This window comes from Maritimibacter sp. HL-12 (assembly GCF_900177545.1).
Taxonomy (GTDB): Bacteria; Pseudomonadota; Alphaproteobacteria; order Rhodobacterales; family Rhodobacteraceae; genus Sinisalibacter.
The window spans coordinates 1,010,122-1,066,493 of record NZ_FXBQ01000001.1; the positions used below are offsets into that span (position 1 = coordinate 1,010,122).

The 56,372-nt window shown below is 65.0% G+C and carries 51 protein-coding genes, 1 tRNA gene and 1 riboswitch; of the genes, 10 read left to right on the top strand and 42 right to left on the bottom strand.

Features of this window, described 5'->3' with window-relative positions:
• The coding region (locus tag B9Y97_RS18085; RefSeq protein ID WP_217809440.1) for a hypothetical protein at nt 1-621 on the top strand (621 nt) is incomplete at its 5' end.
• Nucleotides 622-840: 219 nt separating this feature from the next.
• Here B9Y97_RS18085 and B9Y97_RS05125 read toward each other — a convergent pair.
• The gene (locus B9Y97_RS05125) at nt 841-2,013 is read right to left on the bottom strand and encodes a M24 family metallopeptidase (protein WP_254900855.1); all 1,173 of its coding nucleotides are present in this window, start codon (nt 2,011-2,013) and stop codon (nt 841-843) included.
• Between the two features lie 9 nt (nt 2,014-2,022).
• Nucleotides 2,023-3,111 carry a diaminopropionate ammonia-lyase gene (locus tag B9Y97_RS05130; RefSeq protein ID WP_085525737.1) on the bottom strand — a complete coding sequence of 363 codons (1,089 nt, stop codon included), beginning with the start codon at nt 3,109-3,111 and terminating at the stop codon, nt 2,023-2,025.
• Between the two features lie 222 nt (nt 3,112-3,333).
• On the opposite strand from B9Y97_RS05130, the gene B9Y97_RS05135 reads away from it, so the two are divergent.
• On the top strand, nt 3,334-4,491 hold the full coding sequence (locus B9Y97_RS05135; RefSeq protein ID WP_085528112.1) for an amidohydrolase: 1,158 nt from the start codon (nt 3,334-3,336) through the stop codon (nt 4,489-4,491).
• 20 nt (nt 4,492-4,511) lie between these two features.
• Here the strand turns inward: B9Y97_RS05135 and B9Y97_RS05140 are convergent, their stop codons facing one another.
• The 13 genes from B9Y97_RS05140 to B9Y97_RS05195 form a co-directional block, all read right to left on the bottom strand.
• On the bottom strand, nt 4,512-4,976 hold the full coding sequence (locus B9Y97_RS05140; RefSeq protein ID WP_139828231.1) for an Lrp/AsnC family transcriptional regulator: 465 nt from the start codon (nt 4,974-4,976) through the stop codon (nt 4,512-4,514).
• A gap of 282 nt (nt 4,977-5,258) precedes the next feature.
• Complete coding sequence (locus B9Y97_RS05145; protein WP_085525738.1) at nt 5,259-7,565, bottom strand: molybdopterin guanine dinucleotide-containing S/N-oxide reductase; 2,307 nt, start codon at nt 7,563-7,565, stop codon at nt 5,259-5,261.
• A complete protein-coding gene (locus B9Y97_RS05150; protein WP_254900856.1) occupies nt 7,562-9,163 on the bottom strand; it encodes a pyridoxal-phosphate dependent enzyme in 1,602 nt (533 codons plus the stop codon). The genes B9Y97_RS05145 and B9Y97_RS05150 overlap by 4 nt, the downstream gene beginning before the upstream one ends.
• On the bottom strand, nt 9,105-9,911 hold the full coding sequence (gene ehuA / locus B9Y97_RS05155) for an ectoine/hydroxyectoine ABC transporter ATP-binding protein EhuA (protein WP_085525740.1): 807 nt from the start codon (nt 9,909-9,911) through the stop codon (nt 9,105-9,107). The genes B9Y97_RS05150 and ehuA overlap by 59 nt, the downstream gene beginning before the upstream one ends.
• Before the next feature lie 14 nt (nt 9,912-9,925).
• Complete coding sequence (ehuD, locus tag B9Y97_RS05160) at nt 9,926-10,600, bottom strand: ectoine/hydroxyectoine ABC transporter permease subunit EhuD (protein WP_085525741.1); 675 nt, start codon at nt 10,598-10,600, stop codon at nt 9,926-9,928.
• Between the two features lie 7 nt (nt 10,601-10,607).
• On the bottom strand, nt 10,608-11,273 hold the full coding sequence (gene ehuC / locus B9Y97_RS05165) for an ectoine/hydroxyectoine ABC transporter permease subunit EhuC (protein ID WP_085525742.1): 666 nt from the start codon (nt 11,271-11,273) through the stop codon (nt 10,608-10,610).
• 59 nt (nt 11,274-11,332) lie between these two features.
• A complete protein-coding gene (locus tag B9Y97_RS05170; RefSeq protein ID WP_085525743.1) occupies nt 11,333-12,187 on the bottom strand; it encodes a transporter substrate-binding domain-containing protein in 855 nt (284 codons plus the stop codon).
• A gap of 356 nt (nt 12,188-12,543) precedes the next feature.
• Nucleotides 12,544-12,720 (bottom strand): hypothetical protein, encoded by a 177-nt coding sequence (locus B9Y97_RS18090; protein WP_176224309.1) that lies wholly within the window; start codon nt 12,718-12,720, stop codon nt 12,544-12,546.
• A 122-nt stretch (nt 12,721-12,842) separates the two neighbouring features.
• Nucleotides 12,843-12,917, bottom strand: a tRNA-Gln gene (locus B9Y97_RS05175).
• Between the two features lie 64 nt (nt 12,918-12,981).
• Nucleotides 12,982-14,325: a mechanosensitive ion channel family protein gene (locus tag B9Y97_RS05180; RefSeq protein ID WP_085525744.1), complete on the bottom strand. Its 1,344-nt coding sequence runs from the start codon at nt 14,323-14,325 to the stop codon at nt 12,982-12,984.
• A gap of 140 nt (nt 14,326-14,465) precedes the next feature.
• Nucleotides 14,466-15,581, bottom strand: a complete 1,116-nt coding sequence (locus B9Y97_RS05185) for a cystathionine gamma-lyase (RefSeq protein ID WP_085525745.1) — start codon at nt 15,579-15,581, stop codon at nt 14,466-14,468.
• Nucleotides 15,582-15,592: 11 nt separating this feature from the next.
• Nucleotides 15,593-17,041, bottom strand: a complete 1,449-nt coding sequence (locus tag B9Y97_RS05190) for a TrkH family potassium uptake protein (RefSeq protein ID WP_085525746.1) — start codon at nt 17,039-17,041, stop codon at nt 15,593-15,595.
• Between the two features lie 33 nt (nt 17,042-17,074).
• Nucleotides 17,075-20,128 carry a Hint domain-containing protein gene (locus B9Y97_RS05195; protein ID WP_085525747.1) on the bottom strand — a complete coding sequence of 1,018 codons (3,054 nt, stop codon included), beginning with the start codon at nt 20,126-20,128 and terminating at the stop codon, nt 17,075-17,077.
• A 379-nt stretch (nt 20,129-20,507) separates the two neighbouring features.
• Here B9Y97_RS05195 and B9Y97_RS05200 point away from each other — a divergent pair, with 379 nt between their 5' ends.
• On the top strand, nt 20,508-22,106 hold the full coding sequence (locus tag B9Y97_RS05200; RefSeq protein ID WP_085528114.1) for an FMN-binding glutamate synthase family protein: 1,599 nt from the start codon (nt 20,508-20,510) through the stop codon (nt 22,104-22,106).
• A gap of 11 nt (nt 22,107-22,117) precedes the next feature.
• Here the strand turns inward: B9Y97_RS05200 and B9Y97_RS05205 are convergent, their stop codons facing one another.
• The 3 genes from B9Y97_RS05205 to B9Y97_RS05215 form a co-directional block, all read right to left on the bottom strand.
• Nucleotides 22,118-23,080 carry an NAD(P)-dependent alcohol dehydrogenase gene (locus B9Y97_RS05205; RefSeq protein ID WP_085525748.1) on the bottom strand — a complete coding sequence of 321 codons (963 nt, stop codon included), beginning with the start codon at nt 23,078-23,080 and terminating at the stop codon, nt 22,118-22,120.
• A gap of 23 nt (nt 23,081-23,103) precedes the next feature.
• Nucleotides 23,104-24,207: a GTP cyclohydrolase FolE2 gene (folE2, locus tag B9Y97_RS05210; protein WP_085525749.1), complete on the bottom strand. Its 1,104-nt coding sequence runs from the start codon at nt 24,205-24,207 to the stop codon at nt 23,104-23,106.
• Between the two features lie 82 nt (nt 24,208-24,289).
• Nucleotides 24,290-25,465 (bottom strand): aminotransferase class I/II-fold pyridoxal phosphate-dependent enzyme, encoded by a 1,176-nt coding sequence (locus B9Y97_RS05215; protein ID WP_085525750.1) that lies wholly within the window; start codon nt 25,463-25,465, stop codon nt 24,290-24,292.
• Nucleotides 25,466-25,517: 52 nt separating this feature from the next.
• Nucleotides 25,518-25,596: riboswitch (SAM riboswitch) on the bottom strand.
• Nucleotides 25,597-25,661: 65 nt separating this feature from the next.
• Between B9Y97_RS05215 and B9Y97_RS05220 the strand changes: the two genes are divergently transcribed.
• Nucleotides 25,662-26,360 (top strand): glutathione S-transferase N-terminal domain-containing protein, encoded by a 699-nt coding sequence (locus B9Y97_RS05220; RefSeq protein WP_085525751.1) that lies wholly within the window; start codon nt 25,662-25,664, stop codon nt 26,358-26,360.
• 176 nt (nt 26,361-26,536) lie between these two features.
• Nucleotides 26,537-28,390, top strand: a complete 1,854-nt coding sequence (locus B9Y97_RS05225) for an SLC13 family permease (RefSeq protein WP_085525752.1) — start codon at nt 26,537-26,539, stop codon at nt 28,388-28,390.
• Nucleotides 28,391-28,411: 21 nt separating this feature from the next.
• Here B9Y97_RS05225 and B9Y97_RS05230 read toward each other — a convergent pair whose 3' ends face one another.
• The 4 genes from B9Y97_RS05230 to B9Y97_RS05245 all read right to left on the bottom strand — a co-directional run bounded on the left by B9Y97_RS05230 (nt 28,412) and on the right by B9Y97_RS05245 (nt 31,920).
• A complete protein-coding gene (locus B9Y97_RS05230) occupies nt 28,412-29,020 on the bottom strand; it encodes an inner membrane-spanning protein YciB (protein ID WP_085525753.1) in 609 nt (202 codons plus the stop codon).
• 94 nt (nt 29,021-29,114) lie between these two features.
• The gene (locus B9Y97_RS05235) at nt 29,115-29,651 is read right to left on the bottom strand and encodes a hypothetical protein (protein WP_085525754.1); all 537 of its coding nucleotides are present in this window, start codon (nt 29,649-29,651) and stop codon (nt 29,115-29,117) included.
• A 93-nt stretch (nt 29,652-29,744) separates the two neighbouring features.
• A complete protein-coding gene (gene ftsY, locus B9Y97_RS05240; RefSeq protein WP_085525755.1) occupies nt 29,745-31,229 on the bottom strand; it encodes a signal recognition particle-docking protein FtsY in 1,485 nt (494 codons plus the stop codon).
• Between the two features lie 55 nt (nt 31,230-31,284).
• The gene (locus tag B9Y97_RS05245; RefSeq protein WP_085525756.1) at nt 31,285-31,920 is read right to left on the bottom strand and encodes a lysoplasmalogenase family protein; all 636 of its coding nucleotides are present in this window, start codon (nt 31,918-31,920) and stop codon (nt 31,285-31,287) included.
• 122 nt (nt 31,921-32,042) lie between these two features.
• Here B9Y97_RS05245 and B9Y97_RS05250 point away from each other — a divergent pair, with 122 nt between their 5' ends.
• Nucleotides 32,043-33,086, top strand: coding sequence for an alkane 1-monooxygenase (locus B9Y97_RS05250; RefSeq protein ID WP_085525757.1), 1,044 nt, complete (start codon nt 32,043-32,045; stop codon nt 33,084-33,086).
• Nucleotides 33,083-33,478 carry a hypothetical protein gene (locus tag B9Y97_RS05255; RefSeq protein WP_085525758.1) on the top strand — a complete coding sequence of 132 codons (396 nt, stop codon included), beginning with the start codon at nt 33,083-33,085 and terminating at the stop codon, nt 33,476-33,478. Before B9Y97_RS05250 ends, B9Y97_RS05255 begins: the two co-directional genes overlap by 4 nt.
• A gap of 22 nt (nt 33,479-33,500) precedes the next feature.
• On the opposite strand, the gene B9Y97_RS05260 is transcribed toward B9Y97_RS05255, so the two are convergent.
• From B9Y97_RS05260 to mnmH, 9 genes are all read right to left on the bottom strand, one after another.
• Nucleotides 33,501-34,460 carry an extensin-like domain-containing protein gene (locus tag B9Y97_RS05260; protein ID WP_085525759.1) on the bottom strand — a complete coding sequence of 320 codons (960 nt, stop codon included), beginning with the start codon at nt 34,458-34,460 and terminating at the stop codon, nt 33,501-33,503.
• A complete protein-coding gene (locus tag B9Y97_RS05265) occupies nt 34,457-35,386 on the bottom strand; it encodes a prephenate/arogenate dehydrogenase family protein (protein ID WP_085525760.1) in 930 nt (309 codons plus the stop codon). The genes B9Y97_RS05260 and B9Y97_RS05265 overlap by 4 nt, the downstream gene beginning before the upstream one ends.
• A complete protein-coding gene (hisC, locus tag B9Y97_RS05270) occupies nt 35,379-36,488 on the bottom strand; it encodes a histidinol-phosphate transaminase (RefSeq protein ID WP_085525761.1) in 1,110 nt (369 codons plus the stop codon). The genes B9Y97_RS05265 and hisC overlap by 8 nt, the downstream gene beginning before the upstream one ends.
• A 122-nt stretch (nt 36,489-36,610) precedes the next feature.
• Nucleotides 36,611-37,006, bottom strand: coding sequence for a rhodanese-like domain-containing protein (locus tag B9Y97_RS05275; RefSeq protein ID WP_085525762.1), 396 nt, complete (start codon nt 37,004-37,006; stop codon nt 36,611-36,613).
• Between the two features lie 189 nt (nt 37,007-37,195).
• Nucleotides 37,196-37,816 carry a 30S ribosomal protein S4 gene (rpsD, locus tag B9Y97_RS05280; protein WP_085528115.1) on the bottom strand — a complete coding sequence of 207 codons (621 nt, stop codon included), beginning with the start codon at nt 37,814-37,816 and terminating at the stop codon, nt 37,196-37,198.
• A 255-nt stretch (nt 37,817-38,071) separates the two neighbouring features.
• Nucleotides 38,072-39,139 (bottom strand): Hint domain-containing protein, encoded by a 1,068-nt coding sequence (locus tag B9Y97_RS05285; RefSeq protein ID WP_085525763.1) that lies wholly within the window; start codon nt 39,137-39,139, stop codon nt 38,072-38,074.
• 108 nt (nt 39,140-39,247) lie between these two features.
• Entirely contained in the window at nt 39,248-40,186 is a 939-nt protein-coding gene (locus B9Y97_RS05290) for a lipid A-modifier LpxR family protein (RefSeq protein ID WP_139828232.1), read from the bottom strand.
• 36 nt (nt 40,187-40,222) lie between these two features.
• Nucleotides 40,223-41,137, bottom strand: coding sequence for a lipid A-modifier LpxR family protein (locus B9Y97_RS05295; protein ID WP_085525765.1), 915 nt, complete (start codon nt 41,135-41,137; stop codon nt 40,223-40,225).
• An 83-nt stretch (nt 41,138-41,220) separates the two neighbouring features.
• On the bottom strand, nt 41,221-42,267 hold the full coding sequence (gene mnmH, locus B9Y97_RS05300) for a tRNA 2-selenouridine(34) synthase MnmH (protein ID WP_085525766.1): 1,047 nt from the start codon (nt 42,265-42,267) through the stop codon (nt 41,221-41,223).
• A gap of 117 nt (nt 42,268-42,384) precedes the next feature.
• Between mnmH and B9Y97_RS05305 the strand changes: the two genes are divergently transcribed.
• Entirely contained in the window at nt 42,385-42,777 is a 393-nt protein-coding gene (locus B9Y97_RS05305; protein WP_085525767.1) for an META domain-containing protein, read from the top strand.
• A gap of 15 nt (nt 42,778-42,792) precedes the next feature.
• Here the strand turns inward: B9Y97_RS05305 and B9Y97_RS05310 are convergent, their stop codons facing one another.
• From B9Y97_RS05310 to mgrA, 9 genes are all read right to left on the bottom strand, one after another.
• Nucleotides 42,793-44,259 carry a mannitol dehydrogenase family protein gene (locus tag B9Y97_RS05310; RefSeq protein ID WP_085525768.1) on the bottom strand — a complete coding sequence of 489 codons (1,467 nt, stop codon included), beginning with the start codon at nt 44,257-44,259 and terminating at the stop codon, nt 42,793-42,795.
• A gap of 1 nt (nt 44,260) precedes the next feature.
• Nucleotides 44,261-45,034, bottom strand: a complete 774-nt coding sequence (locus B9Y97_RS05315; protein WP_085525769.1) for an L-iditol 2-dehydrogenase — start codon at nt 45,032-45,034, stop codon at nt 44,261-44,263.
• Nucleotides 45,031-46,035 (bottom strand): ABC transporter ATP-binding protein, encoded by a 1,005-nt coding sequence (locus B9Y97_RS05320; RefSeq protein ID WP_085525770.1) that lies wholly within the window; start codon nt 46,033-46,035, stop codon nt 45,031-45,033. The genes B9Y97_RS05315 and B9Y97_RS05320 overlap by 4 nt, the downstream gene beginning before the upstream one ends.
• 11 nt (nt 46,036-46,046) lie before the next feature.
• On the bottom strand, nt 46,047-46,877 hold the full coding sequence (locus tag B9Y97_RS05325) for a carbohydrate ABC transporter permease (RefSeq protein ID WP_085525771.1): 831 nt from the start codon (nt 46,875-46,877) through the stop codon (nt 46,047-46,049).
• A gap of 12 nt (nt 46,878-46,889) precedes the next feature.
• A complete protein-coding gene (locus B9Y97_RS05330; RefSeq protein ID WP_085525772.1) occupies nt 46,890-47,756 on the bottom strand; it encodes a carbohydrate ABC transporter permease in 867 nt (288 codons plus the stop codon).
• A 110-nt stretch (nt 47,757-47,866) separates the two neighbouring features.
• Nucleotides 47,867-49,162, bottom strand: a complete 1,296-nt coding sequence (locus B9Y97_RS05335; protein ID WP_085525773.1) for an ABC transporter substrate-binding protein — start codon at nt 49,160-49,162, stop codon at nt 47,867-47,869.
• 114 nt (nt 49,163-49,276) lie between these two features.
• Entirely contained in the window at nt 49,277-50,230 is a 954-nt protein-coding gene (locus B9Y97_RS05340; RefSeq protein WP_085528116.1) for a sugar-binding transcriptional regulator, read from the bottom strand.
• Nucleotides 50,217-50,909, bottom strand: coding sequence for an HAD family hydrolase (locus B9Y97_RS05345; protein WP_085525774.1), 693 nt, complete (start codon nt 50,907-50,909; stop codon nt 50,217-50,219). The genes B9Y97_RS05340 and B9Y97_RS05345 overlap by 14 nt, the downstream gene beginning before the upstream one ends.
• A gap of 48 nt (nt 50,910-50,957) precedes the next feature.
• Nucleotides 50,958-52,022, bottom strand: coding sequence for an L-glyceraldehyde 3-phosphate reductase (gene mgrA / locus B9Y97_RS05350; RefSeq protein ID WP_085525775.1), 1,065 nt, complete (start codon nt 52,020-52,022; stop codon nt 50,958-50,960).
• A gap of 188 nt (nt 52,023-52,210) precedes the next feature.
• Between mgrA and ettA the strand changes: the two genes are divergently transcribed.
• The gene (gene ettA / locus B9Y97_RS05355; RefSeq protein WP_085525776.1) at nt 52,211-53,866 is read left to right on the top strand and encodes an energy-dependent translational throttle protein EttA; all 1,656 of its coding nucleotides are present in this window, start codon (nt 52,211-52,213) and stop codon (nt 53,864-53,866) included.
• Nucleotides 53,867-54,294: 428 nt separating this feature from the next.
• Nucleotides 54,295-55,245, top strand: coding sequence for a hypothetical protein (locus tag B9Y97_RS05360; protein ID WP_139828234.1), 951 nt, complete (start codon nt 54,295-54,297; stop codon nt 55,243-55,245).
• A 258-nt stretch (nt 55,246-55,503) separates the two neighbouring features.
• Here the strand turns inward: B9Y97_RS05360 and B9Y97_RS05365 are convergent, their stop codons facing one another.
• Nucleotides 55,504-55,983, bottom strand: a complete 480-nt coding sequence (locus tag B9Y97_RS05365) for an REP-associated tyrosine transposase (RefSeq protein ID WP_085525778.1) — start codon at nt 55,981-55,983, stop codon at nt 55,504-55,506.
• 119 nt (nt 55,984-56,102) lie between these two features.
• Nucleotides 56,103-56,306 (bottom strand): YgaP family membrane protein, encoded by a 204-nt coding sequence (locus B9Y97_RS05370; RefSeq protein ID WP_085525779.1) that lies wholly within the window; start codon nt 56,304-56,306, stop codon nt 56,103-56,105.
• Nucleotides 56,307-56,372 lie beyond the last annotated feature (66 nt).

The following is a 56,372-nucleotide window of genomic DNA, read 5'->3' on the forward strand; positions in this document are numbered from 1 at the left end:
ATGTACGAAGTCCGCTACGTCCTCGACGAGGGCGGCCGCACGCTGGCCGCCCAGCCGATCGAGATCACCGAACCGGAGGTGAGTCTCACCGCGCCCGAGAAGATCCGCGCGGGCGATACCGTAGAGGTGAGTTGGACCGGCACCGTCTCGGAGATCGACTACGTCACCATCGTGCCCACGGGCGCCGAGGAAGGCACCCGCGACACCCATCTCCGCGTGCGGGACAAGACCGAAGGCGAATTGCGCGCGCCGGAGGAGACCGGTCTCTACGAAGTCCGCTACGTGCTCGACGAAGGCGGGCGGACCCTTGCGCGACAGACCATCGAGGTGTTGGCGGCGGATGCACCGTTGCAGGACGGTGCGTCGCTCGAAGCCCCCGATGCCGCCGCGGCGGGGGCGACGATCGAGGTGGGCTGGAGCGCGGCGAACCGCAGTGACGACCAGCGCATCACCATCGCCCGTGCGGACCAGGCGATCTTCACATGGCTGACGGCCGTGAAGATCGAAAGCGATGCGCCGGTGAGCCTGTCGCTACCGGACGAGCCGGGCACCTACGAGTTGCGTTTCCTCGATATCCCGGCACAGAAGGTGCTCGCGCGCAGGATCATCGAAGTGCAGTAGCGCTGCCAGACGGGCCGGAGCCCCTTCGCGCGGGCTCCGGCTCATCACTGCCAGTTCTGGAACGCGGCTTGTCCAGCTACATGAGAAGCTGCGTGAGACTGTCCACCTGGTCGTCGTTTCGGCCTTTCGGGAACAACATGAGCGCGCGCCTGACCTCGGCCAACCAAGGAGCTTCGCCAGGAAAGGCGATGCGGCCGCTCTCGATCATCGGCGTCGCGGTCACGTCAGGACAGGCAAGTTCGCGGATGCGCGGCTCGACAGCAGTTCAGCGTGGGTAGCGCGGATGACGATATTTTCCTCATGTACCATGATCCGGCCAGGCGCTATCTCGACGCCCGGCTCGATGGCAAGCACCATGTCCTCGCGCAATAACGTGTGATCCAATGGCGTCAGCGAGGGCCATTCGGTCAGCGTCAGGCCAAGCCCGTGACCCAAACGCCCGGCGCAGGGTGTGGCGCCCTCCGCCACCAACGCCCCGGAGATGATGCGGTGCAGTTCGGCCGCGCTCATGCCAGGACGGACGGCGGCGATGGCGGTTTCGGTCGCCGCAAAAAGCGCAGCATGGGCACGGCGGGCGGCGTCTTCGGCATGACCAACGGCGAAATTACGGTTGAAGTCGCAAAAGTAACCATCGCGCACCGCACCCGTATCCAGCATCAACACATCGTTCGGCTGCAACGGACGTGCATCCGCGGGCGAGATCACGTCGCCATAGCCACCCCGGGCGGCACCGCCGGCGACATAGCTAACCCAATCAGCGCCTTCTTGAAGAAGCGCAATCTGGAAGTCGCGGAATACCTCATCGAGCGGGCGGCCTGCGCCTGCGAACTCTGGCACGCGCGCGAAGGCAGCATCCGCAACACGGCAGGCGTTTCGGATTTTGCGTATCTCTGCCTCGGATTTGACTTCGCGCACGCGATGCATGACGGCGGTGGCATCCACGATCGCGCGCGGCGCGACCATGTTCAGCACCGATCCGTAATCGGCAAGCGGCATGCGCAGGTGCGTTTCCGCCCCCATTGGCAGACCAATTTTCCCATGCTCCGGCACCACTTCACGAAGCGTGGCGGCCAGCAGGCTAACGCCATCATCTGCGGGATGCGGCGCGTCCCAGGTTCGGATGTCGGTGACCCAAGTGCGGCGCATAAGATCGGCGCCGATCGAAGGGATCACGGCGATCGGATCGCCGTCAGCCGGAACGATGACAAACCACGGCCGCGCCGGGCTTTCCCAGAACCGCGTCAGAAATCCGGTCACGTAGAACACGTCGGCCGGTGTGGTCAGCAGCAGCGCATCCAATCCCGCCAGTGTCATCCGATGTTGCAGAGCCGCGACCCGCCCCTGGTATTCGGCGGGCGGAAAACCCCGATCGCACTCAGTCATCCTTTCCATTGCGGCTCTTCATTGCTCATCTGAACGATCCGCCGTTGCTGGACGGCCGCCGGCCGGTCCTTCTGTCGCGATGATCAAGCACCGTGAGTCGCTGTCCAGATCGGCCGCCGCAAGTGCGGCAAGCGGCGCGGCCCCGCTGGGGGTCGTGTCGATACCGTGCCGGGCGTACAGCGCGACAGCATCTTTGGCCTGGTCGTCGGTGACGGTGGTGAACGCATCCGCATCCTGCCACAGAGCATCAAAGGCGATCAGCGAGGCATCCTTGCAATCAAGCCGGCCCATTGCAGACGCAACTCCCTCGGCACGTGTCAACCGGCCTGCACGGACGCTTTGCATGAGGCACGCCGCGCTATCGGGTTCGACCACCACGATCACGGGCTGCACTGCCCAGTTATCGCGGATATGCCCGGCAAGCGAGGCTGCCAGACCGCCGACACCGGCCTGGATAAAAACATGACTGGGCCATGTGTCGCGGTCGGAAAAGGTCCGGCGGCATTCTTCCGCAAGCACACTGTAACCCTCCATCACCAGCGCGGGCCTGTCGACGTATCCGGGCCACGACCCATCCGCCAACAAGATCCAGTCATTTGCTGCAGCCGCCGCACTCGCGTAGGCAACCGCATCTTCGTAGGAGCCCGCAACCCGTCGCACCTTAGCCCCCAGCGCTCGGATTCGCGCAGCAAAACCTTCGGGAACCGCACCATCGAGAACAACCACGCTGTGCGCACCAAAAATCCGAGCGCCAGCCGCAACGGACAGGCCGTGGTTGCCTGCGCTCGCTGTAATGAAGGTCATCTGCGCTGCGCACGCCCGCGCCGTTGCTGCGGCAAAATCGTCAACACCCGCGGCGTCCCGTATCATCTGCGCAACCGCAAAAACGCCACCCAGAGCCTTGAAACTGCCAAGCCGCATCCGTTGCGTCTCGTCCTTGATCCAGACGGCACCCAGGCCAAGATGCGCGGCAAGCTCCGGCATCCTGTCCAACGGGGACGGTTGATATACAGGGCATTGGGCAAGCATCGACAAAGGGCGCGCTGCATCAGTTCTGAATGCGCGTTGCGACTGCGATTCAATCGGTCTTGGGTTGGTGATCATCATGGAGCGATCATATATCCCAATATTCGGGAACGTTGCGCATGGGCGAGCGTTGTCGTGACATTTTCAAGTCAAACTAGGACCGCGGGCGATGTGTGGCTATCACGCAGAGCTGAAAAAATATGCTTGTGGCGCTACGGTGCCGAACCCGCATGGGCGCCCTTGCATTGCTGGTGCCAATTGGTGATTGCCCCGGTGCCGCGAAAGTTCAACGAAGGATCAAAGATGATCGCTGCGCAACACATGCCGGACGGCCTTCTGGCCCGGATGAAAACGTGGCGTCACCATTTGCACCAGCGCCCTGAACTTGGCAATCAGGAGTATGAGACCGCCGATTTCGTCGCCCAGGTATTGAGCGAGGCCGGGCTCGATGTGCATCGCGGCATCGGCGGAAACGGCGTCGTCGGCGTGTTGCGCCGGGGCAGCGGGTCCAAGGCGATCGGCTTTCGCGCTGAACTCGATGGCCTGCCGATTGCCGAGGATGTCACGCACGGGCATCGCTCGCTTCATCGCGGCCGGATGCACGCGTGCGGGCACGATGGTCACATGGCCATGCTGCTCGGCGGCGCGCACCTTCTTGCGGTTCAGGACGGCTTTGAGGGAACTGCGGTTTTTGTCTTCCAGCCCGACGAGGAGCAGGGCACAGGGGCGCGGGCCATGATTGCGGACGACCTGTTCGGGCGTTTTCCGGTCGATGCCATTTTCGCGATTCACAACTTGCCGGGGCTCGCGGCGGGGCATTTCGCCGTGCGACAGGGCCCGATAATGGCGAGTGAGGACAATTTCAGCCTGCGGGTGATTGGCAAAGGCACTCATGCCGCCATGCCTCAAAGCGGGATCGACGCAATCACAACGGCGGCTGAAATCGTCACGGCATTGCAGACGATCGTTTCGCGCAGCCTCGACCCGCTGACCCCAGCGGTCGTTTCGGTAACCGATTTCGTCACCGACGGCGGTCGCAACATACTGCCGGAGCAGGTTACGCTCACCGGTGATGTACGTAGCTACCGGCCAGAAGTGAGCCGTATAATCGAAACATCCATGCGCCGGATTTCTGAAAGCATATGCGCCGCGCATGGCGCAACTTGCATCATGGAGTATAGCCGGGAATTCAGTGCCACCTGCAATACGCGCGCGGAAGCGATATTTGTGCAAAAGGTGGCGGAATCGGTCGTCGGCGCCGGGCTTGTCGATGGAGATTGTTCGCCGCTCATGGCGTCGGATGATTTCGGTTTGTTTCTCGAGAGGCGACCCGGTGCCTATTGTTTTCTTGGCAATGGCGACAGCGCGCCGCTCCACAACCCCTCTTATGCCTTCAACGACGGAATTCTGGAGACCGGAGCGCTGTTTTGGGCAAACTTGGCGAAGGCGCATCTCCAATGAGAGCGAGAGGCGGCAAAGCGTCAGAGTAATGGAACATCAAGGCTGATCTTGGTGCGCCCCATCACGACTGATGTCCGAAACCTCTTGACGTTCGAATCCTCGAAGAACAGCCGGTGGGTCAATTTTTCATAATCGTCCATGTCTTTTGCCAAGACGATCAATGCGAAGTCTGCGTCGCCCGTGATGTAGTAACATTGCTGCACCTGTGGCTCAGCCTTCACCTTGCGGCGAAACGCATCAATCTGATCAATTCTTTCCCGCTCGAGTTCAACCAGGATCACGACGGTCATTGTATAGCCGACGGCCTTGGGCTCCACCAACGTTACCTCGCCGGATATTATTCCCGCATCCCGAAATGCGCGAATTCGCCGTTGCACGGTCGCCACGGACAAATCGGATTCATGAGCCATCGTTTCGAGACGCTCGCGCGCATTGGCCTGCAACATGCGCAGGATTATCAGATCAGAATCGTCTATATTTCTCACAACGCGTTCGCCTCTCTTTGCCCTGAATTCTGATGTGGCCACATCAAGTTCAAGCCAGTATTCGATGAGATCGTCACTAATACTTTGATATCATGAACAAGTTAAATCCAACAAGCTTGCTGCACATTCCGCCGAAAACCGGCATCACGATGCCGGACACGGGCAACCTGCATCCTCGCCGAACGTTTTGCGCCGCTGACCGTCCTGCGCGCCGCACTGTGTGTCGCGCTCGCATCGGATGAGTGATGGTCCACAACGGACTGAACCTCCACTCCACGAACCTCATTCGATGATCGGTGGCAAAAAAGCTTCTATTGGGCCGCTCTCTTCGTGCCTTTCGATGGCAACGAGGCAGGAATGCGCTGTCGGACCCTGCGCCAATTCGGACGTTCCGCGGTCGCGGGTGACGGTGTTGGGATTGCCGTGACGGCAAAGCAAGGTACCATCATCCTGCCGCACCGCGTCAAGCCACGCGCCGGTGCTCATCTGAACAACGCCTTGAAGCAGATCGTTGTCCCGTTTCGCCGTGGCAAGGCAGGCACCGCGCGCGTTGTATACGCGAACCGTATCTCCTTCGGCTATGCCCAGAACTTTGGCGTCGGACGGATGCATGCGAATAGGCGAACGTCCATTGCGCTTTTCCGATTTGCTGACCGGACCATGGTCAAGCTGCGAATGCAATTTGTCGGGGGGCTGGCTGGAAATCAGGTGAAAAGGAAAGCTGTCACCGGCATTGCCCAGCCACTCTTCAGGCTCGTGCCAAGCGGGATGTGGCAATACCGATGCGCTCTTGAAGGACGCAATGGCGCTTGAGACAATTTCTATCCTGCCGCTGGGCGTGTTCAGCGGGGCGCCATCGGGATCATTCCGAAACGCGCTGAAAGCGTCCGCCGATCCGGCTGGAGGTGGGGTCTCATACCAGCCCATTTCGCAAAATGACGGATAGTCCGGCAGATCAATACCCGCCTTGCATGCGCGGTGTCGGCTCTCCTGGTAGAGCCATTCCAGCCATTCGTCCGTTGAGCGGCCTTCCGTGAACTGGTGCTCCACGCCCATCCTGCGGCCGATCGCGCGAAAGATGTCGTGATCGCTGCGGGCCGCGCCGATTGGCGGGACAACGGTTTTCATCCTGACGATGAATCGGTCGCGCGGTGTCAACATGATGTCGTCGCGTTCAAGCGGGGTCGTGCAGGGCAGCACGATGTCGGCCCGCTTGGCAAGTGTATTCCAGCACCAGTCGTGAACGATGACGGTTTCCGGTTTTTGCCAGGCGGCACACAGGCGTGTCAGATCCTGATGATGGTGAAAGGGATTGCCCCCGGCCCAGTAAACCAGCCGGATATCGGGATATGTCAGGCTCTGCCCATTGAACTGGAACTCTGCCCCCGGGTTGAGCAACATGTCAGCGATCCGGGCGACCGGAATGAAGTCTTTGACCGGGTTCTCAAGCTGGGGCAACGCCGCGTAGCTGACGGGGCGTCGTTCATTACCAATGGAGTTGGCCGCACAATAGCCGAAAGCGACCCCGCCGCCCGGCAATCCGATCTGTCCCAGCATCGCCGCAAGCGTGGTGGCCATCCAGAACGGCTGTTCTCCGTGCTCCTGGCGTGTCAGTGCCCAGCTTACCGAGATAACCGTGCGCGACCGAGCCATTCGCATGGCGAGTTCCTCGAGTGTCCCCGCCGGGAGATCGGCAATCCCTGCCGCCCATTCCGCCGTTTTCGCAATACCGTCGGCCTTGCCTGTCAGGTAGTCGGCGAACTTGTCGAAGCCGGTCGTGTAGCGATCGAGAAATGCGGCATCGTGCCAGTCGTTGCGAACAAGTTCGTGAGCCAGACCAAGCATGATGGCCACGTCGGTTCCTGGCCGCGCCGGAAGCCACTGTGCCATGAGGTCGTCGGCTACATCGCTGCGGATTGGCGAGATGTTCACGAAACTGACCCCCGCACGCTTCGCCTGCTCAAGCGCCTCGCGCGCGCGATGTCGGCCGGTGCCGCCCGAGCTGATCTGGGCGTTCCTGAGCGGCATGCCGCCAAAAGCCACCAGCAAGTCGGTGTGTTCAACGACTGACTGCCAGGGCGTAGGTGCATGAATGAACCGAGCGTCGCCGCCGAGAACGTGGGACAGGATCACCTCTCCTGCGGCGAGCGAATAGGAATTGACCGAGCGGGTGTAGCCGCCAACACAATTCAGGAACCGGTGCAACTGGCTTTGCGCATGGTGGAAACGGCCGGCGGACGACCATCCGTAAGAGCCACCGAAGATTGCCTGGTTTCCGAAGTCGGCGCAAACGCGGCGCAACTCATCGGCAACAAGCTGTTCCGCTGTCTCCCAGCTTACCCTGACGAAAGCATCGTCGCCGTTGCGATCGGACGCCGCGCCCGGCCCGTTTTCGAGCCAAGCCTTGCGAACCATCGGTGCCTTGATGCGCAACGGATCATCAAGCACACCCAAGTATCCCTGACCAATGGGCGAAGGATCGGGATCGTGTTCGAAGGGGTGCAGCGCCTTTAACCTGCCATCTTCAACCTCGGCGCGATAAACCCCCCAGTGCGCTGCCGTCAAAGGGAAAATCGGGCGATCTGTCATCCCTCAGACTCCCGATTGAAAGCTTCGATCATGCCGTCCCACACAGGCCCCAAATCGAGCAGACCATCCCAGAATGCCTGTTCTCGGCGGCGGTCGAAATCCGCAAGGGTGATGCCTTGCTGTTCGACCCAGGTATAATACCCCAGGTTGAACACACGCTCCCGATCGCGGCGGTTCATTTCAATCATGTTGTCAGTGGCGGCGCCGAGGATTGCGCGGCCAAAGATCTCGGCGGCGCGCGCCGTATCTAAACCGTCAACATGGTATTCCCGCTCAGCGATGCCCAGTTCGGTTCGGTAGAGGTCCGCACCGTCTGTTGCCACGGTCATCACGACGTCATCTGGACCCAGATCCATGTACTTTGCGTATTTGATTGCCCCGATGACGTTGGCCAGAGACGAAAGGCCGAGATCTCCCAGATCAGAGATAGAATGCTGGCCGATTCCGCGGCAATTCGAAAGGAACTTTCGCCCGGCGGCGGTGTTGAAAACCAGGTTCAACCCATCGCTGGCGCGGTCAGAGACGCCAATCACGAAATCGGCGTTCATGACATTATGAATAAGCGGCACATGCTTGTCGCCTATGCCCTGAATGTTGTGCTCGCCATATCCATTATACAGCAATGTCGGGCATTCAAGCGCCTCGATAACCCCGATCTGAGTGCCCAGGGACGCCTTCAGGTGATCACCGGCGGCAATGGTGCCTGCCGATCCCGTCGCCGCGATGAAAGCCCGGGCTTTGAGATTTTTCGACTGATCGAGATGGCGGAAAATCCGCTCCATCGCAGGTCCGGTAACCGAGCGGTGGATGATATAGTTTCCGTATTCGGCAAACTGATTCAGAATAAGGTTCTCGGAGCTTCGCGCGAGATCGTGGCAAGCGTCATAGATTTCCTTGACGTTGCTTTCGGTTCCCGGCGTGCGATAGATGTCGTTCGGGTCGGCAAGCCATGAGTTCAGCCAATCGAACCGCTCCTGACTCATCCCCTCGGGCAGCACCGCGACCGAGCGACAGCCCAGAAGGTTGGCTATTGCCACGCCGCCGCGGCAGTAATTGCCGGTGGAGGGCCAGACGGCCCGGTGTCGGGGCGCGTCGAACACGCCCGATATCAGTCGTGGGATGAGGCAGCCATACGCGGCGAGGACCTTGTGGCAGTTGATCATCGGAAAGCGGTTGCCAAGAGCGATCACGATCCTGGCCTTCACGCCGGTCAGGTCTTCGCCCAGGACGAGGTGCTCGGGCACGGCACTCAGGGTTTTCCGGTCGCGGCTGTTGTGCCAGTGCACGCGAAACAGGTTGCGTGGGTCGGCGACATCGGGGTCCACGTCGGCCACCATATGCATCTTGCTTGAAAGTTGTCCGACAGGATCGGCCAGTTCCGATATCTTTGGCAGAACGACCCCGAGTTCGTGCAGGTGCGCGACATTGCGCCTATAGGCGTCGTGATCGACAATCGTGTTCTCGAGCCCCGGGGTCATGGCGCCGGCCTTTCTATCTTGTTCTGGCACGTGGCTGTAAGTCAGCGCGACATGGGTGGGATCAGTTCGCGTCCAGAACGGCGTGCAGGAACTGCTTGGTGCGTTCGTTTTGCGGGTCATCGAACAATTGGTCCGGGGTCCCCTGTTCGGCGATTTTCCCCTCGTAGAAGAAACAGACCCGATCCGAGATTTCCCTGGCAAATCCCATCTGGTGGGTCACCATGATCATCGTCAGGCTGTGTTCGCTGTTGAGCGAACGGATGACGTTCAGAACCTCGCCGATGACCTCCGGATCAAGTGCCGAGGTCACTTCGTCCAGCAGCATGACCTTGGGCCGCATCGCCAACGCCCGGGCAATCGCGACGCGTTGTTGCTGACCGCCTGACAGGCGCGACGGATGATGATCCTTCTTTTCTTCCATCCCGACCAGTTTCAGCAGATCAAGCGCCCGATCCTCGGCTTGATCGCGGCTGAGCCCAAGCACCTTCATCGGCGCTTCGACACAATTTTGAAGCGCAGTCATGTGCGGAAACAGATTGAACTGCTGGAACACCATGCCGATCTTGGAGCGCCTGTCGCGAAGGTATTTCTCGCTGGCAAACTCGAGGCCCGTCCCTTTGGGCATATGCGTAAGCGGTTCGCCGTCCACGTAGATGACCCCGTCATTGATCGTCTCCAGTGTCATCAAAACGCGCAGAACAGTGGTCTTGCCAGACCCCGAGGGACCGATGATCGACACCATCTCGTTCTGCTCGATATCGAGGTTCAGCCGGTCCAGTACCGTGAGGTCACCGTAGCTTTTCGTGACATCGGCAAATCGCACGAGCGGCCCACCCTGGGCGATCTTCTGGGGGTGTATTGTATCCATTGAATTCTACCGCCTTAAAGGTGCGTATTGCCCTGCGCCCGGGAGACGGCAGCCTCGAGCCGCCTCAGCCCCATGGCCGTAGGAAGTGAAATGATCAGGAAGATGAACCCAACCATCGTATAGGGCTCAAGATAGCGATAGGTTTCCGCTCCAAGAGCGTTGGCCGTATGCATCAATTCCGCAACGCCGATCGTGGCGAGCAACGGCGTTTCCTTGAATATGCCCACCAGGTAATTGCCCATACCCGGCAGGGCGATCGGAAAAGCCTGCGGAAGCACGACACGACGATAAGTATAGGCCGTCGAGAAATTCAGCGCGCGGCAGGCCTCCCATTGCCCCTTTGGCACACCTTCCAGCGCGCCACGGTAAACTTCGGACAAGTACGTTCCAAAGTGCAGGCCGATGGTCAGCATTGCCGAGTTCCAGGCCGACAGCTTGATCCCGAACTGCGGCGCGACAAAAAAAACGAAAAACAACTGCACGAGAAGCGGGGTTGAGCGAATGAATTCCACCGCCTCGCGCACCAGCACGTTGATGATTCTGGAGGGTGTGCGTTGCCCCAGCATCAGGACGAGTCCGACCACCACCGCGATCAAATACCCGACGCCGGCGGCAAGAAGGGTATTGCCGGTGGCCCATAGCATCCGTGGAAGTATTTCAAACGTGAAGTCCCAACGCCATTCCATCATTCCGACCTCATGCCTTGCCGACCTTGCGGGCGGCAAGTACCTCGAGCCACCGCAGGAACGGGATCAGTGCAATGCGCGCCATGACGTAATAAATCAGCAATGCGGTTCCAAATGTCTGAGCAGAAAGCCACGTGGTGGCGTTGATCTGCTTAGCGACGAACATCAGGTCGACCGCCGAAATCAAAGCAACGAGCGCCGTTGCCTTGAGTAATTCAACGGTCAGATTTGCCACCGGTGGCAGGACGATCGGGAAGGTCTGCGGAATTATGATGCTCCGCATCTGCTGTGACACGGACAGGTTCAGGGCCCTTGCAGCCTCCCACTGGCCGCGCGGCACTGACTGGATTCCGCCGCGAACGATCTCGGCTCCGTACGCCCCGAAATTCAAACCCAGCGCAAGAACCCCCGAGACGAATGGCGTCAGCGTCAGGCCCATCAGCGGCAGAACGTAATAGATCCAGTAAAGCTGCACCAACAGCGACGTTCCGCGAAAAAACTCGATATAGACGGTGGCCGGTCCTTGGAAGGCCCAGTTGCGCGACAGCCGCATCAGGCCGAAGAGTATCGAGATTGCAGCGGCCAGGAGAGTCGCGCAGATCATGACCCCGATGGTCATGAGCGCGCCGCTGGCAAGTTTTGGAAGATATTCCGCCAGGAATTCCCAGTAGCTCACGGTGGTGCTCCCGATAGGAGTGCCAGGCGACGGGGCCGCCTGACACAATTCCTAAGTGATCAGCGGTTGGCGCAGGCAAAAGCGGTCGATGCATTCGGACCCGGCAACTGGAATTCGGTGTATCCATAAGGGGCCACTGCAGCCATCCACTTCTCGCTGCCGATAACTTTGGCCATGGCCTCGTTGAAGGCCGCCAGAAAATCCGTGTCGGACTTGCGGAAGCCGACACCGACCCAGTTCTGAGTCCAATCCGGCATGTCGGCCGGATCGGTCACGTCAAACCGGCCGTCTGACTTGTCGACATGTTCTTTTGCGCCAAAGAAGGTCTGGACGGCCACATCCGCGCGACCTGCATTCATCGCTGCAAGGATTTCGACCTCACCGGCAACCAGCATCATCTGGCTTTCCGGAACGCCCTCTTTTTTTGCCGCCTCGACGGTGTTGAAGCCGGCGCCGGTCACCAGCGTCGCGCCGGTCTCAATAACGTCCTGGTAGTTGTGGATGTCCATGGGGTTTCCGGCCGGCACCAGCATCGCGTCGCCAAAGATGCCGATCGGATCCGAGAAGTTCATGTTTTCGCAACGACTCTTCAGGATGTACATGCCGCCGGTGACGATGTCGTAGCGATTGGCCTGAAGCCCTGGAATAAGACCGGCCCATTCGTTCACGGAGGTCTCGTAGTTGGTGATCCCCATTTCTTCGAGCACAACCAGCGTCAACGCATTTACAAATCCCAGGGGCTCAGCGTTGTCACCGGGATAGGCCCAAGGGATGGCCGTGGCGAAACCCAGCCGGATCGGCTCTCCGGAGTTGATACGGTCAGTCAGTTCGTCAGCGGATGCAGCCACCGAAGCGGACAACAGGATCGCCCCCCCGACAACCGACGCAACGGCTGATTTCAGAATGATATTCATGAATGATCCTCTCTGTTTTTTGCGAAAGCCTTTTGGCCCATCGCTCGGTCTGGTCGCTTCTGCGAGCGAACTCCACTTTCACTATATGGCCAATTCAGCAGTATTTTCTTCGTATTCATGGTCTATGTGATGCCTGCTTCTCATAAATTGGGGATAATTGATCGGGTTATGTCAGAGCGGAGTCTTCGAGATTGAGCGGACAATTTCGCGAATCGTTCAAAAGAGTTCGATTTTCCCCGCAGCCGAGGTCTGCTAGCAGCCCGAAGCGGAAACTTGGTGCGCAACTCGGTGAAGACCGCGCCGATCATGCAATGGACCGTCCGGGGCCCCTCGGCGCTCTCCCGGAAGGAGGCGAGTTAAGGGAAATGCTCGCCATAGACGAAGCGGACCAGGTCATCGCCGATGCGGGCTGCGTGATGGTCGAACGGGCCGTTGGTCTTCGGGGCAGCCCAGCGATCCCAGCGGAAGGCACCGTCGATGATCGGCACGAAGGACACCGGGCGACTCACGCTGCCACTGAATGTTTGCGCCATTCAAACGCGGCGAACCGAGCCTTCAGGGGCCAAATCTGCAACGGAAAACTGCTGTGAAAAGCTGCTACGGCCTGAGCGGGCAGACCCGTTTATGTCGTTGATTTCATTTAATTTAGCTGTGCTGGCTGGGGTGGTAGGATTCGAACCTACGGTACACGGTACCAAAAACCGCTGCCTTACCACTTGGCTACACCCCAACGGTGCGCGTGTTCCTACTCAAAGCCACAGGAGCGCGCAACCCAAAATCCGCTCCAAAGGCCGCTATTCCTGCTTCGCAGATTCCGCCAGCAAGTCCTTGGTCTCGGTCTTGTGCCGCTCTTCCTTGATCAATTCCTCAAGCTCCTGCTCGGCGATCGCGGGGGCGGTCTGCACCGCGTCGCCCGCGGGTGGCGCGGCTTTCGCTTGCGGGGTAACGGGCTCGGCCTGCATCGGCGGCACCGGCACCTCGCTGCTCGCCCGCGTGAGCAGGCGGTAGGTCGGTTCCGGCATCTCGATCCCGGCCTTGTCGAAGGCGATCAGCAGTTGCCGGATCGCCTCCGAGCGGGCCGCATCGAGCCCTGTCTCGCGCTGGTCGATCCAGCCGACCACGGTCATCCCGATATCGGAACCGTTCAACGTCGTCGTCCAGGCCATGGTCGTCGGGATTTTCAGCACGAAGGGCAGACCCGCAACCGTCTCTTCCGCGAGCGTCTTGGCCACCACGAGATCGGTACCGTAGGCGACCCCGAAATCAATCTTGAACCGCCGTTCTGGGTTGCGCGAATAGTTCACGATCCGGCTCTTGAACACGGTCGAGTTGGGAATGCGGATCTGGTTGCCGTCCCATGACAGCAAGATCGTCGCCCGGCTGGTGAGCCGGATCACCTTGCCCTCGTCGCCGCCGATCTCGATGGCGTCGTTCGGCCGGAATGGCTGGCGGATCGACAGCAGCACCGAGGCGATGAAATTCTCCACCGTGTCGCGGACGGCAAAACCGATGGCGAGGCCAACGATCCCGGCGGCCCCGAGGATGGTCGAAAGCAACGCCGAGGCCCCGAGGATATCGAGCGCCACGACAACCCCGGCGATCACGGCTGCGAGCCTTACGAATGTGCGGAAAAGCTCGGCAATGAAGGCATTCGGGGCCAGCCTGTCCCAAGGTTGGCGAAACTGCGCGAGGATCACCCCGATCCATGTCACCACCACGAAGGCCAGGAGCGCAACCGCCACCAGCGGCAGGTAGGCCACCCCCTGCTGCGCCCGGCTGAGCAGCCGGTCCTTGGCGGGCGTGAGCCGGTCGGCCACCGAGGTCGACAAGGTGACCCGGTTTTCCACCGCCACCACGCCATTGACCCGCGCGGTCAGCCGCCCGAGTTCTTCGACCAGGCCCGCGTCGAGCGTCGTGCCACGCAGCGTGACCACACCGGCCTTCACCGCGACGGTCACATCTTCATAGCCTTCGAGTTCATGAATGATGTCGCGAATACGTGTCGCGATGGCGGCATCGGATTGTGCCTGCACCGCCGAGCTCGCGCCTTCCTCGGTGGTGATCGTGCCGTCTTGCGCCTGAACCGGCGCGGCGATCACGAGCAACAGACTCACCAGCACGTAACGCAACAGGTTCATTGGGATTTCCCTTCGGATTCTGCCGTGAGATTACGGCAATCCGTGCCGATATCCAGCCCGCAAGCTGCCGTTGAGCGTCGATTGCCCCATGCGCCGCCCGAAATGTCGGGCCCCCTTGCGCAAGGTTCCCGCCGGTCGCTTCAGATCGTCGCATCCTGCAGCGCTTCGTCGATCGCCGTCCAGAGCGCGTCGACAGGTTCGGTCCCCACCGAAAGCCGCAGGAAACCGTCGGGCACCGCATCTCCCCAGCGCGCGCGCCGCTCGGCCGTCGTATGGACGCCGCCAAACGAGGTTGTCGGCTCGACCAGGGGACAGGCGGCGATGAACCGATCCGCTGCCGCCGCGTCATCGAGCACGACACCGATCAAGAACCCCGCGCGCCGCATCTGGCGGTCGGCAAGCGCGTGCTGCGGGTGCCCTGCGAGGCCGGGATAGATCACTGCCCGCACCGCCGAATGCCCGGCCAGCCGCGCCGCGATCTCGCCCGCGCTGTCACACATCCGCGCAAAGCGCAGCTCCAGCGTTTCGAGGCTGCGATGCAGAAGCCAGGCATCGAAGGCGCTCGGGATCGAACCCGTCAGCGTGCGCCAGTCGCGCACCCCGTCCATGAGCCCGGTGTCGTGGCTCGCCACGTGGCCCATCAACAAGTCGGAATGCCCGCCCGGTGCCTTGGTGTCGGACGCCACCACGATATCGGCACCGAGGGCAAGCGGGCGCTGGCCGAAGGGCGTCATCGTGGTGTTGTCGACGATGGAAATGCCGCCCGCGCCGCGCACCATCGCCGTGACCTCCGCAAGATCGCAGATCTCCAGCCCGGGGTTCGACGGGGTTTCGATCAGAACCGCGCGAAAGCCGTCAAAGCCCCCCTCAGCGATCCGTGCCGTGGCCCGGGTTTCAACGGCAATGCCGAGGCCGGCAAGAAACCGGTCGGCCAGAACACGGGGGGTATAGTAGCCATCGGCCGGCAGCAGCAGCCTGTCACCGGCTTTCAGGGTGGCGAACAGCGCCGCACAAATCGCCGCCATGCCCGAGGGAAAGGCCAGCGCGGGCGCGCCTTCGAGATGGCCCAGCGCCTCTTCCAGCGCGCGCCATGTCGGGTTCGACATCCGACCATAGGCATCGACGCCAGCCTCGGGCGCGCCGGGCAGCGAAAACATCGAGGCCGGGGTGATCGGCAGCGCCAGCGGGTCGCCCTTCGCGAGCCCCGCCGCGCGCAGGTGCAGAAGTGCCGCCGCATCGGGTTTGTCGTGGTCCATATCGCCTCTCCTCAATTGCGCCAGAACCGCAGCGTGAACAGCACGTAGACCGACAGCAACTCAAGTCGGCCGATCAGCATGGCCGCGATCAAGATCCACTTGGCGGCATCGTTGATCGGCGCGAAGTTGCCCGAAGGGCCAATGATGTCGCCAAGTCCCGGGCCAACATTGGCCAGCGCCGTCGCGGCACCGGAAATGGATGTAACCATGTCAAGCCCGGTCAGGCTCAGCGCCACCGACAAGACACCGAGCGACACCACGAACATCACGAAGAACACCATGACCGAAGACAACACGTCTTCGCCCACCGTCCGCCCGTCGTAGCGCGGCGTGAACACGCCGTGCGGCGAGTGGATGCTGCGCACCTGCGCCTTCACAGCGGCGAAGAGCAACTGGTAGCGGAACACCTTGACCGAGCAGGAGGTCGACCCGGCACAGCCGCCGATCAGGCCGATGAAGAAGAACGCCACCATCGGAAAGGTGCCCCAGAGCTGGTAATCGGTGCTGGCGTAGCCGGTGCCCGAGATGATCGAGGTGACGTTGAACAGCCCCTCGCGAAAGCCGTGCTCGAAGTTGTCGGCGTTCACTACCATACGAAAGATCGTCATGGTGATCGTCAGCGTCAGGATCACGCCGAGGTAGGCGCGCACCTGCGGATCGGTGAAGATCGGCCGCGCGGTGCCCGCGACAATCTGGATGTAGCGCACGAAGGGCAGGCTCGCGAGGATCATGAAAACCGAGGCGACGTATTCCGCCGGTCCCTGGAAGGCCCCGAAGCTGGCATCGCGCGTCGAGAACCCGCCGGTCGACATCGTCGTCAGCGCATGGTTGATCGCGTCGAACGGCCCCATGCCGAGAACCAGATAGGCGAGCGCATTGGCCATTGTCAGCCCGATATAAATCCAGATGAGCTGTCCCGCGATCTCGACGGCACGGGGCAGCACCTTGCCCATCGTGTCGAATGCCTCGGTGCGAAACACCTGCATGCCGCCCACCTTGAGTTCGGGCAGGAACACCATCGCGACGATGATGATGCCGATGCCGCCGAACCATTGTAGCATCGAGCGCCACAGGAGCAGGCCGGCCGGCAGATCGTCGAGACCGGAAAACACCGTCGAGCCGGTTGTGGTCATCCCCGACATCGCCTCGAAAAAGGCATCGACCAGGCGGGCATCGAGTTCACCGAGGATGAAGGGGAGCGCGCCGAACAGCGGCAACGCGATCCAGATCAGGGTTGTGAGCAGAAAGGTCTGCCGGATCGTCAGCCCGGGCCCCGCGCTGTTGGCGGTTGCGATCGCCATGGTGCCGCCAACCACCACCGTGATCACCGCGCTGGTGAGAAACACCGCCCAGTCGTCGCTGTCGTAGTAAAGATCCACCGCCATGGGCACCAGCATGGTCGCCCCGAGAATGGCGACGACGAGGCCGATAACGTAGAACACTGGGCGCATGTCGATCATGGCCGAGAGCGTTGGCGCGCCGCGCGCACGGTGTCAAGCATCCGCGGCGGAGCGTCCTTGCCGGCACGGCCCCAAGCCGCGCACCGGGGCCACGCCCGGAAGCGGGATCAGGGCCAGCATCTCGTGGCGTTCCAGTTCGGGCAGGGCAAGCGGCCCGTATTGCAAACGCGCGTCGCCCGGGCTGCGGATGCCCGCGAGCGACGGGAAGCGCAGGAACAGACGGGCCTTGGCAAAGACATCGAGCGCCGCCAGCGCCTGCGGGCCAGGGTAGAAACTTTCCACCAATGCACCCTCCGCCAGCACAACGGCATGGCGCGGAAGCATGACATGAACATACTCGGCGGCGCGCTTGCCCCTCGCGAACCGGAAGCGCCCGTCGCCATCCTCCGCCAGCCAACGCGCCCGCACGAAACCTTCCGGCCGATCCGCGGTGCCCAGCGCAACCCGGTGCTGCGGCGAAAGCAGGAGATCGCGCCCATTGCCAAGCGCACCCGCGCGAATGCGCACCGGGCGGAGATCGGGCCTTGCGGTCATCGCCGCGGCATCAAGATCGCTCCGCCCGGTCCAGACCACCGGCAACGCCCCGCCATCGAAGGTCGAGACCAGATCGCCGGGCTTGAGGCTTTCCACCGCACGCGGACCTCCCGGCGTGGCGATGCGGGTGCCTGCCGTGAAGCAGGGCACCCCCATCGAATAGAGCCTTCCGGCATCAAGCGCATCGGGATCGACCCCGAGCAGCGTCACGCTGGTACCGCCCGGGAAGGTGAGCACCGCGTTCCCCGAGCCATCGTCCGAAACCTCGACATCACTGGACTTGACCGGATTGCCGTCTTCGTCGGTCAGGTCCGACACATCCAGTTGGTCGTTGGTGAAACCGTCGTCATCGGCGTCCGCCATGTCGAAATCCGAAACGACGTTGCCACCGTTACCGTCGGCAAACGCGAACAGATCGTCCCCCGCACCGCCGCTGAGCAAATCGTCGCCATCGCCGCCTGCGATCGTGTCCGCGCCGCTGCCCCCCGCGAGGCTATCGCCGCCCGATCCGCCGGTGATGAGGTCATCGCCCTCGCCCGCGTCAACCTCCACGCCGCCCGAGGTCGCGGAGGCGTCGATGGTATCGTCGCCCGAACCGAGGCGGACCTCTTCGATCTCGATGAATGCCGCGCCGTCGGGTCCCGATGCCAGCGTGCCCGCTTCGTCGCCGGTGAAGGTGAGCGTGCTGTCGCCGGTGAGCGCGCTGGCGTCGATCGCGTCCCGGTCGGTGCCGCCCTCGCCGCCTTCGATGGTATCGGAGCCGTACCCATCCTGAAGCACGACGGTGTCGGCATCGTCGCCGCCCGTGATTGAATCGTCGCCCGACCCGCTCCAGATCGTATCGTCGCCGGTGCCGCCGTCGATCAGGTTGTCACCGGACTCGCCAAGGATCAGGTCATCGCCCGCACCGCCAAGCACCGTATCGGCCCCGCCCCCGGCATAGATGGTGTCGTTGCCCATGCCGCCGTCGAGGTCGTCGTTGCCCGAAAGGATTGCGCCCGGGGCGTCGTCGATCAGGTCATCGCCTTCGCCGCCGTCGATGGTGTTGTCGCCCGCGCCGCCGTAGATCGTATCATCGCCGTCGCCACCGAAAAGCAGGTCATGCCCGCCAGCCTCGGTGACATCGACCGAGGTATCGTTGGTCGAGACGACATGAAGGTTGTCGATCCCGAGGGATTCGTCGTCGACACTCAGGTTCGTCGTCGACCCGAAACCGAGGGTGATCTGGTCGTCGGTGTAATCCTCCGCCTCCAGCCGGACGTGCCAGATCTGGTCCTCCCAATCGCTCGAAAACCCAAGATCGCCGCTCTCGGCCTGCACGAAGTTGTAGCTGTAATCGACGCCGCCGGCGGTGATCGTGCCGCTCCGGTCGCCGTCGAAGCTGGCGTCGTTCCACGAGAACATCTCGTTGGCGATCTGTTCGCCATTGACGTAGAGTTGAAAGGCATCGCCTTCCGGCCCGACGCTGAAGGTCGGATTGTCGGCATCCCAGCTGTCGAGGATGTAGAGGTCGAATTCGACCACAACGGCGCTGTAGCCATCGGCCAGATCGAATGTCTTTTCGGTCAGCGCCCCACCGCTGGAATCGCCTCCGGTTCCGGCAAAACGGCCGAGGAAGTCACCGAACGCGCCCCCGCTGTCGGTGCTGGCTTCGGTCCAGCCCGACGCGCCATCCCCGAAATCCTCGAACGCCACCAGCACCGCGTCGGCGGGGGTGACGCCATCGCCATGGATCACGTCATGGCCACCACCGCCATCAATCGTGTCGGTGCCGCCGCCGCCATCGAGCGTATCTTCGCCGGCCTCACCGAAAAGCGCGTCATCGCCTGCGCGGCCACCGACGCGGTCATCGTCATCGCCCGCGTAGACGGTATCGTCGCCGGCCCCCGCGTAAACGGTATCGTCGCCGGCGCCGGCCTCGATCACGTCATCGTCGTTGCCCTCGAAATTGTCGGCGTTGTCGACACGGTCGCCCTCCGGGTCGTCGGTATAGCCAGCGTCGATCAGGTCGCCGCCGCCGGTGCCTTCCACGATCTCGTCCTTGAGGTTCATCTGGTAGCGGTCGGCGTACATGCCATAGACGCCAGTGCCCCCCGCGGGCTGCGCGGTCCCCAGCGTGATCGCCTCGATCGGCTTGGCTTCCAGCGTCTCGGTGTCGGCGTTTGGCCCCGAGGCGGTCGGGATCAGGTAGAGCCGCCCGTCGGTGTCCTGCATCACGATGGCTTCGATCATCGCCGTGGTGCCATCGGTATAGGTCACGACCGTATCGGCATAGACCATCAGCGCGTCGAAGGTTTGCGGCGCGCCGCCGTCGATCTGGAAACGCTCGTTGGCGGCGGCATTGTCTGCGGCATAGGCGGTGGCGTCGCCGTCGGTCCCCGGACCCTGCACCGGATCGGGCGCAAGGGTCTGGACGTTCTGATACAGCGGATCGGCACCGCCACCGAAGGACAAGCCGTTCAACGCAGTGTGGTTTTCCGAGGTATGATTGCCCTCGACGGTGTCGAATTCCGGGCCGATGCCGAGGTAGAAAATATCAAAAGTCGTCGGCATGGTCACACCCTCGCACTATACATGTGCAGTCCTGCCCCGGTTCGGCGGCACGAGGCGGCGGTAACGCCACGGCGGCGCACCGAAGCCCTCGCGGAGCCAGGTGGCCCCGTTCGATGTCCAGCCGGTTGGGTCACCGGAAACCACCTTCCACACGCCCAGGCCCGACCGGCAGTCTGCACGAAAAAGCATTCAGTGAACGTGAACTCTCACGTCAAAATGGCTCGGATTTGACTTGATTTGGACCGAACCACGGCAGTTTCGCAAAACTGGCCCATTGCCCTCAGACTTGACAAGATGTCGCACCCTGCCCGAGGCTGACTTCGGGGAGGTTTCGTCGGTCAGCCCCGGCGGGCGGCGCATGCTCAAGGGAGGTTCGGCCATGGTCGATATTCGCTATCTGCCCTATCTGGGCTTCCTCGCCGCGGTTCCGGTCGGCGCGGCCCTGGGCTTCGCGCTGCCGTTCTGGGGCGGCGCGGTGCTCGCGCTTGGACTGGCAGGCGCGGCCATCGGCACCTACGATATCCTCCAGCGCAAACGCGCGGTTCTGCGCAATTACCCGGTGCTCGCCCGGATGCGCTTCTTCCTCGAAAGTATCCGGCCCGAGATCCGCCAGTATTTCCTCGAAAGCGACCACGACGAGGTGCCGTTCTCGCGCGAACAGCGCGCGCTGGTCTATCGCCGGGCGAAGAACATCAAGGGCCTGCGCCCCTTCGGCACGCTGAAGAACCAGCAGGCGGTGGGGCACGAATGGATCAACCACTCGATGCTGCCCAGCCACATCGAGAGCGCCGATTTTCGGGTCACCTTCGGGGCCGGGCGGGCACGGCCCTATTCGGCCTCGGTGCTCAACATCTCGGGCATGTCTTTCGGTGCGCTCTCGCCCAACGCGGTGGAGGCGCTCAACATCGGCGCGGCGCGCGGCGGCTTTGCCCAGACCACCGGCGAGGGCGCGATCTCGCGCTTTCACGCCGCCCACGGCGGCGATCTGGTCTGGCAGATCGGCTCGGGCTATTTCGGCTGCCGCGATGCCGCCGGCAGGTTCGATCCGGAAGCCTTCGCCGAAAAGGCCACCGGCGACCAGGTGAAGATGATCGAGATCAAGCTCAGCCAGGGGGCCAAGCCCGGTCACGGCGGCATCCTGCCCGGTGCGAAGGTGACCAACCTCATCGCCGAGGCGCGCGGCGTGCCGCTGGGCGTGGATTGCATCAGCCCAACCAAACACAGCGCCTTCACCTCCCCGATCGAGATGCTCGAATTCGTGGCCCGTCTGCGCGACCTTTCGGGCGACAAGCCGGTGGGGCTGAAACTCTGCGTCGGTCACCCCTGGGAAGTGTTCGCCATGGCCAAGGCGATGATCGACACCGGCATCCAGCCCGATTTCATCACCGTCGATGGCTCCGAGGGCGGCACCGGCGCCGCCCCGGCGGAGTTTGCCGATCACCTTGGCGCGCCGCTGCGCGAGGGGCTGATGCTGGTGCACAACACGCTGGTCGGTCTGGGCTTGCGCGAGGCCACCCGGATCGTCGTGGCGGGCAAGCTGATCTCGGCCTTCGATATCGCCCGCGCCTGCGCACTCGGGGCCGATACCTGCAACATGGCGCGCGGATTCATGTTCGCGCTCGGCTGCATCCAGGCCCAAACCTGCCACACCGGAAACTGCCCCACCGGCGTCACCGCGCAGAACCCCCGCCGCTACAAGGCGCTCGACGTGCCCGACAAGGCCACACGCGTGACGAATTTCCACGCCAACACGCTGGCAACGCTCAAGGAAACCATCGAGGCCTGCGGGCTGAATCATCCCGCCGATCTCGCCCCTGAGCACCTGATGATGCGGATCAACAGCCGCGAGGTGCGCTCGGCGCAAAGCCAGTATGATTGGGTCCGTCCCGGCGAGTTGCTCGACCACAACGTGCCCCACCCCGCCTTCGCCAAGTTCTGGGACATGGCCCGCGCCGACAGTTTCGCGCCGGTGCGGTGAACGTTCGGTCACTACCCGGCAACGTCGATCACGACAATGCCGGTTTTCTGCTCGGTTGCGACGTGGCGGTAGGCTTCCACGATCTCGTCCAGCGGATGGTGCCGGTCGATCACCGCGCGCAACCGACCGTCGGCCAGAAGCTCCGCGAGCATCCCGACCACCGCTTCCGGCCGCACCGGCATACCGATGGCGACGCGCCCCGAGCGGGTCACCGACGACCAGAGCGACAGGAACACGTTCTCCCACCAGCGGCCCAGATCGGTGGCATGGAACGCGCCCCCCGGTTTGAGCAGCGGTTTGCAGGCGCGGTAGCTGGTCTTGCCGACGGCGTCGAACACGAGATCGTAGCGCTCGGGACGGGCGGTGAAATCCTCCGCGGTGTAGTCCACCACCCGGTCGGCCCCCAGCGCCGTCGCAAGGTCCAGATGCCGGGTCGCGACCACCGCCGTCACCGTGGCACCGCGCGCCTTGGCCAGTTGCACCGCCGCCGTTCCGATCGCGCCCGAGGCCCCGTAGGCCAGCACCGATTGCCCCTCCGACAGACCGAAGGCCTCCAGGTTGCTGTGGGCATACCATGCCCCCTCGCCCACCACCGCCTCGTGAAACGCGATGCCGTCGGGGATTTCGGCGACCGCCGCATTCTCGGCGATGGCCAGGTATTCGGCATGGCACCCGAAACGCTCGGGCGACAGGCCGAACACCCGGTCGCCCGGTCGAAACCGGGTGGCCCGGTCCCCGACTTCGGTGACGATACCCGCGAAATCGACCCCGAGGATCGGTATCTTCGGCCGCACCAGACCGGTAACGGCCCGGGCGAACCACGGGTGGCCGCGCAAGGTCTCGCGATCGGTTCGGCTTACCGTGGCCGCGCGCACCTGCACCAGCACCTCGCCTGCACCGGGCACGGGCGTCGGCACGTCGCAGAGCGCCACCACCTCCGGCGGCCCGTAACGGGTGCAGACGGCAGCTTTCATGGCACGACCCTCCCGGATCGAGCCTAGCCGGCGTGGATCAGCGTTGAAAACAGTTTCGGATCGAGCGACTGGCTGCGGAAGGTCTCGCCCTCGGTCAGGATCGACACCGCGTCATGGCTGTGCAGGCTTTCCTGATGGCTGGCCACCACCCGGAAATCGCCGATCCGCTCGTCGCGCTTGAGCTGTTCGGTAAACAGCCGCGCGGCGTCTTCCACGAAGATCGGGTTGGCCGCGTTGAGTTCGGCAAAGGCCTGCTCGTCTTCGCGCTTCACCATCACCTGCGTTTCGGTCGGCACCGCGTCGCGCGCCATGTCGATCAGGTCTTCAAACCACAGGCAGCTCTTTTCGCATTTTACCTCGACCGAGATCCGCGCCACCGAGCGCTGGCTGTGCGGCGTGGCAAGCTGACCGCGCACCTGGCGCGCATGTTCGGCCAGTTCCAGCGAGCAGGGGCAGGTCGAGGAATAGACATAGTCGAGGTGAACGAACTTGCGCCGCACCCCGTCCTGCTCGACCAGTTCGAGCGCAATCTGGTAGTACTGGTAGCCTTCCAGCCCCGAGCGCAGGCTCTGCATCTTCATCGGGAAGGAAAATGACATTTCGATCCGGGCGTCGAGGCTGTCGAGATCGGTCTTGTAATCATCGAGCGCGGCCTCGATCACCTCGAAGCTGAAGGTTTTCTCGGCATGGGCATAGAACGAGCGCATGATGCGGCTCATGTTGATGCCCTTCTTCTCCGCCTCAAGGCTCACCGTGCCGGTGACGGAGGTTTCCAGCGTCAGATCGCCGTTGTCGCGGGTGTGATAGCGGATCGGCAGGCGGAAATTGGAAATCCCGACGTGCTGGATCAGTTGCTTTTCGCCCTGAATCAGCGAGGCCGGGCCATTCTGAAGATCGGGCATCCCCGCCTTGTAGGCCGCGTCCGGCACGAAATCGTGCGGATAATTGCGGTTGAGGTCCGGGTAGTCCGACACCACCCGCTCGGGCAGCAGCCGGGCGATCGCCGGATCGAGCCGCGCAACCTCGGAGGGCTCGGCACCACGGGCCCAGTCGCGCAGGGTTTCGAGCGCCTGCCTTGCGTCGTCCGCGCCAGGCGCGGGTCTCAACTTAGGGGTCACGTGGTTCATTGCCCAGCCTCCCAGGTCCGTCGGAAACCAAATATAGGCCACCGTGGCGTCAATTACCAAGTGCTACGGTCAGGAATTCAAGTCAGATCACCGCAAGTGCTGCTTCGATATCGGCGATGAGGTCGTCACTGTCTTCCAGCCCGACCGAGAGGCGCACCAGTCCCGGAGTGATCCCGAGCAGTTGTTTTTGCTCATCCGGGAGCCGTTGGTGGGTGGTTGTCGCGGGGTGGGTGACAATGGATTTCGCATCGCCGAGGTTGTTCGAGATCACGGGGATGTGAAGCGCGTCCAGAAAGCGGAATGCCGCCGCCTTGCCGCCGGCAAGGTCCAGCGCCAGCATGGTGCCGCCATGGTCCATCTGGCGCGCCACGGCGGCATGCTGCGGATGATCGGCCCGTCCCGGATAGATCATCCGCGCGAAGGCGCCGTGCCCGGCCAGCGCGTCAGCGATCCGCGACGCACTCTCCGCCATCGCCCGCACCCTCAGGTCGAGGGTTTCAAGCCCCTTGAGATGCATCCAGGCATTGAACGGGCTGAGTGCCGCGCCGGTATGCTTGGCGTAGGGCTCATAGGTGCCGCGGATGAAGTCCTCGCTGCCGAGCACAACGCCGCCAAGCCCGCGCCCGCCGCCGTCGATATGCTTGGTGGACGAATAGATCACCACGTCCGCCCCCGCCGCCGCCGCACTCGCGCCGACCGGCGTGGCGAAGGTGTTGTCGACGACCAGCAGGGCACCAACGGCGTGCGCCAGCTCCGCCACCAGCGCGATGTCGATCACTTCGAGCGTCGGGTTGGCGATGGTTTCGAGAAACACCAGGCTGGTGCCCTCGGTGAGCGCCGCGCGCCAGTCCTCGGCGCTGGTGCCATCGACCAGCACGACCTCGACGCCGAAACCGCGCAGCCATTCGAGGATGTAGAGGCAGGAGCCGAACAGCGCCCGCGCCGCCACGATCCGGTCGCCCGGCCTTGTCGCGGCCATCAGCACCGCGTTCACCGCGGCCATGCCGCTGGCGGCGGCAAAACCGTCTTCAGTGCCCTCGATCCCGGCCAGCCGCTCCTCGAACATCCGCACCGTGGGGTTGCCGTAGCGGGCATAGATGAACTCGTCGGGCCCGCTTTCCAGAAACCGCGCCTCGGCCTGCTCGGCGCTGTCATAGACGAACCCCTGGGTGAGGAAGATCGCCTCGCTCACCTCGCCGTATTGCGACCGGCGGGTGCCGCCATGCGCGGCCCGTGTTCGCGGTTTCCAGTCGTCCATGCGCGCCTCCCGCACAAAAAAGCCCCCACCGCGTGAGCGCCGGGGGCCGTCAGTCTTCCAGTCCCTGACCTTTTTAGCGGCATGTTTAACGTGGCCCGCAATCCGGTGCACAAATCGCCACGAGCCGCTCGGTAACGTGACTTGCGCCTTGCGTCAAGCGGTCGCAGTCTGCCGGGCGACGCAACAGGAGCCACAGATGACACCGATCGAGCTTTACTACTGGCCCACACCGAACGGCTGGAAGATCACCATCGCGCTGGAGGAAATCGGCCTGCCCTACGAGGTGCGCTACGTCGACATCGGCAAGGGTGCGCAGTATGAACCCGCCTTCCTCGACATCTCCCCCAACAACCGGATGCCCGCGATCGTCGATCCCGACGGCCCCGGCGGCGCGCCGATCAGCGTGTTCGAGAGCGGCGCGATCCTGCAATACCTCGCCCGCAAGAGCGGCAGGTTCTACGGCGAGGGCGAGCGCGACCGGGTGGCGGTGGAACAATGGCTGATGTGGCAGATGGGCGGGCTCGGGCCGATGGCCGGCCAGGCCCATCACTTCCTGAAGTACGCACCGAGCATGGACCCGCCGCAAGACCTGCCCTACGCCAAGGACCGCTACCGCGCCGAGGTCGCCCGACTCTACGGCGTGATGAACCGCAGGCTGGCCGACGCTGAATTCCTCGCCGGAGATTTCTATTCCATCGCCGATATCGCCTGCTACGGCTGGGCCTCGCTCTGGGAAGGACAGGAGCAGACGCTCGACGACAAGCCCCACCTCGCGCGCTGGCTCGATACGCTGGCCGCCCGACCCGCGGTGCGGCGCGGCATCGCGGTCGGCGCGGAAAAGCGCAAGAACCTGGCCGACGACAAGGACGCCCAGAAGGTGCTGTTCCGCCGCTGAGCGCCGGGGGCAACCCGCCGCGGTTCGCGCTGCCCGCGGCAATCGCGGGCAGCGCGACACCAAAGGTGCCGGCGCGCCGCCGGCCACATGGTCACGGCCGCGTGGCCCAAACCCCTTGTTGAATTCGCCCCGCCGGTCTGTTCATCTGAACTGGCCCCGGAACAAGGATCGCGCGCATGACCCTCCCACAGATCCTGATATTCGCCGTTCTGGCCGCCACCTTGGGGCTGTTTCTCTGGGGCCGGTTTCGCCACGACGTTGTCGCGCTCCTCGCCTTGGCGGCCTGCATCGTCACCGGACTGGTGCCCGCCGCGGAGGCCTTTGCCGGTTTCGGCCACCCGGCGGTGATCACGGTGGCTTGCGTCCTGGTGCTCAGCCGGGGGCTGCAGAACACCGGCGCGGTGGACTGGCTGGCGCGCAGCATCCTGCCGCGCGACGCCGGCCGGGTGACGAGCATGATCGCCCTGACCGGCCTCGGCGCGGCGCTATCGGGCTTCATGAACAATGTCGGCGCGATGGCGCTCCTGATGCCGATCGCGATGCAGTTGTCGGGACGGTTCGACATGACGCCGGGCCAGATGCTGATGCCGCTCGCCTTCGGCACCATCCTCGGCGGCATGACCACGTTGGTCGGCACCCCGCCCAACCTGATCGTCTCGGGCTTTCGCAACGAAGCCGGGATGGGGCATTTCGCGATGTTCGACTTTGCGCCGGTGGGCGTCGCGGTCGCGGGTCTCGGGGTGCTGTTCATCGCCGCCACCGGCTGGCTGCTGGTGCCTGCGCGCAAATCCGCCGGGAGCAACGGTTTCGATACCGGCACCTACCTGACCGAGGCGCGCGTGCCCGAGAAGAGCAAGGCCGTCGGCCTCACCTTGCGCGCCTTCGAGCGCGAGATCGACGACAGCGGCGCACAGATCGTGGGGCTTGTGCGCAACGAGGTGCGCATAAATGCCCCGCACGGCGGACGCCGGATTCATCCCGACGACGTGCTGGTGCTCGACGCCGATGTCGATGCGCTTGCCGAGGCGCTTTCGGTTTTCGACATCAAGCTCGAGGAACAGGTAGCTCCTGCGAAGGACAACGAGACGGCCGCGGACACGACCGCTGCCAAGGACGACAAGTCCGGGAAGAAGAATGAGGAAAAGGACGAGGACGAGGACGCCAGGCGCGACGAGGATATCGTGTTGCGCGAACTGGCGGTTCTCCCGGGGTCGACCATCGTCGGCCGGTCGGCGAACGGAATGCGCCTGCGAACCCGGTACGGGATCAACCTGTTGGCGGTATCGCGCGCGGGGCATCCGCCGCGGTCGCGGCTGCGCACCCTGAAACTGAAGTCGGGCGACCTGTTGCTGATGCAGGGACCGGCGGAGGTGATGGCCGAATTCATCAACGATACCGGGTGCGTGCCACTGGGCGAACGCGAATTGCGCATCCCCGACAAGCGCATGGCAATCATCGCCGGCACGATCCTGATATCGTCGATCGCGATCGTTGCCTTCGGGTTGCTTCCGGCAGCGGCGGCATTCACGCTCGGGATGCTGGCTTCGATGCTCCTGCGCACGGTGCCGCCAAGGCAGGTCTACACCGCGATTGACTGGCCGGTGATCGTGCTCCTCGGGGCGCTGTTCCCGGTTGCGGGCGCGATGCAGAGCAGCGGCGCGGCCGACCTGCTTGCGCGGTTCCTTGTCGACACCATCGCCCAGGGCCACCCGGTTGCGGCGCTGGTCGTGGTGTTGGTCACCAGCATGTTCCTGTCGGACGTGATGAACAACGCCGCCACCGCCGCCGTCCTGTGCCCGATCGCCCTCGGCACCGCCGCCGCACTCGGTGCCAACCCCGACAGCTTCCTGATGGCGGTGGCGATCGGGGCCTCCTGCGCCTTCCTCACGCCGATCGGGCATCAGAACAACACCCTGATTCTCGGCCCCGGCGGCTTTCGGTTCGGCGATTACTGGAAACTTGGCGCACCGCTCGAAGTGCTGGTCGTCGCCGTCAGCGTGCCGTTGCTGCTGATCGTCTGGCCGATGTGACGACGCGGCCCCGGACGCGCCCTATACGTCCTTGTGTTCCTCGTCGGTGCCGTGACGGGAAAACACACCCGATTGCAGCATGAAGAACGCGAAGATCGCGATCGGCAGGCCGAATGTCTTGAAGCTCACCCAGGCGTCGGTCGACATCGTGCGCCAGACCGCCTCGTTGGCCAGCGCCAGCGCAAAGAAGAAGGCCGCGAGACGGCGGGTCAGGATCATCCAGCCCTCGCGCGTGAGCGGCATCGCCTGATCCATCACCGTTTGCAGGTAGGATTGCCCGCGCAGCAGCCCGAAGCCAAGGATTCCGGCAAACAGCAGGTAGATGATCGTCGGCTTCATCTTGAAGAATCGCTCGTCGTTCAGCCACACCGACAGCCCGCCGAAGGCAATCACGATCACCAGCGTGGCGATCTGCATCTTCGAAAGGTGCCCGGAGAGCCGCCATTGCAAAAAGGTCGCCACGGCGAGCAGCGGTATGAACATGGCGGTGACCGCGACGAAACCGGAATACTCGGTGCCGCCAACGGTGAAGACGCGATCCCTGAGCAGCATGTAGCCGATGAAGAACGCGATGATCGGCCCGTATTCGAGCCCGATCTTAACTGCTGGTTTGAGCGCCTTGTCCGTCATCGAACCCCCTGAATTTCGGCTTTTCCTATCATGGCCGCGCGCAAGATCAAAGCCGGGAGCGCATCGCCCCGTCCCGGCGCACCGCTTTCATCCGTCACATGACCCGACCTTTCGGCAGCCGCGGGATCCCCTCCGGCTCGCGCCCCGGTTTCGCGCTCGGGGCGCGGCGTTTTCCCGGCGGCGGCGGGATCGTGATCCGCCCGATCGGCCAGGGCCGCATCTGCTTGTCCTCGACCCGGTTCGCACGGCGGCGGGCAACGAAACCGGCAATCTCCATCGGCGCCCCGTAGCCGTCCTCGATCACGCCGGTTTCGGTCAACTCGTGGCTCGCATCGGCGATCAGCCGCCAGGTGATCCGGCGCAGGAATTCGTCGGAGCGGTAGGCGGGCAACAGCCCGATCTCGACGATCCGGGTCACCGACCCCGCGCGCACCAGCGCGCCCGCGCCCACCACTTCCCAGTCGGCAAACAGCACCGCGCGGGCGAGCACGTCGGCCATCGACGAATAGCCCGCCTGCCCCGCCTGAGGGTAGGGATACGAGATCGCAAGCCTGCGCGCCTCCGCGACGAAGGACATCGCTGTGCGTGTGCCCCTGAGCAAGAGCCGGGTATCGCCGCCTGCCTCGATCATCTGCTCCAATGCCTTCGCCGGGCGTACCGCCCGCGCGTCCGTTTATTGCTTCGATCCTGCCACGCTCCGGTTAACAGCGTGCATACGGCCCTCTCACGCCCCGGTCAGGGCGCGGGCAAAATCTTCCGGGTCGAAGGGGGCCAGATCATCGATCTGCTCGCCGACGCCGATGGCATGGATCGGAAGGCCGAACTTGTCGGCCAGCGCCACCAGCACGCCGCCCTTGGCGGTGCCGTCGAGCTTGGTCATCACCAGCCCCGACACCTCGGCGAGGCGCTGGAAGGTCTCGACCTGTGACAGCGCATTCTGCCCGGTGGTGGCATCGAGCACCAGCAGGGTATTGTGCGGCGCGCCCGGATCGCGTTTTCGGATCACCCGGACGATCTTGGCCAGTTCCTCCATCAGGTCGGCCCGGTTCTGCAACCGCCCGGCGGTGTCGATCATCAACAGGTCCGCCCCCTCCGCCTCGGCCTTCGCCATCGCGTCGAAGGCGAGCGAGGCCGGGTCGGAGCCTTCCGGCGCGGTCAGCACCGGCACCCCGGCGCGCTCCCCCCAGACCTGGAGCTGCTCGACGGCGGCGGCGCGGAAGGTATCGCCCGCCGCGATCACCACGCTCTTGCCCGCGGCCTTGAACTGGCTTGCGAGCTTGCCGATCGTGGTGGTCTTGCCCGAGCCGTTCACCCCCACCACCAGCACCACCTGCGGCTTTTTCGCATAGAGCGGCATCGGCCGGGCGACCGGCTCCATGATCCGGGCGATCTCGGCCGCCATCAGCGCCTTGATCTCGTCAACCGAGAGCTTCCGGCCGAGCCGCCCCTCGGCAAGGTTCGCCGTCACCCGCACCGCCGTATCCACCCCCATGTCGGAGGCGATCATCAGCTCTTCGAGGCTTTCGAGCATGTCGTCGTCCAGCACCCGGCGCACCACCACGCGCTTTTCCTTGCGGCCCAGAAGCCGCCCGAAGAAACCCGGTTTCTGCGCAAACTCGACATCCGGCGCGCCGATGCTGGCCGGCATCACCTCGCCCAGTTCGGGCGGCGGCGCGGCGGGCGTCGGGTCGAGAGGTTGCGGCGCTTCTGACGGCGGCGCGTCGGGGATTTCGGGTGTTTCCGGCGGAATTTCCGCAGGCGATCGGTCGGGCACTTCCTCCGGCCCGGGTTCGGGCCGTTCCTCGGGTTCTTCAGGCACCGGGCCGGGTGCCGGCTCTTCCTCGGGTTCGGGTTCTTCCTCGGGCTCCTCGGGTTCCGGCATCGGCAACGGTTCCGGCTCCGGCCGCGGTTCGGGCTTCGGGAAGGGGATCGGCTCGGGCTGCGGCACCGGCTCGGGTTCCGGTGCCGGCGCAGGTTCCGGCGCTGGCGTTGGCGCAGGTTCGGGCCGGGGTTCCGGTGCGGGGGCCGGTTCGGGCACCGCCTCGACGGGCGCGGTCTCCACTGCATCCGGATCGGGCGCGGGCTCGGGCCTTGCCTCGCTCTCCTCTTCCTCGGCCACGCCGCCTTCCTCGACAATCGCCTCCAGCCCCTCCTCCAGTTTCGACGAGGAGCGGGTGAGCTTGTCCTTCAGCTTCTTGAAAAACGACATGGGGCCTCCGATCTTGCCTTTCACCTAATGGGGAACACGCGCCAAGGGAAGAGGTTCAGCCCGCCGCGGCCACCGCGATCAGCGCCTGACCGGCAATATAGAGCCCCCACACCGCCCAGCTTGCGGCGCGCCGACGCGAATCCTGCGCATCCATCCGGAACATCCGCAGCGCGAGCAACGTGTCAGAGGCGATGAACAAGCCCGCGCCGAGCGCAAGCACCCCGAGCGGCAGGGTGAGCGCGGCGAGCCCCATGGCGACGATCAGCGCAACATAGATCCGCACCGGCCATGCGAGGCGGCCAACATGGGGCACGAGCCAGAGCTCCGCCGAGAGACCGAACGCCACCAGTGCACTGGCCACCAGCGGGCTCAGCGCGAAAGCCTCCGAGGGCGGGCGCTGCGAAAGCTCGCTGAAGACCAGAACATAGACCAGATGCGCCAGCGCGAAAGCCGCAAGGCCGTAGAGAAACGCCGCCCGCCCCGGGCGCGACAGCGCGAAATCCCCCGCCGCCGAGAACAGGAGCGCAGCCACCAGCAGCGGCGGCGCGCCCACGCCCCCGGCTGCCAGCGCCAAGGCCAGCAGCGGCACGGTTTTCAGCGCCGACCGCGGCCAGGTGGCAGGCGTGGCGGCCCAGGGCAGGTAGGCCAGCGCCAGCGCAAGGCCCGCCCAGAACGCAAGGTGTGATGTCATGCCGTCCCCTTCCGGGCAAAGGATCCTCCGCGCGTCGCCGCCGGTCAAGCCGACGCGACGCCGCTTCCCCTTGTGCCGGGGCGCGGGCCGGGTAGACTCGCCCCGTCACATCGGAGGTTCCCATGCACCCGGTCCGCGCCTTCGCCGTCGCCTCGCTCGCGCCCGTCGGGCTGATCGCGCTCGCGGCATGGCTTGGCGGGGTCTGGATCTGGCTGGCGCTGGCCTACATGACCCTGTTCGCCTTCGCGATGGATCAACTGATCGCCCGGATCGACCCGCCCGCAGACCCGGGCGGCAGGCTCCCGGCGGCCGACGCGCTCTCGGCCACGCTGGCACTCGCCCATTTGGCCCTGCTCGCGCTGGTGATCGGCGCGCTGGCGACTGGCGATCTCAGCCTCGCGCAGTGGATCGGGCTCTACGTCGCCGCCGCGCTGTTCTTCGGGCAGGTCTCGAACTCGAACGCGCATGAACTCATCCACCGCGGCAACCGGCTGCTCTACACCCTCGGAAAATGGGTCTACATCAGCCTCCTGTTCGGGCATCACACCTCGGCCCACAACAAGGTGCACCACCGTTTCGCCGCCTCCGAGGCCGACCCCAACACCGCCCGGCCGGGCGAAAGCTTCTACCACTTCGCCCCCCGCGCATGGATCGGCAGCTTCGTCGAGGGCTACCGGCAGGAGCGCGCCGACCTCGCCCGGCGCGGGCGCGGCGGCTGGACGCCCTACCCGGTCTATGTCGGCGGCGCGCTGGCGCTGCTCGCGCTGAGCTACCTCGCCTTCGGCCTCGCCGGGGTCGGTGCCCATCTCGCGCTCGCCGCCTATGCCCAGATCCAGCTTCTGCTGTCCGACTACGTGCAGCATTACGGGTTGAGCCGCGCCCGCGGCCCCGACGGCAAGCTCGAACCGATCGGCCCGGCCCATAGCTGGAACGCGCGCCACTGGTTCACCGCGCACCTGATGCTGAACGCCCCGCGCCACTCCGACCACCACGCCCACCCCGCCCGGCCCTATCCGCAACTGCGGCTGCACGCCGCGCGCGAAGCGCCGATCCTGCCTTCATCGCTCCCCGCCATGGCAGCGCTGGCGCTGTTTCCCGGCCCGTGGCGGCGGGTGATGGGGCGGGCGCTCGCGAAGTGGCAAAAATCGCAAGGGGCCACGGCATGATCCGCGCCGCCTTCGCCCTCGCCCTCGGTCTCGCTGCCCTGCCGGCCATCGCGCAGGACGCCATGACCGGGGCCGAGTTCGAGGCCTATACCAGCGGCAAGACCCTGCTCTACGGCACCGATGGTGAGGTTTATGGCGGCGAAGACTACCTGCCCAACCGCCGGGTGCGCTGGTCGTTCCTCGACGGCCGCTGCATCACCGGAGAATGGTATGAAAGCGCGCCCTTCATCTGCTTCGTCTACGACGACGATCCGACCCCGATGTGCTGGACCTTCTACGAGACTCCCGACGGTCTCGCCGCCTATCTCAACGGCGACGAGGCGCAGGCGCTCTACGAGACCGGGGAATCGCCGGAACCGCTGATGTGTCTCGGGCCGGAGGTCGGGGCCTGACAGGGCCACGCCGCCCGCCCCGTCACCGACAATAGCTGCCCGAACGGTAGCGCGCGGTATCGACGTGCAGGTGGTCCTGGTGAAAACGGTCGGCGTTCGGCCCGAGCACGGTACCGAAGGGGCCGCAGGCCGAAGCATGCATCGCCTTGATGATCTTGCCGAATTTCGGGCTGCGCCAGTGATCGAGCACGGTCAGGGTGCTGCCGTCCTTCAGCGTCACGCCAGACACGTCGACCGCCCGGCCAAAGGAATGCTCCGACAGCCGCGCACCCTTCTGGTTGTTGCGGCCCCGGCAGGCATAATGCGCCACCACGTTGATCCGGGCAACGCCGCCGCCGGTCTTGCCGACCGACGGGATCACGCCCTTGCGCACCCAGTCGTTGAGCGCAACCGCGGTCTTGCAGTCGATCCGCGGAGACTGGCGCAGCGCCACCCCCGACACGGAGGTTACCTGCACCGGCGCCTCGATGCCGCACGCCCCCCAGCCGTCGATCGGCGCGAGCGCCTCGCCCTTGATCTCGGGCACCCCGCAGACCGAGCCCTTGCGCGAGACCGCGCGCGGCGCGGTCACTGCCGCAGCGGCCAGCCGGACGAAGTTTTTCGGCCGCGGCGCGGGCCGGGTGGACCGCGCCACCGCCAGCGCGCTTGCACCGGCCAACGGCGCGGCAGCGCCGGCCGCAGAGGCCGGGCGGGTGCCGGTGAGGGTCTGGAGCAAGGCCGCCACCGGGTCGCGCGGGGCCGCGGTCGCGGCGACAACCGCCGCTTCGGTGGCCACCGCCAGCGGCGTGGCCGGGCCCCGGCCCGGTCTGGGTTGCGGACGGGGCGAGCGGTGCGGCGCGGCGGGCGTGGCCGCCAGCACCTCCTGCACACCGAAGACAGCGGGGCGCGGCAAGGGGCGCGGGGCAGTCTCGGGGGCCTCGGCGAGCGCCGCGAAGGGCGCAGCCGCTGCGAGAAGTCCGAGAACCAGCGCCCAATGCCTCATCGCGGCCCTCCGCTGCGGCCGAAATCCGGCGCGTCGGTATCCTGACCCGCCTCGATGATGCCGCGCCGGATCGCCCGGGTGCGGGTAAAATACTCGTGCAGCATGTCGCCGTCGCCCATCCGGATCGCGCGTTGCAGCACGAAAAGCTCCTCGGTGAAGCGGCCCAGGATGTCGAGCGTGGCCTCCTTGTTGGTCAGGAACACGTCGCGCCACATCGTCGGGTCGGAGGCCGCGATCCGGGTGAAATCGCGAAAACCGGCGGCGGAATACTTGATCACCTCCGAGTCCGTCACCCGGCGCAGATGGTCGGCCACGCCCACCATGGTATAGGCGATGAGGTGCGGCGCATGGCTGGTCACCGCCAGCACCAGGTCGTGGTGGTCGGGGTCCATCTCGTCGGTATGGCTGCCCATGAACTGCCAGAGCGCCTTGAGCCGGTCCACCGCCGCGCGGTCGGCACCCTCGGCGGGCACGATCAGGCACCAGCGGTTGTCGAACAGCGAGGCGAAGCCCGAGCGCGGGCCGGAATGCTCGGTGCCTGCGAGCGGGTGGGCCGGCACGAAATGCACGCCCTCGGGGATATGCGGTGCCACCGCGTCGATCACCGCGCGCTTGACCGAGCCAACGTCGGTCACGGTGGCGCCCGGCGCGAGATGCGGGGCGATTTCCTCGGCCACCGCCTCCATCGCCCCCACCGGCACGGCGAGAACCACGAGATCGGCCCGCTGCACCGCCTCGGCGGCGCTGTCCACCACCCGGTCGACCAGCCCGATCTCGCGGGCGATGTCGCGGGTTTCGGCCGAGCGCGCGGTGCCGACGATCTCGCCCGCAAGCCCGCCCCGGCGCATCGCATGTGCCATCGACCCGGCGATCAGGCCAAGCCCGATCAGCGCGACGCGGTCATAGATCGGCGCGCGCTCAGTCATCGCCCTGCGCTCCGGTGACGCCGGCGTTCCTGAACAGCCCGATCAGGTGCGCCACCCGGCGGCAGGAGGCTTCGTCGCCCACGGTGATGCGCAAGGCTTCGGGCAGCTTGTACCCGGCCACCCGGCGCACGATCACGCCTTCACCGCGCAGGTAGGCATCGCAGGCCTCGGCTTCCTCGCGCGACCCAAAGCGCGCCAGCACGAAATTTGCGCTCGATGCATCGCAACGCACGCCATGTTCGGCCAGCGCATTGCCGAGCCAGACCCGTAGCCGGGCGTTCTCGGCATGGCACCGGGCAACGTGGTCCCGGTCGCGCACCGCCGCCTCGGCCGCCGCAAGTTGCGCGGTCGACAGGTTGAACGGCCCGCGCAGCCGGTTCAGCACCTCGATGATCTCGCGGCTGGCATAGCCCCAGCCGATCCGCAGGCCGCCGAGCCCGTAGATCTTGGAGAATGTCCGCGTCATCACCACGTTGGGGAACCTGTTCACCAGCGACGCCCCGCCGTCGAACTCCTCGACGAACTCGGCATAGGCCCCATCGAGTACCAGAACCACCTCGCCCGGCAAAGCCGTGGCCAGCCGCACAAGCTCTTTCTTGCCGACCATGGTGCCGGTCGGGTTGGCCGGGTTGGCAATGAAGACGAGCCGGGTCGCCGGCGTCACCGCCGCAAGGATCGCGTCGACATCCACCACCCTGTCGCGTTCCGGCACCTCCACCGGCATCGCCCCGGCGGCCAGCGCCGAGATCCGGTACATCGAGAACCCGTGCTCGGTGTGGATCACCTCGTCACCCGGGCCCGCGTAGGCCTGGCACAGGAAGGTGATGATCTCGTCCGATCCCACCCCGCAGATGATCTGGTCGGGATCGAGCCCGTGCACCTCGCCGATCGCGGCGCGCAAGGCAGCGTGGTCGGTGTTGGGGTAGCGGTGCAGATCGTGCACCGCCCGCGCGAAGGCTTCCGCGGCCTTCGGCGACGGCCCCCATGGATTCTCGTTCGACGACAGCTTGATGACATTGGCCACGCCCTCGACGGTCGAAGCGCCGCCGACGTACAGCTCGATGTCCATGATGCCGGGTTGCGGCGTTGGCAGCTTGGTCATGATCGTCCCCGTCTGGTTGCGTTCGTCTTAGCCGGGAAGGCGAAAAAGGGCTAGGGCCAACGCGCTCAACAAAAAACCCCGCACCGGGCGGGGTTTTCAACTGTTGCAGAATGGCCAGAGGTTCAGGTTGCGGCAACCGGCGTTTGCGCCATGCGCTCGGGGGCCCCTGTGCCCATGTTGGTGCCGAGGTAGGGGGCACCGGAGGCCTTCCAGTTGGCAAACCCGCCTTCGAGGTGGGCGATCTTCTCGAATTTGCTGGCGAGGCATTGCTCGGAAGCCTTGCGCGAGCGAATGCCCGAACCGCAGTAGAGCACGACATGCTTGCCAAGCTCTGCCGGCAGCGCCTTGGAGCGGAAATGGCTGAGCGGCGCGAGCAGCGCGTCCTCGATGCTTTCGAACATGTATTCTGCCGGGGTGCGCACGTCGATCAGCACGATCTCACCCTTCTCCAACCCCTCACGCACCTCGGCCGGGGTCCAGGTTTCCAACACTTTTCCGTTGATCGTTTCGGTCTGCATGGTCTCTCTCCTGTTCACGCACGGCGCGCGACGCCCGCCGGGATGTTTCTCGCCTTATCTAGGCGACGGAACACGCCGCGAAAAGTCTAATTCCATAAATTGAATGTGAATTGGCCTGCCAACCCGGTCCCGGAACCGAAAAAGGCCGCCCCGGAGGGCGGCCTTTCGAAAAGCCCCTGCGCAGGAAACTCAGTTCTGCGCGTAGTATTCGATCACCAGGTTCGGTTCCATCTGCACCGCGTAGGGCACATCCGAGAGGCCCGGGGTGCGCACGAAGGTGGCGGTCATCTTCGAGTGGTCGGCCTCGATGTAATCGGGCACGTCACGCTCGGCGAGTCCGACGGCTTCGAGAACCAGCGCCATCTGCTTGGATTTCTCACGCACTTCCACAACGTCGCCTTCCTTCACCCGGTAGGACGGGATGTTGACGCGCTGGCCGTTCACCAGGACATGGCCGTGGTTGACGAACTGGCGGGCGGCAAAGACGGTGGGCACGAACTTGGCGCGGTAAACCACGGCGTCGAGGCGGCGTTCGAGCAGGCCGATCAGGTTTTCACCGGTATCGCCACGCACCCGCTCGGCTTCGGCGAAGATCCGGCGGAACTGCTTCTCGGTGAGGTCGCCGTAGTAGCCCTTGAGCTTCTGCTTGGCGCGCAGCTGGAGGCCGAAGTCCGACAGCTTGGCCTTGCGGCGCTGGCCGTGCTGACCGGGGCCGTATTCGCGGCGGTTGACGGGGGATTTCGGGCGGCCCCAGATATTTTCGCCCATCCGGCGGTCGATCTTGTACTTGGCAGAGGTGCGTTTGGTCACCGTCTGATCTCCTTCGCTGGTTTGGCTCCGCAACTCGATCCGAAAACCGGTTCCCACTTTTCGGGTTGCGGACGCAGGCGCGACACGACCCTCCGGGCGGGCTCTGGCTTCAAACCGGTCATGGAACCGCTATGAAGGGCGTTGTCCTCTTGGGCTTGCACCCATGACAGGAATCCCCTCGCGGGGTCCACCAACACCAATGAAGCCGCGCTTATAGTCCGGTTGCGCCGGGAGTCAACGCCAATCGCCGCGGTTTCAGGCCAGCCGCGCCGCCATGATCGCGGCCTCGGCGCGGCTCAGCACGCGGCGGGCGTGATCGCCGTAAGACAGCGGGTCGCGATCGAGGCCGGGCATGATGTCGATCAGCCGCGCGCGGCTCCGGGCCTCGACACTGTCGAGCGCCTCGCCGGCGGGGTGAAAGCTCTCGGTCTCCAGCCCGTTGGCGAAAACCACCTCGTGCCGCGGCAGCAGCAGGTGAACGTAGGTGACGGCGGGCAGCGTAAGATCGCGCAGCACGAAGCGGTCATCGACCAGATCGCGCGCCCGCACCAGCACTTCGTCGGAATTGAACAGCGCCCGCGCCTTCGCCCCCTTCACCAGCATCCGGTGCGACGGCGACACGATCAGGTCGTCTTCCGGCCGGTCCACCCCGAGCGCGCCCGCGCGCAGGCGGATCGGCCGAAGCTCGGGCATCGCGTAGAGCCGCGCGCCGCTGATCCGCTTTTCGCCCTTCCAGAGCACCTCCTGCAAGCCGTTGTCCTTGGTCTGCACCCGGTCGCCCTCGGCGATGTCTTCCACCAGGACCGCGCCCCGCCCGGTGCGGATGCGGGTGCCCGGGGTGAAACAGATCACGCCGGTCGGCTGGTCTGTTACCCGGTTGATCTCGGCACTCTCCAGCGCCGTGCGCACCACCCACAGGTCGGTGTCTGCGGGCGGCATCTGGTCGTTGAACACCAGCAGGGGCCCGGTGCCACCGCCGACCTCGATCAGCGTCACGCTGTAAAGCCCGAAGCCGTCGGTCACATCGAATCCGCGGGCGTGCGGCGGCGCGGGATCCACCGCGACGGACGATCCGCCGCCGCGCCCGACCTTTGCCAATCCGACGAGTTTGTTGACCCGGCGCGCGGCGCGCGCCCGGAATTCCGCCTCTCCTTCGGCCAGCCCGAGGCTCAGAAGTTCGCCCGGCCCGTCGATCCGGACCGCCTCACCATGCCAACGCCAGCTCGCGCCGATACCAAGCGCGCCGCGCGGGGGGCGCGAAAGCCCATCCACCTCGGTCTGTGTCCAAGAGATGACGAACGTGCCACGAAAGCCCGTTATCATGCCTGTATGCCTGCCCATTTCTTTTTTTATTGCGGCAAGGGTAGCACGGGCGAATCGGCTTGTTAAGAGATTGTTGTGGGCCGTGGCACCCCGCCACATTCCGGGCTTTCAGAACCGGAAATTGACCTGCAAGACGCCTGATACCTGCCCGCGCGGCTGTGCCGCGAATTCGCGGCCGAGCCAGGCACCGCCATAGAACACCGACAGCCGATCACCCTCGAACATCACCCCCGCCCGCGCGCGGTGGCGCAGCGGTGTCAGCCGATAGCCATCGGCGGCAGGCAGCAGCGCGGAGGAAAATACCCGCGCGGTATCCGCCCCGATCACCAGCGACACCCCCGGTTGTCCCCCGGCGTCAAGCCCGCGATAGGCAAAGCCCGAGGTCCCGTCGCGCAGCAGAAGCCCGCCGTCGAACGCCGGTCCGATGAACAGATCGGCGCCGATCCGGGCAAGGCTCTCGACCCCGGCCTGCACTTCGACGAAAGGCCGCAGAACCGCATGGTCGGAAAGCCGAAACCGTCGCGCCGCTTCGCCCTGCAGGGTTGGATACACCGCATCCCCGATCTGCGCCGCCGCCACGAATGGTGGCACCATCGGGTCGTTCGCGGGCGTCAGTTCGTGAAGCCGGTTCTGAAACCGGATCAACCCGGTCCGCGGCCCGGTAAACGCAAGCCCCGCGCCCGCCGACAGCTCAAAGCCCCGCCGCTGCACATGGGTGTTGAGCGTGGTGGTGATCACCCCGGCCGCGCGCCTGTCCCACGCGGCGGGCGCGGTGAAGTTGTCGGGCGAGATCACCTGGAAACGCGACCGCACCTCGATGAGGCGGCCCCAATCCTCGGGTGCCTCGGTCAGCCCGGCAGGACCGAACAGGAAGGAATTGCTCGACCCGCCGCTCTGCCAGCGGTCATCTCCATCGCCGAGCCAGTCGTTGTTGATCAGGTACGACCACCCGAGATACCCCCGGCCGCCCGGCGTTTCCGACATCGCCGGCGCGGCCAGCGCCAAAGCAGCCACGAGCCCTGCAACAAGGTGGAAAAGTCGGCGCATCCATTCGCTCTCAAGACCGCCGGCGGCCACCCCGGCTCAGAACCTCATCTGCAACTGCACCGCCCCCACCACCTGGTCGGTGGGTTGCGCGGTGAACTCGGGGCCAAGCCAGGCCACCCCGTAGAATACGCCAATCCGCTCGCCCTGCCAATGCGCCCCGGCCCGCAGCCGGTGGCGCAGCGGCGTCAGGCCATAGGCCGGTTCGGGCAGCCACGCGGAGGAAAACACCTTCGCGGCGTCGTATCCGGCAATGAAGGAAAGCCCCTTGCCCGGCGCGTCTTCGAGGGTCTGGTACAAGAAACCCGTGGTCTCGTCGCGCACCGTGATCCCGCGGCTGAAATTCTCACCGAACATCAGGTCGATCCCGGCGCGGGCATAGGTTTCATCGCCCGCACGCGCCTGCACGAAGGGCCGCAAAACGAGCCCGCCGCCAAGCACCATCGGTCGCGAGGCCTCAAGCGAGAGCGTCGGGTAGACCGCGTTGGGGATCTGCGCCGCGCGCACCGCCGCGGAAGGGCCGGGCAGGCCGAACGCGCCATGAACCGCGTCCTGGAAGGCATCCGAACCGGTCATCGGCCCAACCGCCACGAGTTCTCCGCCCAGCGAGAAATCGACCCCATCGCGCGAAAAATGGGTGAAGGCACCAATCGAGGCACTCCCGGCATAGCGCCGGTCGCCAGGTGCCGGCGTGGTCAGATCGGCGGGAGCGAGGATGCGGTGGGCAAAGCGGTATTCGATTACCTCGCCGGGGTTTGCCGGCAAACCGGTGGTGCCTTCGGTGCCACGCATCCAGCTCAGCGCATAAGACCCCGTGCGCCAGCGGTCCTGCCCGTCCCCGATCTGATCGTTGGTAAACAGCCGCCCGACGCCAAGCGTGGCGCGCTCCTGCGCGCTCGCCGGAAGGCATGTCAGAAGGATCGACGAAAGGAGGGCAAAAAGGGCCGCGCGCATGAAAAATCCAAGTCCGAGGCCCCCACCTCGCTACTTTTAGCCTTAAATGATCGATTCGCACCAGCCGCGATTTCGGATCCCGGTCAGCGCACCACCTCGGCAAGAAGCCTGTGCGCCGCCGCCTGCAAGGTCTCATCCGACAGGTCGGGAAGGTCGAGCGCCGCCAGCCGCGGCGCATCGGGACGCGAGATCCGGGCATAGCGCGGATCGTAATGCTCCAGGATCAGCGCCGTGCAAAGCGCGCGGAACGCGCCCGCCCCGGCCAGCGCGCGCCAGTCGTCCACACGCTTGTGGCCATGGAACCGCACCAACTTCGAGAGCACCGCATCCAGCTTGCCGGGATCGCGCACCATGTCGTCGTACTCATCGACGAGATGCCCCGCCCGCGCATCGAGCGGCGCGCGGATATCGACCCGCGGTGCCGCGATCATCGCGGTCCAGAGCGAGGGCGGCAGCCGCAGCGCGCCGATCCGCGAGCTTTCCGCCTCCACGAAAACCGGCTGCGCGGGATCAAAGCCGACGACCTGACGCGCCAGCGCGCTCTCGAACCCCTTCTGCGCCGGTTGTCCCCCGGCGACGCTCCCGAACACCGATCCCCGGTGCGCGGCGAGCCCCTCGAGGTCGATCACCTGCGCGCCCTGCCCGGCGAGCGCGTGCAGGAGCCGGGTCTTGGCCGTCCCCGTGCCGCCGTCGATCACCACCAGCCGCAGCGGCAGAGGGGTTTCGTAGAGCGCGCGCACCACGAGGGCACGATAGGCCTTGTAGCCGCCCTTGATCGTATCGACCCGCCAGCCGATCTCGCGCAGGATCGAGGCAAACGAGCCCGACCGCTGGCCGCCGCGCCAGCAATAGAGCAACGGCCGCCAGCCGCCGGTCTTGTCGGCGAGCGGGCCCTCAAGATGCACCGCCGCGTTGCGCGCCACCAGCGCCGCGCCGATCTTGCGGGCACGAAACGGCGCATCCTGCACATAGATCGTGCCCACCCGCGCGCGCTCCTCGTCCGACAGCACCGGCAGGCTGAGCGCCCCCGGCACATGGTCTTCGGCGTATTCGGCCGGCGAGCGCACGTCGATGATATCATCGAACGGGAGGCTGGCGAGATCGCTCAGCGCGGAGAGGGTAACGGGCATGAACCAGGGCCTGCGCTGTTGGGGTGAGGCATGTCCTAGCGCGTTGCGCCCGGCTTCGCCAGAGCCGCTTCCCCAGGCCGCGGGGTTCGGCTATGAGGTGGCGAAAGGAGTTCCCCGATGCGCTTCGCTCTTGCCACCGCCCTTGCCTGCCTCGCCCTGCCCGCTTTCGCCCAAGGCCAGGGCGGCGGCGGTTGGACGCTGATCTCGGTCGGCGGAACTGCGGCCGAACCCGGCGGCGGCATCGCGTTTTCCGCCGATGGGGCGGTGTTCGGCTCGACCGGGTGCAACCGGTTCCAGACCACCGCTGTCTCTGCGCCGGGCGTGCTGACCTTCATGGATCTCGGTGCCACGACCCGGATGGCCTGCCCCGGCGCGCTCGACGCGCAGGAGGCGCAGGTTCTCTCGGCGCTCAAGGGCACCGTTGGCGTGGCCTACGACCCGGTTGGCGAACGGATGATCCTGATCCCGCAAGACGACGCGCCGGTGCTCGGTTTCGTGCGCGCCGACTAGGATCACGGCCGGCGCTCATGCCCCGGCATAGGCCTTCAAGGCCGCGCCGGTTCCTTCCGCCCAGATCATCCGCAGCCAGCCTGCGAAGGCGTCGGCAAAACGGGGCTGATCGGCGAGATCGCCGTAAAGGTGGCGCATCTCCAGCCACGCACGAGGCGTGTCCCGCGCGGCCTTTGCCACGACGTTGAGTTCGTTCCAGAACGGATCGTTGGGCTCGATCGGTGAGCCGTCATCACGGCTCCCGGCACACATCCGCGCCCAGCTCGCTTCCACCAGCGCCAACCCCTCGACCGGCTTGCCCGCCGCCAGCGCATCACGCACCGTGGGCAACACGAAACCGGGGTGGCGCGACGAGCCGTCGAAAGCCACCCGCCGCACGGTGTCGACGATGGCGGGGTTGGAAAAGCGCCGGTCGATCAGGTCGACGTATTGCTCGGGGGTCATCCCCGGCACCGGCACGACATGCGGCACGATCTCTTCCATTTGCACCTTGCGGAACAGCGCATGGACCAACGGATGTGCCATCGCGGCCGAAATCGTCTCGATTCCGAGCAGTTCGGCGGCATTCACGATCACCTGGTGGCCGGCATTGAGAATGCGGATCTTCTGCGCCTCGTAGCCGTGCACGTTGTCGGAAAACTGCGCCCCTGCCTTGTCCCAGTCAGGGCGCCCGGCGCAGAAGTTGTCTTCCAGCACCCATTGACGGAAGTTCTCGTGCGTGACCGGCACCGCATCGTCGATACCGAAGGCGCGGGCGAGATCGACCTCCTTCGGCCCGGTGGCCGGCACGATGCAATCGACCATCGCGTTGGGGAAAGTGCAGGCCTCGTTGATCCAGTCGGCAAGCGCCGGGTCAGAGAGCCGGGCGAGCGAAACTACGGTCTGGCGCAACACCTCGCCGTTCGATTGCAGGTTGTCGCAGCACTGGCAGGTGAACGGGCCGTGACCCTTCTCGCGCCGCAGCCGCAGCGCCGCCACCATCGCGCCGAACGCGGTGCGCGGGCGCCCGGGGTTGGCGGCATCGTGAACGATGTCGGGGTGCGCCGCATCGAAGGCATTGGTCGCCGGGTCGATGTAATAGCCGCCCTCGGTGACGGTGAGCGCGACGATGCGGATATCGGGCTCGGCCATCCGCGCAATCAGCGGCCCGTTGCCCTCCTCGACCGGCACATAGTCGATCATCGACCCCACCACCTCGGCGGAACTGCCGGAGGGATCGAGCTCGATCAGCGTGGTGAGATAATCCTGCGCGGCGAGCTTCTGGCGCATGATGTCGTCGTAGGGCCGCACACCGGCACCGACGATGGCCCAGTCCTGCGCCAGGCCCTGGTTCATCAGCCGGTGCAGATACCATGACTGGTGGGCGCGGTGAAAGTTGCCCAAGCCGATATGAACGATGCCGGGGGTGAGTTTCGTGCGGTCATATTCAGGGCGCGCGATGCTTTCGGGCAGGTCCGGCAAGGTCTGGTTCGTCAGTTTCATTTCAACTCATCCATTGGCCACCATCGACGTTGTAGGTCTGGGCGACGATGTAATCTGCCTCTGCGCTGGCGAGGAAAACGGCCATGCCGGTGAGGTCTTCCGCCCGGCCCATCCGCCCGTAGGGCACCGCCTCGCCAACTTCGCGTTTCTTCTGGCCGAGCGGCTTGTTTTCATACTTGGCGAAGAACGCATCGACCCCGTCCCAGTGCTCGCCCTCGACCACGCCGGGGGCGATCGCGTTGACGTTGATGCCGTGCGCGATCAGGTTCAGCCCGGCCGATTGGGTCAGGCTGATCACCGCCGCCTTGGTGGCACAGTAAACCGCCACCAGCGCCTCGCCGCGCCGCCCGGCCTGGCTCGCCATGTTGATGATCTTGCCGCCACCGCCGCGCGCGATCATGTGGCGCGCCACCGCCTGCATGGTAAACAGCGTGCCCGCCACGTTGATCGCAAAGGCCGCGTCGTAATCCTTGCGCTCGATCTCGACCAGCGGGGCCGCGGTGAAGATCGCGGCGTTGTTGATCAGGATATCGATCTGGCCAAGTGCCCCGACACTGGCCGCCACCGCCGCGTCGATGCTGTCCTGCCGGGTCACATCCATTTCGACCGCGACCGCCGCCGCGCCGAGGTCTTCGGCGCTGGCCCGGGCGCGGGCGATGTCGATATCGGCGATCGCCACGCGCGCGCCTTCGGCGATATAGGCCCGGGCGAAAGCCAGCCCGATGCCGCGGGCCGCCCCGGTGATCAGAGCGGTCTTGCCTTCCAGTCGTTTCATTCGATCCTCAAACCATTCTCGTCGAAGCGGTGCAGGTGCTCCTGTCGTGGCGTGAGCCAGACCTCGGCACCGTATTGCAGTGAAAGCTCGCCGGTGGCCCGCACCGTGATCGGCTCGGGCGAGGCGTTGCACTGAACGTGGAAGAAGGTATCCGACCCGAGGTGCTCGGACACGCCCACCGTGCCCTTCCATGTGCCCTCGGTCTGCGAAATCCCGATGTGCTCGGGGCGGATACCGATTGTTGTCGCGTCGTGTTTCGCGGCTTCCGCGCCGCTGATCAGGTTCATCTTGGGGCTGCCGATGAAGCCCGCCACGAACACATTGCGCGGGCGCTGGTAAAGCTCCAGCGGACTGCCCACCTGCTCGATGAACCCGGCCTGAAGCACCACGATCTTGTCGGCCATGGTCATTGCCTCGACCTGGTCGTGGGTGACGTAGATCATCGTGGTCTTGAGCCGTTTGTGCAGTTCGGAAATCTCCAGCCGCATCCCCACCCGCAGCGCCGCGTCGAGGTTGGAGAGCGGCTCATCGAACAGGAAGGCCTCGGGCTCGCGCACGATCGCCCGGCCGATGGCCACCCGCTGGCGCTGACCGCCGGACAACTGGCCGGGGCGACGGTCGAGGTAGTCGGTGAGGTTGAGCACCTCGGCCGCCTGCTCCACCTTGCGCGCCTGCTCGGCCTTGTCGAGCCCGGCCATGCGCAGCGGGAAGGCGATGTTCTTGCGCACGCTCATGTGCGGATAGAGCGCGTAAGACTGGAACACCATCGCCAGCCCACGCTTGGCGGGCACGGTTTCGGTGGCGTCGCGCCCGTCGATCAGCACGTGGCCGCCGGAGACGTCTTCAAGCCCGGCGATGAGCCGAAGGAGCGTTGACTTGCCGCACCCCGAAGGCCCGACGAAAACCACGAACTCGCCGTCTTCGATGGTCAGGTCGAGCGGCGGGATCACCTCGACATTGCCGAAACTCTTGGAGACCTTGTTGAGCTGGATTTGTCCCATGTCCGTTTCCCTTATTTCACCGCGCCGAAGGTCAGGCCGCGGACAAGTTGCTTCTGGCTGAACCAACCCATGATCAGGATCGGAGCAATCGCCATGACGGAGGCCGCCGAGAGCTTGGCGTAGAACAGTCCCTCGGGGCTCGAATAGGAGGCGATGAAGGCCGTGAGGGGGGCGGCCTGGGCAGCGGTGAGGTTGAGCGTCCAGAACGCCTCGTTCCAGGCCAGGATGATGTTGAGCAACACCGTCGAGGCCATCCCCGGTATCGCCATCGGCGTGAGCACGTAGAGCACTTCCTCACGCAACGACGCCCCGTCCATCCGCGCCGCCTCCAGGATCTCGCCCGGAATTTCCCTGAAGTAGGTGTAGAGCATCCAGACGATGATCGGCAGGTTGATCAGCATAAGCACGATGGTCAGGCCGAGCCGGCTGTCGAGCAGGCCCATCCGAATGAACAGAAGATAGATCGGATAGAGCACGCCGACCGCCGGGAGCATCTTCGTCGACAGCATCCACAACAGGATGTTCTTGGTGCGCTTCGACGGCACGAAGGCCATCGCCCAGGCGGCAGGCACGGCGACGAGCAGGCCGAGGAAGGTTGAGCCGACGGCGATGATCACCGAGTTGCTGAAGTGCCGGAAGTAGTTCGAGCGCTCCTGCACCAAGCCATAGCTTTCAAAAGTCCACGGCGCGCGCAGAACATCGAGCGGCGGCAGGATCGCGCTGCCTTCCGTTTTGAGCGAGAGCACGAAGACCCACAGGATCGGGAAGAAGATGACGAGGCCGATGGCCCAGGCGATCGCGGTGTTGAGGGCCTTGCGACGGGGGGTGATTGCACGTGCCATGTCGGTTTCCTCCTATGCGTCGAGGTTCTTGCCGACGACGCGCATCAGGAAGATCGCGACGATGTTGGCAAGGATGATGGCATAGACACCGCCGGCCGAACCCAGTCCCACGTTCTGGCTTTCCAGCACACGCTGGAAGATCAGGTAGGTCAGCGTGCGGGTGCCGAAGGAGCCTTGGGTGGTCACGAAGATCTCGGCGAAGATCCCGAGCAGGAAGATGGTCTGGATCAGGATCACCACGGTGATCGCGCGGCTGAGATGCGGCAGGATGATGAAAATGAAGCGCGAAGGCCAGCGTGCGCCGTCCATCTCGGCCGCCTCAAGCTGTTCGCTGTCAAGCGATTGCGTGGCGGTCAGCAGGATCAGCGTGGCGAAGGGCAACCATTGCCAACTCACGATGAGAATGATCGACACCAGTGAATACTGGCTCAGAAACTCGATCGGTGCGAGCCCGACGGCTTTCAGGATATGAGCGAAAAACCCGTTGACCGGGTCAAGAAACATGTTCTTCCAAAGCAGCGCCGACACCGTCGGCATGACGAAGAACGGCGCGATCACCAGCACCCGGACCACACCCTGGCCCCACATCGGCTGATCGAGCAACAGCGCCAGCGCGACCCCGAGGACCACCGTGATCACGAGCACGCCGCCGACAAGCACGAGCGTGGCCTGCACCGACGGCCAGAACGCACTGGAACTCACGAAGCGGACGTAGTTGTCGAACCCGACCCAGCCCAGATCGCCGCCGCGCATCGGCAGGTACTGCTTGAACGAGAAATACAGGGTCATCGTCAGCGGCACGAGCATCCAGCCGAGAAGCAGGGTAACGGCAGGCGCCATCATCAAGCGGGCGGCGGAGCGGGAATGCTGGGTAGCCATTGATATGCCTCCTCGGGTTACGGCAAGCGCCGTCGGTGCGACTGGTTTTGGCTATCACGTATGACGATCCGGAGGGCGGTTTTCACCGCCCCCCGGTCTGGGAGGAGAGCTTAGTAGCCCGCCGCTTCCATCGCGTCGGTGGTCAGCGCCTGCGCCTTGGCGAGCGCCTCGTCGGCGGTCTGCTGACCGGCCAGCGCAGCGGAGAACTCCTGGCCCACTTCCGTCGCGATCCCGGCGAACTCGGGGATCGCCACGAACTGCACGCCGACATAGGGCACCGGCTCGACGGTCGGGTTGAGCGGGTCGGCCGAGTTGATGCTGTCGAGCGTCATCTTGGCAAACGGCACCTCCTGGTACTCGGGGTTCTCGTAGAGCGAGGTCCGCGCACCCGGCGGCACGTTGGCCCAGCCTTCATTGGCCGCCACCAGCTCGATGTATTCCTTCGAGGTGGCCCACTCGATGAACTCCTTGGCGGCATCTTCTTTCTGGGTTCCGGCCGGAATGGCCAGCGCCCAGGCCCAGAGCCAGTTGCCGCGCTTGCCCAGCCCGGTATCGGGGGCGAGGGCGAAGCCAACCTCGTCGGCCACCGAGGATTCCTCGGGGTTGGTCACGAACGAGGCCGCCACGGTGGCGTCGATCCACATGCCGCACTTGCCCTGCTGGAACAGCGAGAGGTTTTCGTTGAAGCCGTTGCCCGAGGCACCCGGAGGGCCGGCCTGTTCCATCAGGTCGAGGTAGAAGGTCAGCGTTTCCTTCCACTCCGGGCTGTCGAACTGGGCCTGCCAGTTCTCGTCGAACCAGCGTGCGCCGAAGGCGTTCGAGGTGGCGGTGAGGAACGCCATGTTCTCGCCCCACCCGGCCTTGCCGCGCAGGCAGATGCCGTAGATCTCTTCGTCCTTGTCGGTCATCGCGATCGCGGCGTCGCGCACGAATTCCCAAGTCGGCGCATCGGGCATTTCGAGCCCGGCGGCTTCCATCAGGTCGGTGCGATACATGATCATCGACGATTCGCCGTAGAACGGCGCGGCATAGAGCGTGCCGTCGTGCGACAGGCCACCGCGCATGGCAGGCAGGATGTCGTCCACATCGTAATCGTCGGACAGGTCGTCGAGCGGCACCAGCCAGTCGTTGGCACCCCAGATCGGGGTTTCGTACATGCCGATGGTCATGATGTCGAACTGACCGCCCTTGGTCGAGATGTCGGTGGTCACGCGCTGGCGCAGGACGTTTTCCTCAAGCGTGACCCACTCGACTTCATGGCCGGTCTTTTCGGTGAAATCGTCGGTGTAGCCCTGCATGCGGATCATGTCGCCGTTGTTGACGGTGGCGACGGTGATGGTTTCGGCCGAGGCGCCGGTTGCGAGCGCAGCAGCGGCACACGCCCCCATCAGGGCGCGAGAATACATGGTCATGGTGTTCCTCCCAAATAGTATGAGCAAATGCTCAGGTCGTGGGCAAATGCTCGCTCAAAACCCCGAGTCCTGTCAAGTGAGCTTCTCCGCCGCGCTGCGGCAAATCGGTTAAAGCAATGATCTGGCGGTTTTTTCGTCGGTGATCAGGCTGGTGATCAGCCCGCCCGACAGGGCCGCACGCAGCGCCGGGAGCTTGGATTCGCCTCCGCCGATACACAGCACCGGACGGTCCGCGACCGGCACGCTCACCCCCACGACGCGACGGTTGAACGCATGTTCGAGATAGCGCCCCTCGGCGTCGAAGACATGGCCGCAAATCTCGCCGGCCGCCCCGGACGCACAAAGATCGGCGTGTTCCGCCGGGCTGATGAAGCCGTCCACGAGGAGCGGCGCGTCGTCACTCATCTGGCCGATCCCGACGATCACCAGATCCGCCGCCAGCGCGAGCGCGCGGGTGGCGCGCACATGCGGCAGGCCGTGGTAGAGCGCAAGCTCGGTCTCGTCGCGCGCAACCACCGGGATCGCCATCGGATAATGCGGCGCGGAGAGCTTTTCGGCCAGCCGCATGATCACTTCGTAAAACGAGGCCGAGCCATCCGGCGACACGTTGCCGATCAGCGAGACGATCTTGTGATGCGCGCCGTCGAGGGTCTGCATGTGTTCCACCACCATGCGCAGCGTGCGCCCGGTGCCCAGCGCGATGGTGCGCGGCGTGGCATCGCGAAACACCCGCTCGACAACCGGCGCGGCGAAGGGTGTGAGCCCGGCCAGCGGATCGCCATCGGCGCCGATAGAAGGCGCAACCCGCGCGGACTCCAGCCCGAAACGCACCTTCAGGGCCCGTTCAAGCTCCAGGCATTCGGCGATCGGGTGGTCGATGCGCACCCGCACCAGCCCCTCGGCGGCAGCCCGCGCCACCAGCCGCTGAACCCGCTGGCGCGAGATCCCGAGCTCCAGCGCGATCTGGTCCTGGGTCTGACCGCCGACATAAGACATCCAGGCCGCGCGCGCCGCGAGGTCGCGCACGTCGCGGTCGCCGTCATCACCGTTAACCTTCGCCATGGTCACCATTTTCCCGCCTGAGGCCCGGAGCAAGATGGAAGAATTCCGCGAAGGATGCAAACACCCGGTCGGCGCGCGCGTCCTTCGGGGCCGCAAGGTCGATCCCGGCCAGATGAGAGCCGCCGGTGAAGCGCCAGACTTCCATCCCGGCCGCGCGCGCCGCGCGCACCCCGGCAAGCGAATCCTCGATCACAAGGCAGCGCCCGGGTGCCACCCCCGCCTTCTCAGCCGACCGCAGGAACAGGTCGGGCGCCGGTTTGCCACGCTGCACCTCGGCAGCGGTGGTCACGCGGCCGGTGAATACGTCGTCCAGCCCGACCAGCGCCAGCGATTGCGCAAGCCGGGCCGGGCTGGAACTGGTGGCAAGGGCATAGTCCGCACCCAGCGCCCCGATCACGTCGCGCACCCCGGGCATGATCCGCAGATCCGCACGGAAGGCCGCCAGCAGACGGTCGCGATAATCGGCCTCGAACCCCTCCGGCAGCAGAACCCCGAACTCGTCGCGGATCTGCTGGATCACCACCGGGTAGCTGCGCCCGAGAAAATACCGCGCGACGTATTCGAGATTGATGTCAACGCCGTGGCCAGCCAGTTCGGCCACCAGCATCCGCGCCGAGATCACCTCGCTGTCGATCAACACCCCGTCGCAATCGAAGATCACCAGATCGGTTTGCGCCATGTTTCCTCCTCTGCGCAGGCGCGAGGTCAGGCACCTTGCGCCCCCGCCTCAGCCGATCTCGGCCGACTGCGCCCAGAGATTGATCGCCTCTTCGTCGGCATATTTGTCGATTTCGGCAAGCTCGGCGTCGGTGAAATCGAGCCGCGCCACCGCGCCCGCGCAATCCTCCACCTGGGCCGGCTTCGATGCCCCGATCAGCGCCGAGGTGATCCCGCCGCCACGCAAGACCCATGCAATCGCCATCTGCGCCAGCGTCTGGCCGCGTCCCGCGGCAATCTCGTTCAGTGCCCGGATATGCCCGAGCGCGCCCTCGCTCAGCATCCCCGGATCGAGCGACTTGTCCTGCGCCGCACGGCTGCCTTCGGGAATGCCCTTGAGATACTTGTTGGTCAGCATCCCCTGCGCCAGCGGCGTGAAGGCGATCGAGCCCACGCCCAGCTCTGCCAGCGTCTCGCGCAACCCGTCGCGCTCGACCCAGCGGTTGAACATGTTGTAGCTCGGCTGGTGGATGAGCAAGGGCGTGCCCATCTCGCGCAGGATCGCCACCGCCTCGCGGCTGCGCGCGCTGTTGTAGGACGAAATCCCGATATAGAGCGCCCGGCCCGAGCGCACGATATGATCGAGCGCACCCATGGTTTCTTCCAGCGGCGTCTCCGGGTCGAAGCGGTGGGAATAGAAGATATCGACGTAGTCGAGCCCCATCCGCTTCAGGCTCTGGTCGCAGGACGCGATCAGGTACTTGCGCGATCCCCATTCACCGTAAGGCCCCGGCCACATGTCGTAACCCGCCTTCGACGAGATGATCAACTCGTCGCGGTAGCCCTTGAAGTCGGTGGCGAGGATATCCCCGAAGGCCTCTTCGGCGCTGCCATAGGGCGGGCCATAATTGTTGGCGAGGTCGAAATGGGTGATCCCGTGATCGAAGGCCGTCCGGCAGATCTCACGCTTGGTCTGGTGCGGCGTGTCGTGGCCGAAATTGTGCCACAGCCCGAGGCTCACGGCGGGCAGCTTCAGCCCCGAGTTTCCGCAACGGTTGTAGACCATGCGCTGATAGCGGTCTTCGGCGGGGGTGTAGCGGGCGGGGAAATCGCTGGCGGACGTGATGCGGGTCATGCGGGCCTCCTGTTCTGCGGGGCGGAGTAGACGCCCCCGGCCGGGGCATGTCAACGCGATCCGCCGGGGCACCAACCCGCGACGCCACCCCTTGCCGCAAGCAAATCAGGGCGCGAACCCGCCCCCCATTGCCCCGCAGACCCGGCGCCGCTATCTAGGCCCAAACCCGCATTCCCGGAGGACGCACCATGGCCGCTTACCAGTATGTCTATCACATGAGCGGGGTCTCCAAGACCTACCCCGGCGGCAAGAAGGTGTTCGAAGACATCCACCTCAACTTCCTGCCCGGCGTCAAGATCGGCGTCGTCGGCGTCAACGGTGCGGGCAAGTCCTCGCTCCTGCGGATCATGGCCGGCTGGGACAAGGATTTCACCGGCGAGGCCTGGTCCGCCGAAGGTGCCAAGGTCGGCTACCTGCCGCAGGAACCCGAACTCGACGAGGGCCTCAACGTCCGCGAAAACGTCATGCTCGGGGTGAAGGCCAAGAAGGATATCCTCGACCGTTACAACGAACTGGCGATGAACTACTCCGACGAGACCGCCGACGAGATGGCCGAGTTGCAGGACAAGATCGACGCCCAGAACCTCTGGGATCTCGACGCCCAGGTCGATGTGAGCATGGAAGCCCTGCGCTGCCCGCCCGACGAGGCCAGCGTCGCCGATCTCTCCGGCGGCGAAAAACGCCGCGTCGCGCTGTGCAAGCTGCTGCTCGAAGCCCCCGACATGCTGCTGCTCGACGAGCCCACCAACCACCTCGACGCCGAAACCATCGCCTGGCTGCAACAGCACCTGATCGACTACAAGGGCACGATCCTGATCGTCACCCACGACCGCTACTTCCTCGACGACATCACCGGCTGGATTCTCGAACTCGACCGCGGCCGCGGCATCCCCTACGAGGGCAACTACTCGGCCTGGCTCGAACAGAAGGCCAAGCGGCTGGCCCAGGAAGCGCGCGAAGACAAGTCCAAGCAGAAGACGCTGGAGCGCGAACTGGAGTGGATCCGCCAGGGTGCCAAGGCCCGGCAGGCCAAGCAGAAGGCCCGGATCAACGCCTACAACGATCTCGCCGAGCAATCCGAACGCGAGAAGATCAGCCGCGCCCAGATCGTCATCCCGCGCGGGCCCCGCCTCGGCCAGAAGGTGATCGAGGTCAACGGCCTGAAAAAGCACATGGGCGACAAGCTCCTGGTCGAAGACCTTTCCTTCGCCCTCCCCCCCGGCGGCATCGTCGGCGTGATCGGCCCCAACGGTGCCGGCAAGACCACGCTGTTTCGCATGCTCACCGGGCAGGAAAAACCCGACGAAGGCAGCATCGAATACGGCGACACGGTGCAACTCGCTTACGTCGACCAGTCGCGCGACGCGCTCGACCCTGAGAAAACCGTCTGGGAGGAAATCTCCGGCGGCGGCGAGGTGATCGACCTCGGCGACGCGCAGGTGAACTCCCGCGCCTACTGCTCGTCGTTCAACTTCAAGGGCGGCGACCAGCAGAAGAAGGTCGGGCTCCTCTCGGGCGGCGAACGCAACCGGGTGCACATGGCCAAGCTCCTGAAGTCGGGCGGCAACGTGCTCCTGCTCGACGAACCCACCAACGACCTCGACGTGGAAACCCTCCGCGCCCTCGAAGACGCCATCGAGGATTTCGCCGGCTGCGCCGTCATCATCTCCCACGACCGCTTCTTCCTCGACCGGCTCTGCACGCATATTTTGGCGTTCGAGGGAGAGGCCCATGTCGAATGGTTCGAGGGCAACTTCGAGGATTACGAGGAAGACAAGAAACGCCGGCTCGGGCCGGACGCGCTGGAGCCGAAGCGGTTGAAGTATAAGAAGTTCACGAGATAGGCGTTTTCCACCGGAAAACGTCTACAGTGCGCGAAAGCTTGTTTTCGCAGAAAACATGCGCGCGCACACCGGTGAAGCGGCGAGATTCGTTTTTCGGGAGAAACGGCTTCTGACTCTCCATGCTTTGAGCACGGCACGAACAAAACAAGCAAGCGTAGGGTGCGCATTCATGCGCACCGCGTGTCACCGATACATAGCCGCCCGCGCCGCACCGGTTCCTGCGCCGAAGTTTTCGCTATACGCACCCACGGATTGGCAACTGGCGTCGGCAACGGTGCGCATGAATGCGCACCCTTTGCACCCGCCGTTGCCCAGCCGAACGCCCCCGTCGCGGCGAGGCGTCCCATTGGCAAGATGGTCCGCATCGGGGACAATACACCCCGAGATGCGCCCGACGTGCCGGGCGCGCGGTGGAAGGAGGCCAGACCATGACCACGCAGGCGAAACGGATCACCCGGACCATCGGCCGGCAGGCGCTCGGCACGCGGCTCGCGCGGGCCCTTGCGCTGGCGCTCGCGCTGCTTCTGCCCGCGGCGGCTGCGCCCGCGTCGGAGGCCGTCCCGGCGGGCTACGTGCTCGAAGACCTCGAGGGCGGGCTGCGGCTGGACTTCGAGGGCGAGACCGTGTTCGAGACCACGCCGCCGGGGATGCTGCTCTTCGCCCGGATCACCGGGCCGCACGACATGAACGACGATGGCATCCTCGAACTGGTGATCTACGAGCGGATCGGGCGCAGCGTGGCTCGGCTCACGGTGTTCTCGCTCGCGCCGGAGGGGCCGGAGATGCTGATGCAGAGCAGCGGCATGGCGGCGAAGATGCGCGCCTTCGAGAGCATCACCGAGGACAGCGATCTCTCCGCGCTGCTGGCCCAGGCGACGCCCGGGCGCGAGGATGCCGAACTCGACCTGCGCGCCATGCCGCAACCGGAGCCGGAGGAGGCCGCCGCGGGCGCATGGCGCACCACCGCCGGCACCTGGGAGGAGGGGTTCGCCGCGAAGATGGGCTGGGTGGTGCCCACCTATTCCGAGACCGAATACGCCGCGATGCTGTTTCGCTGCCCCGACAACGGCGATCCCTTCTGGGTCGAACCCCTGATTTTCCACGACAGGCGCGAGGAGGTGCCGCGCCGGGTTCTGCTCGAGCTTGACGGAACCCCCGTGGCACTGCCGGTCGCGCCGCAGATGGACGATCCCCGGTCCGACCAATGGTATGCGATCGGCACCCTGCCGCGGGATACGGCGCTGTTCTCGCAGATGGCGGAGGCCGAGAGCATCGTCATGCATTACGCCGATCTCGCCCCCTTCCCGATGACCGGCGGTGCCGCCGCGCCGGAACAGCGCGAACAGATCGCGCGGTTCATCGCGATGTGCGGGCTCTGACGGCGGTGCTTCGCGGGCGGGGGGCCCAGGCCCGTCGCCCGGGTCGGGGCGCGGATCGAGGGGGCGGAGCAGCAAGCGTAGGGTGCGCATTCATGCGCACCGCGTGTCACTGGTACAAAAGCCGCCCGCGCCGCACGGGTTCTTGCGTCGAAGGTGTCACACACGCACCCACGGATTGGCAAGCGGCACTGGCGACGGTGCGCATGAATGCGCACCCTAAACGATAACCCAAAAATCCGGTGCGCATGAATGCGCACCCTACGGCCACCGCCCTTCCCGTATCTCCCGGTGCACCGACGAAAACGGCCAATCCTCCGCCCGCGCGACGAACCCGTGTTTCACCGGGTTGATATGGCAATAGTGCACATGCGCTGCGTAATCCGCCGCGTCCTGTATGTGATGCTCCCAAAACCGACGCTGCCGCACCCCGCGTTCGCGGCGCACCACGTGGCTCGCCCGACGATGACCCGGTGCCACGGACAACGCAAACCGCGCCTTGATGACGCTCCACCGCGTCGCAAGACCCGCGTCTCCTTCGGGCAACGTCCAAACCACATGCATATGGTCGGGCATCACCACCCACCCATCGATCCGAAATGGCCGCGTCTCACGGGTCTTCTTCACCGCCGCGCGCAGCGCCGCGATCTCCCGCGTGAGCAGGTCGCTGCCCCGCTCTTGCAGGGCAACGGTAAAGAAGATGCTCGCCCCGCGAACTTTTGGGCGCAGGTAGTTCGACATACAGGCAACTATGCCCGATCATGGTTCACGAACTGTTTCGCAGGATGCGCATTCATGCGCACCAATTCCAATTTTGGCTCGCAGTGCGCGAGAATGCGCATCTACCCGCCGCCGCCCGGTCACTCGAAGGCGCACCCCGCCTTCACGCCGAACTTGCCGAACACCCAGGCCGCCGGGCATTTGCCGGTGAAGGCCGATTGCAGCAGGTTCAGCCCGATGAACACGGTGAACCACGCCCAGAGCGGGTGCACCCAGACGGTGAGCGCCACGCTCACGAGGATCATCACGCCGGCAAAGGCCAGCACCGCACGGTCAAGGGTCATGTCTTGTCTCCTCCCGGTTCCGGGCGAAATAGCCCGGGGACGCCGCATCCTGCGTCAAATCGGCGG

Coding starts and splice junctions, on each gene's coding strand:
- B9Y97_RS05125 (WP_254900855.1), bottom strand. CDS start 2,013: ATGGAAAGGATGACTGAGTGCGATCGGGGTTTTCCGCCCGCCGAATAC.
- B9Y97_RS05130 (WP_085525737.1), bottom strand. CDS start 3,111: ATGATGATCACCAACCCAAGACCGATTGAATCGCAGTCGCAACGCGCA.
- B9Y97_RS05135 (WP_085528112.1), top strand. CDS start 3,334: ATGATCGCTGCGCAACACATGCCGGACGGCCTTCTGGCCCGGATGAAA.
- B9Y97_RS05145 (WP_085525738.1), bottom strand. CDS start 7,565: ATGACAGATCGCCCGATTTTCCCTTTGACGGCAGCGCACTGGGGGGTT.
- B9Y97_RS05150 (WP_254900856.1), bottom strand. CDS start 9,163: ATGACCCGCAAAACGAACGCACCAAGCAGTTCCTGCACGCCGTTCTGG.
- ehuA (WP_085525740.1), bottom strand. CDS start 9,911: ATGGATACAATACACCCCCAGAAGATCGCCCAGGGTGGGCCGCTCGTG.
- ehuD (WP_085525741.1), bottom strand. CDS start 10,600: ATGATGGAATGGCGTTGGGACTTCACGTTTGAAATACTTCCACGGATG.
- B9Y97_RS05170 (WP_085525743.1), bottom strand. CDS start 12,187: ATGAATATCATTCTGAAATCAGCCGTTGCGTCGGTTGTCGGGGGGGCG.
- B9Y97_RS18090 (WP_176224309.1), bottom strand. CDS start 12,720: ATGGCGCAAACATTCAGTGGCAGCGTGAGTCGCCCGGTGTCCTTCGTG.
- B9Y97_RS05180 (WP_085525744.1), bottom strand. CDS start 14,325: ATGAACCTGTTGCGTTACGTGCTGGTGAGTCTGTTGCTCGTGATCGCC.
- B9Y97_RS05185 (WP_085525745.1), bottom strand. CDS start 15,581: ATGGACCACGACAAACCCGATGCGGCGGCACTTCTGCACCTGCGCGCG.
- B9Y97_RS05190 (WP_085525746.1), bottom strand. CDS start 17,041: ATGATCGACATGCGCCCAGTGTTCTACGTTATCGGCCTCGTCGTCGCC.
- B9Y97_RS05195 (WP_085525747.1), bottom strand. CDS start 20,128: ATGCCGACGACTTTTGATATTTTCTACCTCGGCATCGGCCCGGAATTC.
- B9Y97_RS05200 (WP_085528114.1), top strand. CDS start 20,508: ATGGTCGATATTCGCTATCTGCCCTATCTGGGCTTCCTCGCCGCGGTT.
- B9Y97_RS05205 (WP_085525748.1), bottom strand. CDS start 23,080: ATGAAAGCTGCCGTCTGCACCCGTTACGGGCCGCCGGAGGTGGTGGCG.
- folE2 (WP_085525749.1), bottom strand. CDS start 24,207: ATGAACCACGTGACCCCTAAGTTGAGACCCGCGCCTGGCGCGGACGAC.
- B9Y97_RS05215 (WP_085525750.1), bottom strand. CDS start 25,465: ATGGACGACTGGAAACCGCGAACACGGGCCGCGCATGGCGGCACCCGC.
- B9Y97_RS05220 (WP_085525751.1), top strand. CDS start 25,662: ATGACACCGATCGAGCTTTACTACTGGCCCACACCGAACGGCTGGAAG.
- B9Y97_RS05225 (WP_085525752.1), top strand. CDS start 26,537: ATGACCCTCCCACAGATCCTGATATTCGCCGTTCTGGCCGCCACCTTG.
- B9Y97_RS05230 (WP_085525753.1), bottom strand. CDS start 29,020: ATGACGGACAAGGCGCTCAAACCAGCAGTTAAGATCGGGCTCGAATAC.
- B9Y97_RS05235 (WP_085525754.1), bottom strand. CDS start 29,651: ATGATCGAGGCAGGCGGCGATACCCGGCTCTTGCTCAGGGGCACACGC.
- ftsY (WP_085525755.1), bottom strand. CDS start 31,229: ATGTCGTTTTTCAAGAAGCTGAAGGACAAGCTCACCCGCTCCTCGTCG.
- B9Y97_RS05245 (WP_085525756.1), bottom strand. CDS start 31,920: ATGACATCACACCTTGCGTTCTGGGCGGGCCTTGCGCTGGCGCTGGCC.
- B9Y97_RS05250 (WP_085525757.1), top strand. CDS start 32,043: ATGCACCCGGTCCGCGCCTTCGCCGTCGCCTCGCTCGCGCCCGTCGGG.
- B9Y97_RS05255 (WP_085525758.1), top strand. CDS start 33,083: ATGATCCGCGCCGCCTTCGCCCTCGCCCTCGGTCTCGCTGCCCTGCCG.
- B9Y97_RS05260 (WP_085525759.1), bottom strand. CDS start 34,460: ATGAGGCATTGGGCGCTGGTTCTCGGACTTCTCGCAGCGGCTGCGCCC.
- B9Y97_RS05265 (WP_085525760.1), bottom strand. CDS start 35,386: ATGACTGAGCGCGCGCCGATCTATGACCGCGTCGCGCTGATCGGGCTT.
- hisC (WP_085525761.1), bottom strand. CDS start 36,488: ATGACCAAGCTGCCAACGCCGCAACCCGGCATCATGGACATCGAGCTG.
- B9Y97_RS05275 (WP_085525762.1), bottom strand. CDS start 37,006: ATGCAGACCGAAACGATCAACGGAAAAGTGTTGGAAACCTGGACCCCG.
- B9Y97_RS05285 (WP_085525763.1), bottom strand. CDS start 39,139: ATGATAACGGGCTTTCGTGGCACGTTCGTCATCTCTTGGACACAGACC.
- B9Y97_RS05290 (WP_139828232.1), bottom strand. CDS start 40,186: ATGCGCCGACTTTTCCACCTTGTTGCAGGGCTCGTGGCTGCTTTGGCG.
- B9Y97_RS05295 (WP_085525765.1), bottom strand. CDS start 41,137: ATGCGCGCGGCCCTTTTTGCCCTCCTTTCGTCGATCCTTCTGACATGC.
- mnmH (WP_085525766.1), bottom strand. CDS start 42,267: ATGCCCGTTACCCTCTCCGCGCTGAGCGATCTCGCCAGCCTCCCGTTC.
- B9Y97_RS05305 (WP_085525767.1), top strand. CDS start 42,385: ATGCGCTTCGCTCTTGCCACCGCCCTTGCCTGCCTCGCCCTGCCCGCT.
- B9Y97_RS05310 (WP_085525768.1), bottom strand. CDS start 44,259: ATGAAACTGACGAACCAGACCTTGCCGGACCTGCCCGAAAGCATCGCG.
- B9Y97_RS05315 (WP_085525769.1), bottom strand. CDS start 45,034: ATGAAACGACTGGAAGGCAAGACCGCTCTGATCACCGGGGCGGCCCGC.
- B9Y97_RS05320 (WP_085525770.1), bottom strand. CDS start 46,035: ATGGGACAAATCCAGCTCAACAAGGTCTCCAAGAGTTTCGGCAATGTC.
- B9Y97_RS05325 (WP_085525771.1), bottom strand. CDS start 46,877: ATGGCACGTGCAATCACCCCCCGTCGCAAGGCCCTCAACACCGCGATC.
- B9Y97_RS05330 (WP_085525772.1), bottom strand. CDS start 47,756: ATGGCTACCCAGCATTCCCGCTCCGCCGCCCGCTTGATGATGGCGCCT.
- B9Y97_RS05335 (WP_085525773.1), bottom strand. CDS start 49,162: ATGTATTCTCGCGCCCTGATGGGGGCGTGTGCCGCTGCTGCGCTCGCA.
- B9Y97_RS05340 (WP_085528116.1), bottom strand. CDS start 50,230: ATGGCGAAGGTTAACGGTGATGACGGCGACCGCGACGTGCGCGACCTC.
- B9Y97_RS05345 (WP_085525774.1), bottom strand. CDS start 50,909: ATGGCGCAAACCGATCTGGTGATCTTCGATTGCGACGGGGTGTTGATC.
- mgrA (WP_085525775.1), bottom strand. CDS start 52,022: ATGACCCGCATCACGTCCGCCAGCGATTTCCCCGCCCGCTACACCCCC.
- ettA (WP_085525776.1), top strand. CDS start 52,211: ATGGCCGCTTACCAGTATGTCTATCACATGAGCGGGGTCTCCAAGACC.
- B9Y97_RS05360 (WP_139828234.1), top strand. CDS start 54,295: ATGACCACGCAGGCGAAACGGATCACCCGGACCATCGGCCGGCAGGCG.
- B9Y97_RS05365 (WP_085525778.1), bottom strand. CDS start 55,983: ATGTCGAACTACCTGCGCCCAAAAGTTCGCGGGGCGAGCATCTTCTTT.
- B9Y97_RS05370 (WP_085525779.1), bottom strand. CDS start 56,306: ATGACCCTTGACCGTGCGGTGCTGGCCTTTGCCGGCGTGATGATCCTC.